Source organism: Micromonospora sp. BS32 (assembly GCF_059089345.1).
Window position 1 is genome coordinate 1 of sequence record NZ_JBSSHR010000025.1, and the last position, 56159, is coordinate 56159.

General features: G+C 73.4%; 55 protein-coding genes, 5 tRNA genes, 2 pseudogenes and 1 riboswitch (1 of these 63 running past the window's edge). Of the genes and pseudogenes, 39 read left to right on the forward strand and 23 right to left on the reverse strand.

The window, feature by feature from the left end; translation table 11 throughout:
- Positions 1–875: 875 nt before the first annotated feature.
- The 3 genes from AC5RWQ_RS26705 (at position 876) to AC5RWQ_RS26715 (ending at position 3667) form a co-directional block, all read left to right on the forward strand.
- The gene (locus AC5RWQ_RS26705) at positions 876–2282 is read left to right on the forward strand and encodes a hypothetical protein (protein WP_494285462.1); all 1407 of its coding nucleotides are present in this window, start codon (positions 876–878) and stop codon (positions 2280–2282) included.
- A 180-nt stretch (positions 2283–2462) separates the two neighbouring features.
- On the forward strand, positions 2463–3209 hold the full coding sequence (locus AC5RWQ_RS26710; protein WP_494285393.1) for an SAM-dependent methyltransferase: 747 nt from the start codon (positions 2463–2465) through the stop codon (positions 3207–3209).
- 65 nt (positions 3210–3274) lie between these two features.
- A complete protein-coding gene (locus AC5RWQ_RS26715; protein WP_494285394.1) occupies positions 3275–3667 on the forward strand; it encodes a VOC family protein in 393 nt (130 codons plus the stop codon).
- Between the two features lie 51 nt (positions 3668–3718).
- Here the strand turns inward: AC5RWQ_RS26715 and AC5RWQ_RS26720 are convergent, their stop codons facing one another.
- Positions 3719–4492 carry a nucleotidyltransferase domain-containing protein gene (locus AC5RWQ_RS26720; RefSeq protein ID WP_494285395.1) on the reverse strand — a complete coding sequence of 258 codons (774 nt, stop codon included), beginning with the start codon at positions 4490–4492 and terminating at the stop codon, positions 3719–3721.
- Positions 4493–4602: 110 nt separating this feature from the next.
- Here AC5RWQ_RS26720 and AC5RWQ_RS26725 point away from each other — a divergent pair, with 110 nt between their 5' ends.
- Both AC5RWQ_RS26725 and AC5RWQ_RS26730 read left to right on the forward strand, forming a co-directional pair.
- On the forward strand, positions 4603–5622 hold the full coding sequence (locus tag AC5RWQ_RS26725) for a phage baseplate protein (protein ID WP_494285396.1): 1020 nt from the start codon (positions 4603–4605) through the stop codon (positions 5620–5622).
- Positions 5623–5737: 115 nt separating this feature from the next.
- Positions 5738–6133, forward strand: coding sequence for an aminoglycoside adenylyltransferase domain-containing protein (locus AC5RWQ_RS26730; protein WP_494285397.1), 396 nt, complete (start codon positions 5738–5740; stop codon positions 6131–6133).
- An 18-nt stretch (positions 6134–6151) separates the two neighbouring features.
- Here AC5RWQ_RS26730 and AC5RWQ_RS26735 read toward each other — a convergent pair whose 3' ends face one another.
- The 3 genes from AC5RWQ_RS26735 to AC5RWQ_RS26745 form a co-directional block, all read right to left on the reverse strand.
- Positions 6152–6823 (reverse strand): hypothetical protein, encoded by a 672-nt coding sequence (locus AC5RWQ_RS26735; protein WP_494285398.1) that lies wholly within the window; start codon positions 6821–6823, stop codon positions 6152–6154.
- Positions 6824–6854: 31 nt separating this feature from the next.
- Complete coding sequence (locus tag AC5RWQ_RS26740; protein ID WP_494285399.1) at positions 6855–7799, reverse strand: diacylglycerol/lipid kinase family protein; 945 nt, start codon at positions 7797–7799, stop codon at positions 6855–6857.
- Between the two features lie 135 nt (positions 7800–7934).
- Entirely contained in the window at positions 7935–8432 is a 498-nt protein-coding gene (locus AC5RWQ_RS26745) for a hypothetical protein (protein ID WP_494285400.1), read from the reverse strand.
- A 290-nt stretch (positions 8433–8722) separates the two neighbouring features.
- Between AC5RWQ_RS26745 and AC5RWQ_RS26750 the strand changes: the two genes are divergently transcribed.
- The 11 genes from AC5RWQ_RS26750 (at position 8723) to AC5RWQ_RS26800 (ending at position 18193) form a co-directional block, all read left to right on the forward strand.
- On the forward strand, positions 8723–9718 hold the full coding sequence (locus AC5RWQ_RS26750; protein ID WP_494285401.1) for a helix-turn-helix domain-containing protein: 996 nt from the start codon (positions 8723–8725) through the stop codon (positions 9716–9718).
- A 130-nt stretch (positions 9719–9848) separates the two neighbouring features.
- The gene (locus tag AC5RWQ_RS26755; protein WP_494285402.1) at positions 9849–10778 is read left to right on the forward strand and encodes a diacylglycerol/lipid kinase family protein; all 930 of its coding nucleotides are present in this window, start codon (positions 9849–9851) and stop codon (positions 10776–10778) included.
- A 119-nt stretch (positions 10779–10897) separates the two neighbouring features.
- Positions 10898–11500, forward strand: coding sequence for an SDR family oxidoreductase (locus AC5RWQ_RS26760; protein WP_494285403.1), 603 nt, complete (start codon positions 10898–10900; stop codon positions 11498–11500).
- A 434-nt stretch (positions 11501–11934) separates the two neighbouring features.
- A complete protein-coding gene (locus AC5RWQ_RS26765) occupies positions 11935–13980 on the forward strand; it encodes a M4 family metallopeptidase (RefSeq protein WP_494285404.1) in 2046 nt (681 codons plus the stop codon).
- A gap of 156 nt (positions 13981–14136) precedes the next feature.
- Positions 14137–14562: a TOBE domain-containing protein gene (locus tag AC5RWQ_RS26770; protein WP_494285405.1), complete on the forward strand. Its 426-nt coding sequence runs from the start codon at positions 14137–14139 to the stop codon at positions 14560–14562.
- Positions 14563–14564: 2 nt separating this feature from the next.
- Positions 14565–15344, forward strand: a complete 780-nt coding sequence (modA, locus tag AC5RWQ_RS26775; protein ID WP_494285463.1) for a molybdate ABC transporter substrate-binding protein — start codon at positions 14565–14567, stop codon at positions 15342–15344.
- Positions 15345–15346: 2 nt separating this feature from the next.
- Positions 15347–16189 (forward strand): molybdate ABC transporter permease subunit, encoded by an 843-nt coding sequence (gene modB / locus AC5RWQ_RS26780; protein ID WP_494285406.1) that lies wholly within the window; start codon positions 15347–15349, stop codon positions 16187–16189.
- Positions 16186–17265 (forward strand): ABC transporter ATP-binding protein, encoded by a 1080-nt coding sequence (locus AC5RWQ_RS26785; protein WP_494285407.1) that lies wholly within the window; start codon positions 16186–16188, stop codon positions 17263–17265. The genes modB and AC5RWQ_RS26785 overlap by 4 nt, the downstream gene beginning before the upstream one ends.
- Positions 17266–17373: 108 nt before the next feature.
- Positions 17374–17808 (forward strand): DUF2975 domain-containing protein, encoded by a 435-nt coding sequence (locus AC5RWQ_RS26790; RefSeq protein ID WP_334490723.1) that lies wholly within the window; start codon positions 17374–17376, stop codon positions 17806–17808.
- Positions 17808–18014: a helix-turn-helix domain-containing protein gene (locus tag AC5RWQ_RS26795; protein ID WP_107256509.1), complete on the forward strand. Its 207-nt coding sequence runs from the start codon at positions 17808–17810 to the stop codon at positions 18012–18014. Before AC5RWQ_RS26790 ends, AC5RWQ_RS26795 begins: the two co-directional genes overlap by 1 nt.
- On the forward strand, positions 18011–18193 hold the full coding sequence (locus tag AC5RWQ_RS26800; protein WP_494285408.1) for a hypothetical protein: 183 nt from the start codon (positions 18011–18013) through the stop codon (positions 18191–18193). Before AC5RWQ_RS26795 ends, AC5RWQ_RS26800 begins: the two co-directional genes overlap by 4 nt.
- Before the next feature lie 75 nt (positions 18194–18268).
- On the opposite strand, the gene nhaA is transcribed toward AC5RWQ_RS26800, so the two are convergent.
- From nhaA to AC5RWQ_RS26830, 6 genes are all read right to left on the reverse strand, one after another.
- Positions 18269–19597: a Na+/H+ antiporter NhaA gene (gene nhaA, locus AC5RWQ_RS26805; protein ID WP_494285409.1), complete on the reverse strand. Its 1329-nt coding sequence runs from the start codon at positions 19595–19597 to the stop codon at positions 18269–18271.
- A 213-nt stretch (positions 19598–19810) separates the two neighbouring features.
- On the reverse strand, positions 19811–20494 hold the full coding sequence (locus AC5RWQ_RS26810; RefSeq protein ID WP_494285410.1) for a transglycosylase family protein: 684 nt from the start codon (positions 20492–20494) through the stop codon (positions 19811–19813).
- Positions 20493–20666, reverse strand: a riboswitch (cyclic di-AMP (ydaO/yuaA leader). (Overlaps the previous gene by 2 nt.)
- Positions 20667–20807: 141 nt before the next feature.
- Complete coding sequence (locus AC5RWQ_RS26815; protein ID WP_494285411.1) at positions 20808–21524, reverse strand: hypothetical protein; 717 nt, start codon at positions 21522–21524, stop codon at positions 20808–20810.
- Between the two features lie 213 nt (positions 21525–21737).
- Positions 21738–23636 carry a molecular chaperone HtpG gene (gene htpG / locus AC5RWQ_RS26820; protein WP_494285412.1) on the reverse strand — a complete coding sequence of 633 codons (1899 nt, stop codon included), beginning with the start codon at positions 23634–23636 and terminating at the stop codon, positions 21738–21740.
- Between the two features lie 64 nt (positions 23637–23700).
- Positions 23701–24318, reverse strand: a complete 618-nt coding sequence (locus AC5RWQ_RS26825; protein ID WP_494285464.1) for a class I SAM-dependent DNA methyltransferase — start codon at positions 24316–24318, stop codon at positions 23701–23703.
- A gap of 536 nt (positions 24319–24854) precedes the next feature.
- Complete coding sequence (locus AC5RWQ_RS26830) at positions 24855–25394, reverse strand: DinB family protein (protein WP_494285413.1); 540 nt, start codon at positions 25392–25394, stop codon at positions 24855–24857.
- Between the two features lie 160 nt (positions 25395–25554).
- On the opposite strand from AC5RWQ_RS26830, the gene smpB reads away from it, so the two are divergent.
- Positions 25555–26046: an SsrA-binding protein SmpB gene (smpB, locus tag AC5RWQ_RS26835; RefSeq protein WP_494285414.1), complete on the forward strand. Its 492-nt coding sequence runs from the start codon at positions 25555–25557 to the stop codon at positions 26044–26046.
- Positions 26047–26073: 27 nt separating this feature from the next.
- Here the strand turns inward: smpB and AC5RWQ_RS26840 are convergent, their stop codons facing one another.
- Positions 26074–26913 carry a hypothetical protein gene (locus tag AC5RWQ_RS26840; RefSeq protein ID WP_494285415.1) on the reverse strand — a complete coding sequence of 280 codons (840 nt, stop codon included), beginning with the start codon at positions 26911–26913 and terminating at the stop codon, positions 26074–26076.
- A gap of 182 nt (positions 26914–27095) precedes the next feature.
- Between AC5RWQ_RS26840 and AC5RWQ_RS26845 the strand changes: the two genes are divergently transcribed.
- Complete coding sequence (locus tag AC5RWQ_RS26845) at positions 27096–27671, forward strand: helix-turn-helix domain-containing protein (protein ID WP_494285416.1); 576 nt, start codon at positions 27096–27098, stop codon at positions 27669–27671.
- Complete coding sequence (locus AC5RWQ_RS26850) at positions 27668–28975, forward strand: MFS transporter (protein ID WP_494285417.1); 1308 nt, start codon at positions 27668–27670, stop codon at positions 28973–28975. Before AC5RWQ_RS26845 ends, AC5RWQ_RS26850 begins: the two co-directional genes overlap by 4 nt.
- On the opposite strand, the gene AC5RWQ_RS26855 is transcribed toward AC5RWQ_RS26850, so the two are convergent.
- The gene (locus AC5RWQ_RS26855; protein WP_494285418.1) at positions 28953–29852 is read right to left on the reverse strand and encodes an alpha/beta hydrolase; all 900 of its coding nucleotides are present in this window, start codon (positions 29850–29852) and stop codon (positions 28953–28955) included. The genes AC5RWQ_RS26850 and AC5RWQ_RS26855 overlap by 23 nt on opposite strands.
- Positions 29853–29947: 95 nt before the next feature.
- On the opposite strand from AC5RWQ_RS26855, the gene AC5RWQ_RS26860 reads away from it, so the two are divergent.
- The gene (locus tag AC5RWQ_RS26860; RefSeq protein ID WP_494285419.1) at positions 29948–30778 is read left to right on the forward strand and encodes an MEDS domain-containing protein; all 831 of its coding nucleotides are present in this window, start codon (positions 29948–29950) and stop codon (positions 30776–30778) included.
- Entirely contained in the window at positions 30775–31737 is a 963-nt protein-coding gene (locus tag AC5RWQ_RS26865) for an anti-sigma factor RsbA family regulatory protein (protein WP_494285420.1), read from the forward strand. Before AC5RWQ_RS26860 ends, AC5RWQ_RS26865 begins: the two co-directional genes overlap by 4 nt.
- A gap of 96 nt (positions 31738–31833) precedes the next feature.
- Here AC5RWQ_RS26865 and AC5RWQ_RS26870 read toward each other — a convergent pair whose 3' ends face one another.
- Positions 31834–32247, reverse strand: coding sequence for a type II toxin-antitoxin system Phd/YefM family antitoxin (locus AC5RWQ_RS26870; RefSeq protein WP_494285421.1), 414 nt, complete (start codon positions 32245–32247; stop codon positions 31834–31836).
- A gap of 115 nt (positions 32248–32362) precedes the next feature.
- A complete protein-coding gene (locus tag AC5RWQ_RS26875) occupies positions 32363–34108 on the reverse strand; it encodes a M28 family metallopeptidase (RefSeq protein WP_494285422.1) in 1746 nt (581 codons plus the stop codon).
- A gap of 256 nt (positions 34109–34364) precedes the next feature.
- Between AC5RWQ_RS26875 and AC5RWQ_RS26880 the strand changes: the two genes are divergently transcribed.
- The 14 genes and pseudogenes from AC5RWQ_RS26880 (at position 34365) to AC5RWQ_RS26945 (ending at position 49667) form a co-directional block, all read left to right on the forward strand.
- Positions 34365–34976 carry a biliverdin-producing heme oxygenase gene (locus tag AC5RWQ_RS26880; RefSeq protein WP_494285423.1) on the forward strand — a complete coding sequence of 204 codons (612 nt, stop codon included), beginning with the start codon at positions 34365–34367 and terminating at the stop codon, positions 34974–34976.
- An 87-nt stretch (positions 34977–35063) separates the two neighbouring features.
- A complete protein-coding gene (locus tag AC5RWQ_RS26885) occupies positions 35064–35588 on the forward strand; it encodes a PadR family transcriptional regulator (RefSeq protein ID WP_494285424.1) in 525 nt (174 codons plus the stop codon).
- A 14-nt stretch (positions 35589–35602) separates the two neighbouring features.
- Positions 35603–36303: pseudogene (locus AC5RWQ_RS26890) on the forward strand (ABC transporter ATP-binding protein).
- On the forward strand, positions 36300–38594 hold the full coding sequence (locus AC5RWQ_RS26895; protein WP_494285425.1) for an ABC transporter permease: 2295 nt from the start codon (positions 36300–36302) through the stop codon (positions 38592–38594). Before AC5RWQ_RS26890 ends, AC5RWQ_RS26895 begins: the two are co-directional and overlap by 4 nt.
- 53 nt (positions 38595–38647) lie before the next feature.
- Entirely contained in the window at positions 38648–39532 is an 885-nt protein-coding gene (locus AC5RWQ_RS26900) for an ABC transporter substrate-binding protein (protein ID WP_494285426.1), read from the forward strand.
- A gap of 120 nt (positions 39533–39652) precedes the next feature.
- Entirely contained in the window at positions 39653–40231 is a 579-nt protein-coding gene (locus tag AC5RWQ_RS26905) for an AMIN-like domain-containing (lipo)protein (protein ID WP_494285427.1), read from the forward strand.
- 98 nt (positions 40232–40329) lie between these two features.
- Positions 40330–41010, forward strand: a complete 681-nt coding sequence (locus AC5RWQ_RS26910; RefSeq protein WP_494285428.1) for a response regulator — start codon at positions 40330–40332, stop codon at positions 41008–41010.
- An 11-nt stretch (positions 41011–41021) separates the two neighbouring features.
- A complete protein-coding gene (locus AC5RWQ_RS26915) occupies positions 41022–42437 on the forward strand; it encodes an ATP-binding protein (RefSeq protein ID WP_494285429.1) in 1416 nt (471 codons plus the stop codon).
- Entirely contained in the window at positions 42434–43357 is a 924-nt protein-coding gene (locus AC5RWQ_RS26920) for a Gmad2 immunoglobulin-like domain-containing protein (protein ID WP_494285430.1), read from the forward strand. The genes AC5RWQ_RS26915 and AC5RWQ_RS26920 overlap by 4 nt, the downstream gene beginning before the upstream one ends.
- Before the next feature lie 127 nt (positions 43358–43484).
- Positions 43485–43661 (forward strand): TetR/AcrR family transcriptional regulator C-terminal ligand-binding domain-containing protein, encoded by a 177-nt coding sequence (locus AC5RWQ_RS26925; protein WP_494285431.1) that lies wholly within the window; start codon positions 43485–43487, stop codon positions 43659–43661.
- Positions 43662–43758: 97 nt separating this feature from the next.
- The gene (locus AC5RWQ_RS26930; protein WP_494285432.1) at positions 43759–44544 is read left to right on the forward strand and encodes a hypothetical protein; all 786 of its coding nucleotides are present in this window, start codon (positions 43759–43761) and stop codon (positions 44542–44544) included.
- Entirely contained in the window at positions 44541–44942 is a 402-nt protein-coding gene (locus AC5RWQ_RS26935) for a hypothetical protein (RefSeq protein WP_494285433.1), read from the forward strand. Before AC5RWQ_RS26930 ends, AC5RWQ_RS26935 begins: the two co-directional genes overlap by 4 nt.
- Positions 44914–45729: an Ig-like domain-containing protein gene (locus AC5RWQ_RS26940; protein WP_494285434.1), complete on the forward strand. Its 816-nt coding sequence runs from the start codon at positions 44914–44916 to the stop codon at positions 45727–45729. The genes AC5RWQ_RS26935 and AC5RWQ_RS26940 overlap by 29 nt, the downstream gene beginning before the upstream one ends.
- A 23-nt stretch (positions 45730–45752) precedes the next feature.
- Positions 45753–49667, forward strand: a complete 3915-nt coding sequence (locus tag AC5RWQ_RS26945; protein WP_494285435.1) for a S8 family serine peptidase — start codon at positions 45753–45755, stop codon at positions 49665–49667.
- Between the two features lie 17 nt (positions 49668–49684).
- Here AC5RWQ_RS26945 and AC5RWQ_RS26950 read toward each other — a convergent pair whose 3' ends face one another.
- Positions 49685–49891 carry a hypothetical protein gene (locus AC5RWQ_RS26950; RefSeq protein ID WP_494285436.1) on the reverse strand — a complete coding sequence of 69 codons (207 nt, stop codon included), beginning with the start codon at positions 49889–49891 and terminating at the stop codon, positions 49685–49687.
- A 213-nt stretch (positions 49892–50104) separates the two neighbouring features.
- Between AC5RWQ_RS26950 and AC5RWQ_RS26955 the strand changes: the two genes are divergently transcribed.
- Together AC5RWQ_RS26955 and AC5RWQ_RS26960 are read left to right on the forward strand one after the other, a co-directional pair.
- Complete coding sequence (locus tag AC5RWQ_RS26955) at positions 50105–50773, forward strand: AfsR/SARP family transcriptional regulator (protein ID WP_494285437.1); 669 nt, start codon at positions 50105–50107, stop codon at positions 50771–50773.
- Positions 50774–51254: 481 nt separating this feature from the next.
- Positions 51255–51428 (forward strand): annotated as a pseudogene (locus AC5RWQ_RS26960) (IS701 family transposase); the annotation flags it as partial.
- A gap of 62 nt (positions 51429–51490) precedes the next feature.
- On the opposite strand, the gene AC5RWQ_RS26965 reads toward AC5RWQ_RS26960, so the two are convergent.
- From AC5RWQ_RS26965 to AC5RWQ_RS26990, 6 genes are all read right to left on the reverse strand, one after another.
- Positions 51491–51562: transfer RNA gene (locus tag AC5RWQ_RS26965), tRNA-Gln, on the reverse strand.
- A gap of 22 nt (positions 51563–51584) precedes the next feature.
- Positions 51585–51657: transfer RNA gene (locus tag AC5RWQ_RS26970), tRNA-Arg, on the reverse strand.
- Between the two features lie 38 nt (positions 51658–51695).
- Complete coding sequence (locus tag AC5RWQ_RS26975; RefSeq protein WP_494285438.1) at positions 51696–52895, reverse strand: RtcB family protein; 1200 nt, start codon at positions 52893–52895, stop codon at positions 51696–51698.
- 165 nt (positions 52896–53060) lie between these two features.
- A tRNA-Gly gene (locus AC5RWQ_RS26980) sits at positions 53061–53132 on the reverse strand.
- A gap of 13 nt (positions 53133–53145) precedes the next feature.
- Positions 53146–53219: transfer RNA gene (locus AC5RWQ_RS26985), tRNA-Glu, on the reverse strand.
- Between the two features lie 132 nt (positions 53220–53351).
- Positions 53352–53424, reverse strand: a tRNA-Trp gene (locus tag AC5RWQ_RS26990).
- Between the two features lie 312 nt (positions 53425–53736).
- Here AC5RWQ_RS26990 and AC5RWQ_RS26995 point away from each other — a divergent pair.
- Positions 53737–54636, forward strand: coding sequence for a phosphotransferase enzyme family protein (locus tag AC5RWQ_RS26995; protein WP_494285439.1), 900 nt, complete (start codon positions 53737–53739; stop codon positions 54634–54636).
- Between the two features lie 4 nt (positions 54637–54640).
- Here the strand turns inward: AC5RWQ_RS26995 and AC5RWQ_RS27000 are convergent, their stop codons facing one another.
- Both AC5RWQ_RS27000 and AC5RWQ_RS27005 read right to left on the reverse strand, forming a co-directional pair.
- Positions 54641–55561, reverse strand: a complete 921-nt coding sequence (locus tag AC5RWQ_RS27000) for a M56 family metallopeptidase (protein WP_494285440.1) — start codon at positions 55559–55561, stop codon at positions 54641–54643.
- On the reverse strand, positions 55558–55932 hold the full coding sequence (locus AC5RWQ_RS27005; protein WP_494285441.1) for a BlaI/MecI/CopY family transcriptional regulator: 375 nt from the start codon (positions 55930–55932) through the stop codon (positions 55558–55560). The genes AC5RWQ_RS27000 and AC5RWQ_RS27005 overlap by 4 nt, the downstream gene beginning before the upstream one ends.
- Before the next feature lie 74 nt (positions 55933–56006).
- Between AC5RWQ_RS27005 and AC5RWQ_RS27010 the strand changes: the two genes are divergently transcribed.
- Positions 56007–56159: the start of a phosphatase PAP2 family protein gene (locus AC5RWQ_RS27010; RefSeq protein WP_494285442.1), read on the forward strand. 471 nt of this gene lie beyond the right edge of the window; 153 of the gene's 624 nt are visible here — the first part of the coding sequence; the start codon lies at positions 56007–56009; its stop codon lies beyond the right edge, outside the window.

Here is a 56159-nt window from a genome sequence, read left to right on the forward strand (position 1 = left end):
CTACGTTACCCGGCGATTTTCACCGTGTCAAACCGCTCTATCGCGATCCGACCCGCTTCAAACCAATTCCGAGCACCACAATTAGAACCGGCTTCCGCCGCTTCCCCTCATGGTTTCCGTCAGGCCGGCCGGTGCGGTAACCCGCACACTCGCCCGGTTCCCTGCCGGCGTTGAACACTACCCGGTCGGCTCCGCCCCACCAAATCGACCCCCTGGGTCGATCCGGAGCACCGCCCGGGCCCACAGTCCGAGAAGGAGAACTTCTCGGCATCGGAAGCCGTTGCCCCGCTCCGGCCTTCCGGGCTTTCGCCCGTTACGTCCGTTCCGCGGTGACAGAGAGAAAGTTACGCCCCGGCCGAATTGATCGTCAAATTGGGCGGGGGCGTCCCGCGTCACATTGTCCACCCACGACCGTTGACGTTCACGTGGAGTAACGGAGAACCGCAGGTCAAAGGCACGTCACGCATTCCCCGCGCAGGTGAGCGCTTCGGCACGCAGGGTCGACTGCGGAGCCCGCACCGGTGATACCGACCAACCCGGTGCACGCGCAGGGCTGGCCAGCCGCGAGCTTGCGTACACCGCGACGAACGCCCACCACGACGCCGCCGGCGGGTCATCAGGCGACCGCGACGGCGTAGCTGCCGATCTCGTGGAAGAGGAGGTTGCAGCCGAGTCGGCCATCCGATGGTTCTCTCCGCCTCCTTCCGCCCGACGGGTATGGCCGCCAGACTGCTCTTTCGAAGGTGAGACGTCGACTGGATGATTCCGCAGGGCCCGGTGACCGCAGGGCCCGGTCGGCGGTAACCTGACGCCCCATCACGCCCCGCGTCGCGGCCCCGCCGCGCAGCGTCGGCCGAGGAGTACGGAGGATGGCTATGTCCACCGGCGAGGAGCCGTTCGCCCCGCGCGACGACGCGACCTCGCGGCCGAGCTTCGAGCTCGCGCTGCGCGGCTACGACAAGCGGCAGGTGGACCGGTACGTCGAACAGCTCGACGCACAGCTGGCCACCGTCACCGCCGACCGCGACCAGGCCACCAGCCGGGTCCACGGCCTGACCAGCCACATCCAGCGGTTGCAGGGCGAGCTGACCGAGCTGCGGCAGCGTCCGGCGCAGGTGGACCGGGCCTCGTTCCGCGACCTCGGCCCGATGGTCGACCAGATCCTGGCGCTGGCCGAGAAGCAGGCTGGAGCCATCACCGACGCCGCGACCCAGCGGGCCAACGCATTGCAGGCCGAGGCGGAGAAGGCGCTGGTGGAGGCGCGGGACCGGACCGCGCAGTCCCTGCGCGACCTGGACGAGGAGCTGGCCGCGCGCAACGCCGAGCAGGAGCAGGCGTACGAGGAGCGGCGGGCCGCGGTGGAGGCGGAGCTGACCGAGATCCGCGAGCGGGCCGAGAAGCTGCGGGCCGACGGCGAGGCCGCGCACGAGCGCGCCCAGCAGGAGGCGAAGCGGATCAGCGAGCAGACCGCCAAGCAGATCACCCAGACCCGGGCCGCGTCCGAGGCGCTGACCAAGGCCGCCCGGACCCAGATCCAGCAGGAGATCCAGGCCGCTCGCACGCAGAGCCAGCAGGAGCTGGCGCAGTGGCAGGCGAACATGGAGAAGGAGCTGGCCGAGCGGCGGGCCGCCGCCGAGCAGGAGCTGGCCGAACACCGGGCCGCCGCCGAGCAGGAGCTGACCAACCAGCACAGCGCGGCGGAGCAGCAGATCGCGGCGCTGATCGCCGAGGCCCAGCAGTACGCCACCGAGGTCCGCCAGCGCGCCGACGAGCAGGTCGCCGGGCACCACGAGCAACTGGCCACGGCGCAGCGGGAGATCGCCGAGCGGCAGCAGGCGCTGGCCGAGGTCACCGGGGAGCTGGAGACCGCGCGCGAGCAGCTCGCCGACATCCAGCAGGAGGGGGACACCGCCGAGCGCGAGCTGATGCACGCGCAGCGGCGCCTTGAGGAGGTCCGCCGGAGCCTGACGGCCGAGACGAAGCGGCTGGACGAGGCGCGGCAGGCGGCGGAGTCGGTGGAGCGGCACGCCAAGGACGTCCGGGCCCGGGTACAGCGGGAGGCGAAGCGGGTGGCGGACCTGGCCGCCGCGGCCGTGATGGCGGCCGCCGCCGGCGGCGGGGAGACCGCCGAGTACCCGATGCTGACCGCCCGGCCGGGGGCGGAGCCGTCGGTCGAGGAGACGTCGAAGGAGCCCGTCGCGCAGATCCCGGCCCCGCGGCCAGCCCCCGAGCCGTACGTCCCGGCGGCCGCGCACCGGCCCGAGGTGGTGCCGAGCAACTGAGCGCCGCCCGAAGTCGGTGACGGCCTCACGGCGGTGGAATTCCGGTTGCCGCCGTCCGTGGGCCGCGCCTAGCGTGGCGGCTCCGATCCGACCTACCGAAGAAGGTGTTATTCGTGCCCGCTGTCCGTGTGCGAACCGCGACCGACCACACCCATCCTTCGGACGTCAGGACACACCGACATGGATCTGGCACGTAGTCACGTCATCCGCGAAGGCGACCTTCGCATCCTCAACCCGTTCGACGCCGGCAAGCTGGCCGCCCTCGGGCGGGCCGTCAAGCTGCGCCCCGGCACGTCGCTGCTCGACCTGTGCAGCGGCAAGGGCGAACTGCTCTGCACCTGGGCCCGGGACCACGGCATCCACGGCACCGGGGTCGACATCAGCACCGTCAACACCGCCGCCGCCCGGGACCGGGCCAGGGAACTGGGAATGGCCGACCGGGTCCGCTTCGTGCACGGCGACGCCGCCGGGTACGTATCCGACGAGCCGGTCGACGTGGCCGCCTGCGTCGGCGCCACCTGGATCGGCGGGGGTGTCCCCGGCACCATCGACATCCTGGAGCGCAGCCTGCGCCCCGGCGGGATGCTGCTGATCGGGGAACCGTACTGGCGGCAGGACCCGCCCGACCCGGAGACGGTCCGGGCGTGTCACGCCGAGGCGAAGGACGACTTCCACGACCTGCCCGGCCTGGTGCGGCTCTTCCAGGACTGCGGCTGGGACCTGGTCGAGATGGTCCTCGCCGACCAGGACAGCTGGGACCGGTACGCCGCCGCGCACTGGCTCAACCTGCGGCGGTGGTTGGACGCCAACCCCGACGACGAGCTCGCCGGGGAGTTTCGGGCGGAGCTGACCGACGACCCCGTCCGGTACGTCCGCTACCGGCGGGAGTACCTGGGCTGGGGGGTCTTCGCGCTGCTGAGGCGCTGACCGGCGGTGGTGGCGCGGCCGGACGGTCGCGCCACCACGTCGGACCGCGCGGCTAGGCTCGGCCCGTGCTGACGTTGGGAGTGGTCGCCGTGGGGGTCACCGACGCCGAACGGGCGGCCCGCTTCTACGCCGAAGCCCTCGGCTACCGGCGGCAGCCGCTGGGCCGGGAGGAGGACGGCTTCGTCGTCCTGGCACCGCCCGACGGTGGCCCGCTGCTCGCCCTCGACGTGGTGGAGAGCCCGCCCCGCCGTCACCCGCGTATCCACCTCGACCTGCACGCCTGCAACGGCGACGAGATGCGGGCCGAGGTGGAACGGCTGGTCGGGTTGGGCGCCCGCCGGGTCGACTGGGACGGCTACCCGCAGGACCCGGGGGCCCACAACTACCAGGGGTTCGTGGTGCTGGCCGACCCCGAGGGCAACCACTTCTGCGTGGTCGACGGCAGCCGCGCGCCCTGACGCCGACCGGTGGGCGCGGCCGTCCAACGGGGACAAGCGGGCCCGTGAGGACTACCCCAGGTCAATCACTCGGTCCAGCACCCACCGTTGGAAGGCGCGCGCCTGCGGGCCGGTCGGTGGAGGGCCACCGGCGCGGGCGGCCACGCACCGCGCGACCAACCCGGCGTACGGCCCGGCGGCGGCGACCCGGCGGCCGGCGTCGACCTTCGACAGCCAGACCCCGTCGCGGAGCCGGACCAGCGAGCGGCAGGCGCCCAGCACCGCGTCCTCGGCGCCGGGCGCGGGCCCGTCCCCGGGTGGCGCCGGCAGCTCGAGCCACCAGCGCAGCGCGTCGGCGAGCAGCCGGCGCAGGTCGTCCGGGATCAGGTCGGCGAAGACCTCGGGGGCGGGCGGACCGAGCAGGGCGTACCCGCGCTGGTGCAGGATGCTGCGGTCCAGTCCGTACCAGAAGCGGCCGTCGGCGGCGGGCCGCTCCGCCGGGTCCCAGGTCACCCGGAACGGCATCCGCGCCCCGGTGTTCAGCTCGACCTCGAAGCCGGGCTCGGCGGTGCCGGAGCCGGCCACCGCGCGGGTGTAGCCGACCAGCTCCAGGCCGCGCGCCGGGCAGGGCAGCGCCTCGTGCCGCAGCCCGGCCACCAGATCACGCTTACGTCGGTCGTCCAGCCGGTCGGCGACGACCAGCGCCACGTCGACGTCGCTGCGGCCCGGCTGGTAGGCGTCCAGGCCGACCGAGCCGGCCGCGTACGCGCCGACCAGGTCGTCGCCGAGGACGTCGCGGGCCGCGGCGACCAGGTCGTCGAGATACCGCCGTACGGTCGGGTCCATGCCCGCCATCCTGCCCGCGGCCCACCGGGTGGCCGGCCGGCGGCCCCCACCCGCGGCCGATCCATCGATAGGGTGTGTGGCGATCATCGATCTATGACGGGGAGACTTCCATGGGTGCAGTCGTCAGCCGCCGTACCCTGCTGCGCACCGCCGGTGGCGTCGCCGCGGGTGCCGCCCTCGGCGCGGCGGTCGCCCGCCCCGCCCTGGCCGCGGTGCCGACGTCGAAGCGGTTCGACCTCAGCGATCCGTCGGACATGCTGATCCGCGAGAAGAACCTGCACAACAACACCGTGCTGCAGTCCTTCGCCTTCGACAACGTCAACAAGCGGATCTACACCGTGCAGGTCGTGCAGGGCGGCCTCCAGCTTCCCGGGGAGAGCGCCCCGGTCAGCGGCACCACCCGGGCCGACAACGGTGGCCTCTGCGTCACCCAGCTCGACATCGCGGGCAGCAAGCTCGGCTTCATGTACCTCAAGGGCTTCGGCCACGGCGTGCAGATCGGCGTCGAGCCGTCCGGTACGGCGGCCTACCTCTGGACCGAGACCGACTCGGTCAACGCCAGGGGCACCTCCATCGCCCGCTTCAAGTTCACCAGCGGCGCCGTGCTGACCACCTCGTCGTCGGTACTGGAGAAGCACAAGCCGGTCAGCGGCTCCACCACCAACACCTGCACGATCGACCCCACCACGAACCGGTTGATCTTCCGGCACTCGGTCAGCGGCGCGACGCGCTACAACGTCTACAACCTCGCCGACGTGCGGGCTCGCAACTACACCCCGCTGGTCAGCGTCGTCCAGCCGTCCACCGTCGGCGTCAGCCGGCCGTTCCAGGGATACACGGCGCTCGGCAGTTACCTCTACATGCTGGAGGGGTCCGCCTACGGTACGTACGACTCGGTGGAGCCGACCGGCAACACGTACATCACGGTGCAGAACCTGAACACCGGCGCGCAGGTCGACCGCCAGCTCACCAAGGCCGGCTACACCATCCCCTTCCGCGAGCCGGAGGGCATGGGGCTGCACCTGCCGACGGCGGGCGACCCGAACTCGGCCCGGCTCTGCTTCGGCTTCGCCGGCGGCGACTCGGGCACCCGCAACGCCAGCATCTACTACAAGGACCTGCTGATCTGAGCACGCCGACGCCCGTACCCGCCGGGCCAGCCCTGACGGCGTCGCGCCGCCCGCCCCTGGAACTGCACGTCGGCCGACACGACCGATCGTCGGTCGGCGTCGAGGTGGCCCGTCGGTGGCCGGCGACCCCGACCTGCCCACCGAGCTGTCCGCGGCCCGGGCGCACGGGCGGGCCCTGCGCGGTGCCCGACCGGACGAGGTGCTCAGGCCGGTGCCGGCCGAGTGGATCGTGGCACGCGGCCGGCACTGGCTGACGACGTGGCGGTCCCGCACCGGCGACGCGGAGAACGCGGCGTTCATGGTGCTCACCGCCTGCCGGATCTGGCGCTTCGCTGTCGAGCGTGAGCACAGCGCCAAGGCGCGGGCCGCCCGCTGGGCGCTGCGGCGGGATCCCTCGCTGACCGCGGTCCGGCAGGCGCTGCACCAGTACGAGACGGACCCGGCGACGCCGATCGACTCGGACGGCATCGCCGAGGTGCTCGACACCGTGCGACGCGACACCACCCCGTGAACGGCACGCCGATCCCCGTCAGGTCGACGACGACTTCGTCAGGCTCCCGTCGGCGATGATGGCCTCGCCCTTGACCAGCCAGGCGACGCCGAAGGCGAGCACCGCCACCGTCTCGCCCCAGAAGACCGGCTTGACCGCCTCCTGGACGGACTCGGGGAGGAACGTGCTGGCCACGGTGGCCACGATCGCCGCGACGATCAGCCAGCCGCAGACCCGGTAGATCCGGTTGCGGACCAGCTTCTCCGGGGTGGGCACGTCGCCGGGCTCGGTACGGGTGAACAGCAGCAGACAGAACCCGGCCAGGATCACGAAGAGCACGGCGGCGCAGACCTGGTGCACGCGCCCGACCAGCACGTCGGTGTCGCTCACCGTCGTCCGCGCCGCGCCGGCGGCGGTGGGGAAGAGCGCCACCGCGATCGCCAGCACCCCAGCGACGGAACTCGCCACGTCGTCGAGGCGGCGGTACCGGTAGCAGATCAGGAAGACGCCAATGGCGCAGAGGCTGCCGACGAAGATGTCCCGCATCCCGGTGTGGTACGCCCCGCTGATCGACTCCAGCAGCGTGAACCGGCCGGCGAGCAGCGCGTTGCCGATGGTCACCACGAACGGCAGCGCGATGCCGACCACGCCGATGCCCCGGCGCAGCCGGCGTACCGTCACCATGTCCTGCGACGGCCGCCCCGGATCCATGACTCCAGTCGATGCCATCGCGGGACCCGCGTCAACCCCTGACGTCCGGCTCCGGGCAGCAGACCGTCAGTGCCCCCGGCACCACCTTCACCTTGAGCTTCGTCGCCGTGGTCCGCGCGCCGCCGTCCAGCTCGTAGGTCTTGGGCACGGCGAAGCGCACCGTCACCTTCCGGCCCCGGGTGATCCGGACGAAGGGCGAGTCCTCCGAGCGGCCGGTCGCCATCCGGCCGAGGGTGCGGGCCCAGTCGATCGCGCCGCTGGCGGTGGAGACGCCGATCTCCAGCGCGCCGTCGTCGGGGCGGGCGTCGTCGAAGGCCGGCACTCCCCCGGTGATGGTGCCGACGTTGCCGAAGAGCACGCAGCTCGCCTCGCCGTCGAACCAGTCCGCGCCGTCGACCCGGATCCGGGTCCGCACGCACTCCCCGCGCACGTGCCGCAGGCCGGTCCAGACGTACGCGACGCGGCCCAGCTTGCCCTTGAGCTTGCGGTCGGCCTCCCGGATCAGATCCCCGTCGAAGCCGGCGCCGGCCATCACCGCGAAGTGTTCGCCGTTGAGCTTGCCGAGGTCGAGCCGGCGCCGCCGGCCGTGCAGGCCGATCCGTACCGCTTCGGCGAGGTCGGCGGGGATGCCGAGGTTGGTGGCGAAGAGGTTGGCGGTGCCGGCCGGCAGGATCGCCATGGCGGCGTCGGAGCCGGCCATGGCGTCCGCGCACCGCTGCACCATGCCGTCCCCGCCCCAGACGAAGACCAGGTCGGCGCCCTTCTTCAGCGCCTTGCGGGCCTTCGCGGGGGCCTTGCGGCTCTTGGGCACCTCGTACCAGAGCAGGTGCTCGACCCCGGCGGCGACGAGGGTCGCCCGCAGCTCGTCGAGACCCCCGCCGAGGGTCTTCTTCCGGTGCGCGACGACCGCGACGGTGCCCACCGCCGGGGTGGTCGCGGCCCGGGTGTCCGGATCGGTGACCGCGCTCCTGCTCATGGCCCCCGGTGATACCCAGGCGGCGAAGTTCCCACGCCTGGACGTCGGTCGGCCACAGGCCCGGGACGGGCAGGGCCCGCTCGCGCTACATGCGGAGCGGGCCCTGCCCGGCGTCAGATTCGCAAACGTCGGTCGTCAGGACCGGGCGTAGTAGACGCCGCTGCAGTACTCCGTGGTTCCCTGCACCAGACAGATCTTCAGCGCCACCGGGGTGTTCTCCGCGATGTCGCCCGTCCTCCAGCTCGTGCAGTACGGAGAGTTGTAGCCGCGGGTCGACGCCACCCGATCGGTCGAGTAGAAGCCGCTGGAGGACCCGATGTCCATCCGAAGCTCGACGCCGAGACCGTCGGCGTACTGGTCGCACGCGTAGATGGCGTCACCCGGCGCACCGTAGGCATCCGGGTCAGCCTGGAAGTGGCCGATCCCGATCAGCTGGCCGGCACCGTTGTAGACGTCAAGGCTGCGGCTGTACGACGTCGAGTAGTCCGAACCGGTGAGCTGCACCGACGTCTTGATGGTGTAGTCCGAGGGAAGTGCCGCCATCGCCGGCGCCTGACCCCCCATCAGCATCATGGCCACCGCGGCCACCGCGGCGACTGCCACCCGGAGGGGCGAGAGCATCCTGTTTCTCATGTCTTCTCCCTTACTGGTGCCGGACACCCCGTGTGTCCGCGCCCCGTGCGCGTCCGGTAACGGAAGCTTGCGCCGATGGATGACGGGGGCAGCCCCAGGATCATGGCCATCAGCACGGCAGACCATAATGGAGCTTGCCCCGATGATCAATGCCTTGTTCATCCGCGGGCGACGATTCCGTCGTCCGTCGGGGAACCCGGTCGACCATCCGGGTGCCTATAGGTCGGCAGGTGTGGCGTACCCGCCTCCGGTGCGCGAGACTTGAGGCCCGACACTCCAGGGACGGGGGCATGGGCACCTCCACACAGGATGATGCGGCGGCGGCCTTCGTGCGGGAACTGACCCACTGGCGCCACCAGCGGGGACTGTCAAAGAAGGAGCTGGCCGAGCGGACCGGCTTCGACCCCTCGTACGTCAGTCACATCGAGAACGGCCGGCACCAGCCCACCGAGGAGTTCGCCCGCCGGGTCGAGGTGGTGCTCGACAGCGGCAACCGGATCTGGCAGCGGTACGTCGTCTTCGCCGAGAGCCGCGGCCAGGGCGGCCGGCTCTCCGCCCTGGGCCCGACCGCCGTCCCACCGCCGAGCGGCTCGCATCTGGTGATCGAGGACGAGCAGGCCACCCTCAGCCTGGTCGACGGCTGGTACGAGTGCCGGTTCCGCCGCACCCTGCACAGCGTCGGCACCGAGCCGATCACCCGGCACACCGTGCAGATCGACATCGACCGGTTCCCCGACGACCCGGCCCGCTCGACGGCGTTCCACGGTCGGCACCCGCTCACCCTGGACGAGGTGGACTTCCGGGCGACCATCGGCGGCGAGCAGCCGGAGCCGATGCGGTGGCGGGTGACCCGCAGCCGGGACGCCTTCCTGAAGATCGCGCTGATGTTCGACTCCGGCGGCACGCCGCTGCCGCTCTATCCCGGGCAGCGCACCGTGGTCGACTACGCCTACCGGGTGCCGGTGTGGAAGTTCGGCGACTGGTTGCAGCGTGACATCCGGCTGCCGACCCGGCACCTGACGATCCGGCTGGACTTCCCGGCCGCCACCCGACCCACGGTGTGGGGCAGCGAAACCTCGTTCACCTCGGAGAGCACCACCGAGGTGACCCCGCAGCGGCGGGAACGCGAGGGTGTCGTGGCGTACGAGTGGGCGGTGCCGCGCCCTCGGCTGCGGGGGCAGTACCGGCTGCACTGGCGCTACGCCGACCCGCGGGCCGCGCTGGCCGGCGCGGACGTGCTGGCGGCGCCGGAGGCCGCGCCGGCAACCCGGGCGACGGTCTGCTGACCGGTGGGCCCGCCGCCGGGCGCCCGGCGCGTCGGGTGGCCGGGGAACGCGCGGCGACGGGCGGCCCGGGAGCCCGCGACGACGGGTGAACCCCCAGGGGCGGGGGCGCGCCGGCGATAAGGTCGCGCTCATGCGCAGCAAGCAGGAGTTGACCGAGGCCGTCCGGCGGGACCGACGGGCGGCGCTGGTCGTCAACGCCCACTCCCGCCGGGGCCGGCAGCGCTACGAGCACGTCCGGGCCCGGCTGCTGGCGGCCGGGTTCGACCTGGTCGCCTGCTGTCCGGTGGAGCACCCGGGCGAGTTGGAGCGCTGCCTCGCCGAGGCCGCCGACCTGGGGCCGGACCTGCTCGTGGCCGGCGGCGGGGACGGCACGCTCAGCGCCGCCGCCCGCCTGCTCGCCCACCGGGACATCGCGCTCGGCCTGCTGCCGCTGGGCACCACCAACAACTTCGCCCGCACCGTCGGGGTGCCGCTGGACCCGGCGGGGGCGGTCGCCGTGCTGACCGACGGCAAGGTCGTCGACGTGGACCTCGGGGTGGCCGGTGGAATGCGGTTCGCCAACCATGTGGGCGTCGGGCTCTCCGCCGACATCATGCGCCGGACGCCGCCCCGGCTGAAGCGGCTCACCGGCCGGCTGGCGTACCCGGCGACCGCGCTGGCGCTGCTGGTCGGGCACCGGCCGCTGCGGGTCTCGCTGCGCGTCGACGGCGCCACGCACGAGCTGGTCACCCACCAGCTGTACGTCGCCAACGGCGGCTTCCACGCCGGCCGGCCGATCACCGCCGACGCCGACGCCGACGACCGGCTGCTGGTGGCGTACCCGGTCGGCGGGCCGGCCCGGCACGACCTGCTGCGGCACGCGGCCCGCAACGCGGCCACCGGCGGCAGCCGGACCCTGGACCAGCGGCCCTTCCTGGCCGGCGGTGAGGTCTGGGTGGAGACCGACCGACCGGCGCGGGTGGAGGTCGACGGCGAGCTGTGCGGCAGCACGCCGTTGCGGATCGGTCTGGACGCCAACGCGTTACGCGTGATGGCGCCCGCCGGCACCGAGGACCGCTGACCGGCGTCCCGCCCGTACCCGATCGAGGAGGGATCTGATGACCGAGCGGCCCGTCGCGGTGGTGACCGGCGCGAACCGGGGCATCGGCCTGGAGGTGGCCCGTCAGCTCGTCGCGCGGGGTGGAGACGGTGCTGACCGCCCGCGACCCCGCCCGCGCCCGATCGGCGGCGGAGCGGATCGGCGCGGCGCACGGGGTGGTCGACGTCGCCGACGACGGGTCGGTCGACCGGTTCCAGGGGTGGCTGCGCGACCGGTACGGCGCCCTGCACGTGCTGGTGAACAACGCCGGCGGGCACTACGACGCCGGGCAGGACGCGGTCTCCGCGGACCTCGACGTGGTCGGCGAGGCGCTGGCGGTGAACCTGCTGGGGGCCTGGCGTGTCTGCCGGGCGCTGCTGCCGCTGATGGCCGACGGCGGCCGGGTGGTGAACGTCTCCAGCGGTGCCGGCTCGTTCGCCGAGACGGCGGGGGCTGCCGGCACCCCGGCGTACGCGGTGTCGAAGGCCGCGCTGAACATGCTGACCGTCAAGCTCGCCGCCGAGCTGCGGCACCGCCGGATCGCCGTCAACGCGGTCTGCCCGGGCTGGGTCGCCACCGACATGGGCGGCGCGGGCGGCCGGCCGGTGGCCGACGGGGCCGCCGGCGTGGTGTGGGCGGCCACCCTCGGCCCGGACGCCCCGACCGGCGGCTTCTTCCGCGACGGTCACCCGATCCCCTGGTAGCCGGCGCGGCCCGCAGCGGGGGCGGGTCCCGGCCGCCACGACGGACATGACGATCATGTCCCGCTGCTGCCCTACCGGGACATTGCGCATGGGCCGCACGATCCGGCGAAAAGATCAAGTCGGACACCTACCGGCCGGTACGCCATTGTGGATCACCTGTTCAGGCACGGGCGGTCGACCGACGTTCACCTGACCGAAACAACCGGCGGACCCGGATCACCGGTCGTTGCCCGAGTCAACCCATTGATATCAATGGCACCTCGTGTGATTGTGCCTCCAGCACGTCGCCAACCCCCGGCGACGCGCGACGGCAGGTCGACCACCCCCGAGCGCGCCGGCAGCTCTGGAAGACCCGACGTCGCATGCCTCGACGCAGCATCGGCGCGCGACCCCACAGGGCATCGCGACGCCGCCCGAGAACAGGAGCGCCCCTCTTGAAGCTCTCACCCCGCCTCGTCGCGCTCTCCGGCGCGGCCGCGGCCGGCCTGATCGCCGCGGGTACCGCCGCGGCAGTCCAGGCCGCGCCCCCGAGCCCCGCCCCGAACCCGGCGCAGGCCCGCGCCCTCGCCGCCAACGCGGCGAGCTCGCTGGTCGCCAGCCGTCCGTCCTACCTGCACGCCAGCGCGAACGACGCGTTCGTCCAGCAGCCGGTGATCTCCTCCGAGGGCACCCAGTACGTGCCGTACGAGCGCACGTACAAGGGCCTGCCGGTCACCGGTGGCGACTTCGTCCTTGCCACCAAGGCGAGCGGTGAGGTCACCTACGCCTCGGTCGCCCAGCAGCAGACCATCGGCGACCTCTCCACCACCCCGAAGCTGACCTCGGCGGCCGCCGCGAACACGGCCCGCGCCCAGCTCAAGACGGTGACCACCGTCGAGGGCACCAACCTCGTCGTCTACACCCTGGGCGCCAAGCCCGCGCTGGCCTGGGAGACCACCGTCCGGGGCACCGACGCGGAGGGCCCGAGCCGGCTCACCGTCGACGTCGACGCCACCACCGGCGCGGTGCTCGGCAAGCAGGAGCACATCGTGCACGGCAGCGGCACCGGCGCCTGGAACGGCCCGGTCACCCTCAACACCACGCTGTCGGGCAGCACGTACTCCATGAAGGACCCGAGCGCCACCAACCTGAGCTGCCAGGACGCCGCCACCAACACGACGTTCACGGGCTCGGACGACGTCTGGGGCAACGGCACCGGGACCAACAAGGAGACCGGCTGCGTCGACGCGCTCTTCGCCGCGCAGACCGAGCACAAGATGCTGTCGCAGTGGCTGGGCCGCAACGGCGCGGACGGCAACGGCGGCTACTGGCCGATCCGGGTGGGCCTGAACGACCAGAACGCCTACTACGACGGCACCCAGGTGCAGATCGGCAAGAACACCGCCGGCCAGTGGATCGGCTCGATGGACGTGGTGGCGCACGAGATCGGCCACGGCATCGACGACAAGACCCCGGGCGGCATCTCCGGCAGCGGCACCCAGGAGTTCGTGGCGGACGTCTTCGGCGCGGCGACCGAGTGGTTCGCCAACGAGCCGTCCACCTACGACGCTCCCGACTTCCTGGTCGGCGAGAAGATCAACCTGGTCGGCTCCGGCCCGATCCGCAACATGTACAACCCGTCGGCGCTGGGCGACCCCAACTGCTACTCCAGCAGCATCCCCAGCACCGAGGTGCACGCCGCGGCCGGCCCGGGCAACCACTGGTTCTACCTGCTGGCCATGGGCAGCAACCCGACCAACGGCCAGCCGACCAGCTCGACCTGCAACAGCAGCACCGTTACCGGTCTGGGCATCCAGAAGGCCACCAAGATCATGTACAACGCGATGCTGATGAAGACCTCGTCGTCGTCGTACCTGAAGTACCGCACCTGGACGCTACAGGCCGCCAAGAACCTGTACCCGACCAGCTGCACCGAGTTCAACACCGTCAAGGCGGCCTGGAACGCGGTCAGCGTCCCGGCCCAGACCGGTGACCCGACCTGCACCAGCAGCACGCCGACCCCGACCACGACGACCACCGCGCCGCCGACGGGCTGCTCCGGCCAGAAGCTGGCCAACCCCGGCTTCGAGTCCGGCAACGTGAGCTGGTCCGCGACCTCGGGCGTCATCACCAACTCGACCAGCCAGGCCGCGCACGGCGGTTCGTACAAGGCGTGGATGGACGGGTACGGCTCGACCCACACCGACACCCTGTCGCAGTCGGTGAGCATCCCGGCCGGTTGCCGGGCCACGCTCTCCTTCTACCTGCACATCGACACGGCCGAGTCGGGCAGCACCGCGTACGACAAGCTGACCGTCAAGGCCGGCGGCACCACCCTGGCGACGTACTCGAACGTCAACGCCGCCAGCGGCTACGTGCTGAAGTCGTTCGACGTCTCCTCGCTGGCCGGCACCACCGCCTCCATCTCGTTCAGCGGGGTGGAGGACAGCTCGCTGCAGACCTCGTTCGTGGTGGACGACACCGCGCTCACCCTGAGCTGATCCCTTCCAGCACCGGCAATGGCCGGTCGTCGCGTCCGCGACGGCCGGCCGCTCGCTTCTCCACCGCAGTTGCGGCCCTCCATGGTCGCCTCTCCTCTGGTACGCGAGCCATCCGCCGCCTTTACCCTCGCGGATGCAAGGCACTACCCTGACCGGGTGACCGTGTTCCGGATCAGCGAGGCGGCCGAACTGCTGGGCGTCAGCACCGACACCGTGCGGCGCTGGGTCGACGCCGGGCGGCTGCCCGCCAGCCGCGACGAGCACGGTCACCGGCTGATCGACGGCGGCGACCTGGCCGGCTTCGTCCGGGCCCAGGCCGCCGCGCCGGACGGCGGGACGGAGTTCTCGTCGGCCCGCAACCGGCTGCGGGGCATCGTCACCGCGGTCACGCGGGACACGGTGATGGCACAGGTCGACATCCAGGCCGGGCCGTTCCGGATCGTCTCGCTGATGAGCCGGGAGGCCGTCGACGAGCTGGACCTGCGCGTCGGCTCCGTCGCCGTGGCCGTGATCAAGTCGACCACCGTCGTGGTGGAGCGGCCCGCTCCCCCCGGCGGCGCCAAGGGGAGGACCAGCCCGTGAGGATCCGCGCCGTCCTGGCCGCCGTCGTCGCCCTGGCCGTGGCGGGCGTCGCCGGCTGCGGCGACGACACCGCCGCCCCCGCGCCCGGCGGCGGCACCGACCGGGTGACCGGGACCGTGACGGTGTTCGCGGCGGCCTCGCTGACCGAGTCGTTCACCCGGCTCGGCGAGCGGTTCGAGGCAGCACACCCGGGGACGACGGTGACCGTCAACTTCGCCGGCAGCTCCGCCCTGGCCAACCAGATCAACCAGGGTGCCCCCGCCGACGTGTTCGCCGCCGCCGCACCGAAGAACATGGCCACCGTGACCGACGCCGGCAACGGCGACGGCAGTCCGACCACCTTCGCCCGCAACCGGTTGGTGATCGCGGTGCCGAAGGGCAACCCGCAGCGGATCGCCGCGCTGGCCGACCTGGCCCGGCCGGGGGTGAAGGTCGCGGTCTGCGCCGAGCAGGTGCCGTGCGGCGCGGCCGCCCGCAAGGCCCTCGACGCCGCACAGGTCGACCTCACGCCGGTGACGCTGGAGCAGGACGTCAGGGGGGCGCTGGCCAAGCTGCGGCTCGGCGAGGTCGACGCCGCGCTGGTCTACCGCACCGACGCCCGGGCCGCCGCCAGCGACGTGGACGGGGTGGAGTTCCCCGAGTCCGCGGGTGCGGTCAACGACTACCGGATCGTCGTACTGGCCGACGCCCCCAATCCGGCCGGCGCGCGCGCCTTCGTCGCCCTGGTGCTGTCCGCGCAGGGCCGCACGGTGCTCACCGACGCCGGCTTCCAGGCCCCGTAGCCGTGCTCCCCGTCGACGACACCGCCGCACCGCCGGCAGCCGCGACCCGACCCCGCCGGGTACCGGGGCGCCGGGTGCCGGTCGCGCTGCTCGTGCCGGCCGCCCTCGGGCTGCTCTTCCTGGTACTGCCGCTGGCCGGGCTGCTGCTGCGCGCCCCGTGGGCCGCACTCCCCCAGCGGCTCGCCGCGCCGGGCGTGCTGACCGCACTGCGGCTCTCGCTGCAGTGCGCCACCCTCGCCACGCTGCTCTGCCTGGCGCTCGGCGTACCCCTGGCCTGGCTGCTGGCCCGGGTGGAGTTCCCCGGCCGGCGGGTGGTCCGCGCCCTGGTCACCGTGCCGCTGGTGCTGCCGCCGGTGGTCGGTGGTGTGGCGCTGCTGCTGGTGTTCGGCCGCAACGGGGCGCTCGGCGGCTGGCTGGACGCCACCTTCGGCGTCACCCTGCCGTTCACCACCACCGGGGTGGTGCTCGCCGAGGCGTTCGTCGCGATGCCCTTCCTGATCATCGCGGTGGAGGGGGCGTTGCGCGGCGCCGACAGCCGGTACGAGGAGGCCGCGGCCACCCTCGGCGCCGGCCGCTGGACCACCTTCACCCATGTCACGCTGCCGCTGGTCGCACCCGGCGTGGCCGCCGGCGCGATGCTCTGCTGGGCCCGGGCGCTCGGCGAGTTCGGCGCCACCATCACCTTCGCCGGCAACTATCCCGGGCGCACCCAGACCATGCCGCTCGCCGTCTACCTGGCGCTGGAGACCGACGTGGACGCCGCCATCGTGCTCAGCCTGATCCTGCTCACCGTGTCGGTCGCGATCCTCGCCGGGCTGCGCGACCGCTGGATCACCAGCCCGTGACCGGCCCGTTGCTCGACGCGCACCTGGTGGTCGACCGGGGCGGCTTCCGGCTCGACGTGCGGCTGGAGGTCGGCGCCGGCGAGGTGGTCGCGCTGCTCGGCCCGAACGGCGCGGGCAAGACCACCGCCCTGCGGGCGCTCGCCGGGTTGCAGCCGCTCACCGCCGGGCACGTCCGCCTCGACGCGGTGGACCTGGACCGGCCGGACCGGCGGGCGTGGGTGCCGCCGGAGCGCCGCCCCGTCGGCGTGGTCTTCCAGGACTACCTGCTCTTCCCGCACCTCACCGCGCTGGACAACGTGGCGTTCGGGCCCCGCCGGCAGGGTCTGGACCGGCGGGCCGCGCGGGACCGGGCCGCCGGGTGGCTGGACCGGGTCGGCCTGGCGGCACACGCCCGGCACCGGCCCCGGCAGCTCTCCGGCGGGCAGGCCCAACGGGTCGCCCTCGCCCGGGCGCTCGCCGTACGCCCGGCTCTGCTCCTGCTCGACGAGCCGCTCGCGGCGCTGGACGCCCGGACCCGGCTGGACACCCGCGCCCAGCTGCACCGGCACCTGGCCGACCACACCGGCGCGGCCCTACTGGTCACCCACGACCCGCTGGACGCCCTGGCGCTGGCCGACCGGCTGGTCATCGTGGAGAACGGCCGGGTGGTGCAGGAGGGCGACGCGGCGGAGGTCACCGCCCGCCCGCGCACCGACTACGTGGCCCGGCTGGTCGGGTTGAACCTCTACCGGGGGCGCGCCGACGGGACCGTGGTGCACCTCGCCGACGGGTTCGCCGTCGCCACCGCCGACCGGCTCGACGGGGACGCCTTCGTGGTCTTCCCGCCCACCGCCGTGGCCCTGCACCCGCACCGCCCCGAGGGCAGCCCGCGCAACACCTGGCCGGCCACGGTCACCGGGGTCCAGCGGCACGGCGACAACCTGCGGGTCCAGCTCACCGGCCCGGTCACCGCCGCCGCCGACGTCACCCCCGCCGCGGCGGCACAACTCCGGCTGGCGCCCGGGCAGCCGGTGTGGGCGGCGGTGAAGGCGGCCGAGACCCGGGCGTACCCGGCGGGGTCGCGCTCGTCGTCGTAGCCGGCACGGCACATGGCGGCCGGACCGATTGACATTCGATAGGTTGCGAGCGAGACTCGATGCATGTTAACCGAGCATCGAGCGGTAGGCCCGCTCAGAGTTTTCCTCGTGCTGCTGTTCGGGATCCTGGTCATGTTCCAGACCTTCTCGCTACCCGGGCAGTTCAGGTACATGGCCGAGGAGTCCCCGGACCTCGCGTACCTGAGGTGGCCGTTGACCGCCGTGTCGGTGTTCTGGGTGCTCTGCGTGCAGGTGGTGATCGTCTCCACCTGGAAGCTGCTCACGCTGGTCAAGAAGGACCGCATCTTCACCCAGGCTTCGCTGGGCTGGGTGGACGCGATCGTGTGGGCCATCGCGGCCGCGTGGGTGGTGCTCCTGGGCGTGTTCCTCTACATCGGCTTCCGTGCCGACGACCCCGGGCTGCCGCTCCTGCTGTTCCTGATGCTGATCGGTGTCGCCGTGCTCGGGCTGTTGATGGTGGTGATGCGGGCGCTGCTGCGGCAGGCCACCACCCTGCGCACCGACATGGAAGCGGTGATCTGATGCCCATCGTCGTACGCATCGACGTCGAGCTGGCCAAACGCAAGATGAGTGTGGGCGAGTTCGCCGAGCGGGTCGGGCTCACGCCGGCGAACGTGGCGGTACTGAAGAACGGTCGCGCGAAAGCTGTTCGGTTCAGCACCCTGGAAGCCATGTGCCGGGTGCTCGGCTGCCAGCCCGGTGACCTGCTCGAGTGGGTCGAGGAATGAAGCGGGGATCACCGGCGACGTACCTCCTCGCCGTTCTCGCCATCCTCGCCGTCGCGGTCGGCGTCGCCGGCATCGTGTACGGGGAGGCCGACGACTCGCCGGGCCTCCAGCTGCTGGGCGGCCTGCTCGTCATCGGGGCGGTGGCGCTCGGCGTGCGGATCGCCCGACGCGGCAGCTAGCGGGACAGCCGTCGACGCCCGGCCGCCGACGCCCGCAGTACGCCGCGTGGGGCGGCTGGCCGGCCGTCGTTCCGGTCAGTGACCGTCGGGCCGGTCCGGGTGCGGCTGGTAGACGTCCGGTACGCCGTCCTGGTCGCGGTCGATCGTCTCGGCCTCGTGCACTCGGCGGTAGACCCGGGTGCGGGCGCGGAGGATCACGGTAGCGAGGAGCGCGGAGAGCAGCGAACCGGCGAGCACCGCCACCTTCACGTGGTCGTCGCGCTCGCTGCCCAGGCCGAAGGCCAGCTCACCGATGAGCAGGGAGACGGTGAAGCCGATCCCGCCGAGCAGCGCGAGCCCGAGCACGTCCAGCCAGTTCAGGCCCTCGTCGAGGTCGGCCCGGGTGAAGCGGGACACCAGCCAGGTGGCGACCATGATGCCGACCGGCTTACCGACGATCAGGCCGACCACGATGCCGACCGCCACCCGGTCGGTGAGCGCGGTCGCCAGGCCGGCCAGCCCCCCGATGGTCACCCCGGCGGAGAGGAACGCGAAGATCGGCACCGCGACGCCGGCGGAGAGCGGTCGGAACCGGTGCTCGAAGTGCTCGGCGAGCCCCGGCCCGGCGTCCGGGCCGCCGGCCGCCTCGCTGCGGATCACCGGGACGGTGAACGCGAGCAGGACGCCCGCGACGGTGGCGTGCACCCCCGACTCGTGCACCAGCACCCAGGTGACCGCCGCCAGCGGCAGCAGCAGCCACCAGGACCGCACCCGGCGCTGCACCAGCAGGGCGAACACGGCCAGCGGGACGAGCGCGGCCAGCAGCGGCGCGACCGACAGGCCCGAGGTGTAGAAGATGGCGATGATGACGATCGCCAGCAGGTCGTCCACGACGGCCAGGGTGAGCAGGAAGGTGCGCAGCGCCGAGGGCAGGAACCGGCCGACCACGGCCAGCACGGCGAGGGCGAAGGCGATGTCCGTCGCGGTCGGGATGGCCCACCCCTTCGCGGCGCCGCCCCCGGCGCCCGCCGCGATCAGGGTGAACAGCAGCGCGGGTACGGCCACCCCGCCGACCGCGGCCGCCACCGGCACCGCCGCCCGGCGGGGATCACGGAGATCACCGGCGACGAACTCGCGCTTGAGCTCCAACCCGGCGACGAAGAAGAAGGTCGCCAGCAGACCGTCCGCGGCCCAGGTGGCGAGGGTCAGGTCGAGGTGCAGGGCCGCCGGGCCGACCCGGAGGTCCCGCACCGACTGGTATCCGTCGGACCAGGGGGAGTTCGACCAGACCAGGGCGAGCAGCGCACCGGCGAGCAGCAGTGCCCCACCGACGGTCTCCTTGCGGAGAATGGCGGAGATGCGGCTGGTCTCGCCCCAGGAGCGGCGGGCGAACAGGTTGGCACGGCGCCGGTCGGCGTCGGTCACGGAAACTCCTCGTCGGCAGGGGTCGCGTCATCCATCGCCGACCAGACTTCCCGGCACACCAGGGTCAACCCTATCCGCCGCCGGGCGGGTGGTCGCCCAGTAGCCGGCATGCCGCCCGTCCAGGGGGTCGCCGCACGCGACGACGCCCGGCCGGGTGGATCCGGCCGGGCGTCGTCGTTCGCGCGGTGGTGCGCCCTCGGGGAGGGACGGGCGTCAGAGGCTGAGCTGCTGACCCGGGAAGATCAGGCCCGGGTCGGCGCCGACGACGCGCTTGTTGCGCTCGTACAGCGCCTGCCAGCCACCGGCGAGGTCCTTCGCGTCGGCGATCTCCGACAGGGTGTCACCCGCGCGCACCACGTACCTGTCCCCGCTGGACGCCGGGGCGCTACGCCGCTCGCTGCGGCTGCTGCGCCGCTGGTCGGACGACCGCTCCGACTTCGTGGTCGCCCGCTCGGTGCGCCGCTCGGACTTCTCCGACCGCTCGGACTTGCGCGACGACGACTTCTCCGAGGTGGAGTAGCTCTTCGTCGAGCCGCCCTTCTTGCCGCACACCGGCCAGGCGCCGATGCCCTGACCGTCGAGCACCTTCTCCGCGATCGCGATCTGCTCGCCCCGGCTGGCCAGGTCGGCGCGGGAGGCGTACTTCTTGCCGCCGTAGCCGGACCAGGTGCCCGCCGAGAACTGCAGGCCACCGTAGTAGCCGTTGCCGGTGTTGATGTGCCAGTTGCCGCCGGACTCGCACTGGGCGATCGCGTCCCAGTTGACGCTGGCGGCGCTCGCCGGGGCGGCCGGCGCCAGGACCGCGGCGACGCCGGTGACGGCGCCGACGGCGAGCGTGCCGACGGCGACGCGGCGCGAGCTGACCCGTCGGTGACGGGCGGTGTGTGCAGTTGACATCTGTGCTCCTCCACGCCGACGAGGTGAGCTGTCGGGTTCGGGCCGAGGAGCCCGGCCGCCGCAGGCGGCTTCACCCCGAGGTGACGTGCACCGAGGAACGTGTGGGTCCCCCGCTCCATGCCCAGCTGACAAGGTCCCACCGTCGGCGGCATGGATTAGGCGTTACCGACCGTGGTGTCCGCGAAGGCGGACCGGATCGACGTTAGGAGGCGTTTCGGCGATTTGCCCACTTCTTGTGAAGTTCTTCACCCGGTCAGGCGAGGGCCGGCTCTCTCCACTTGCGCCATCGCCACGAGGTCGGACAATGCCCTGCTCAGTGCGGCGAGCGCTGGCCCTGACCGGCGGCTGCCGTCCGCCCCGAGCAGGTGAGCTCCCCCGGCTGGAGCTGCACCCGGCTGGGACTCCAGACCTCCACCCGGTCACCCACCACTCTGGCCAACAGGCAGCTACCCCGCCGGTCCGCGCGCAGCGCCAGCCCCACGCTGCCGCCGTACGACGCGACGTCCCGGCGGACCCGGGGGTCGAGGCGGAGCCGGTCGAGGTACGCGCCGACGGACGCCTCGGTCGCCGCAGACCCGGTGGGCAGTTCCCGGCGCAGCCGCTCGGTGAGGTCGGGCGGAAGCGTGGCGGCCGGCCGAGGGGTCACCGGTGGGGTCCTCGGGCAGTCCACCTCGGTCACCGGCTCCATCCCCTCGGCCCGGTACGCCAGCCGGTAGCAGAGCGTCACCTCGGCGTGCCCGCTGTCCGACCCGGACCAGTCGGTCGTGGTGGCCTCGCCGTGCGTACGCACCACCATCGACACACCGCCGGCCCGGTCGGTGCCGTCCAGCGCCATCAGCTCCAGCTCCGGACGCCCCTGCACGGCTCGGCCGAACTCGTCGACCTCCCAGAGTCGCCCCCGCTCGATCGCGGCGGTCAGCTCGTCCAGTCGCCCGCGCGCCTCCCGCCGGGCCAGCGTCTCCGCGTCATCTACCTCGGCCCAGCCGCAGCCGGCGAGCAGCGCCGCCGCGAGCAGTGTTCCCGCGGCCACGGCCGCCCCTCGCCCCGTCACCCCCCGCATGACCGCATTCTGCCGCCCGGCCGCCACCGACACCGTCCGGCGTGGGCCTCGGACTGACCGTTTCCGGACAGCAGGACGGCGGCGCCGCCGACCGACACCAGCCCGCCCGGCGCCGCGATGGGCGCCCGGGTGAGCTTTTGAGCGCGGCCCCGACCGGGCGGACGCCCGGTCGGGGCCGTCGCGTCAGAGGGCGCGGGCCAGCCGGTCGGCGAGGACCCGGGCGAACCGGGCCGGGTCGGCCAGGTCGCCGCCCTCGGCCAGCAGCGCCATGCCGTACAGCAGCTCGGCGGTCTCGGTCAGCGCCGCGCTGTCGTCGCCCCGCTCGTGCGCGGCGCGCAGCCCGGTGACGAGCGGGTGGGTCGGGTTGAGCTCCAGGATCCGCTTGACCTGCGGCAGCTCCTGACCCATCGCGCGGTACATCTTCTCCAGCGTCGGGGTGATGTCGTGGGCGTCGCCGACGACGCAGGCCGGTGAGGTGGTCAGCCGGGAGGAGAGCCGGACCTCCTTGACGCTGTCGGCGAGCGCCTCGCCGAGGAAGGTGAGCAGGGCGGCGTACTCCTTGGCGCGCTGCTCCCGCTCGGCGGTGTCGGCACCCTCCGCCGCGGCGTCGAGGTCGACCTGGCCCTTGGCGATGGAGCGCAGCGGCCGGCCGTCGAACTGGCCGACCCGCTCCACCCAGACCTCGTCGACCGGGTCGGTGAGGAGCAGGACCTCGTACCCCCGGGCCCGGAACGCCTCCATGTGCGGCGAGTTCTCCAGCGTCGCCCGGGTCTCCCCGGTGGCGTAGTAGATCTCGCTCTGGCCCTCCTTCATCCGCGCGACGTAGTCGTGCAGGGTGGTCAGCTCGGCGGGGTCGTGGGTGGACGCGACGGAGACGACGTCGAGGATCGCCTCGGTGTTGTCCGGGTCCTCCAGCAGCCCCTCCTTGACCACCCGGCCGAACTCCGCCCAGAAGGTCCGGTAGCGCTCGGCGTGCGCGGTGCGCAGCTCCTTCACGGTGGCGAGGACCTTGCGGACCAGCCGCCGGCGGACGATCTGGATCTGCCGGTCCTGCTGCAGGATCTCCCGGGAGATGTTCAGCGACAGGTCGTGCGCGTCCACCACGCCCTTGACGAAGCGCAGGTAGTTCGGCATCAGCGCGGCGCAGTCGTCCATCACGAAGACGCGCTTGACGTAGAGCTGCACCCCGCGCCGGCCGTCGGCCATGAAGAGGTCGAAGGGGGCGTGCGCGGGGATGAAGAGCAACGCCTCGTACTCGAAGACGCCCTCGCCCCGCATGTGGATGGTCTCCAGCGGGTCGGTCCAGTCGTGGGCGACGTGCCGGTAGAAGTCGCGGTACTCCTCCGCGGCCACCTCGTCGCGGGGCCGCGCCCAGAGCGCCTTCATCGAGTTGAGCGTCTCGACCGTCGGCTCGGCGCCGTCGGCTCCGGGGACGGTGGTACGGATCGGCCAGGCGATGAAGTCGGAGTACCGCTTGACGATCTCGCGGATCTTCGCCCGGTCGGTGTAGTCGAAGAGGTTGTCCTCGTCGTCGGCCGGCTTGAGGTGCACGGTCACCGCGGTGCCCTGGGGGGCGTCGTCGACCGTCTCGACGACGTACGTGCCCTCGCCGGTGGACTCCCACCGGGTGCCCTCGGCCTGACCGGCGCGGCGGGTCAGCAGGGTGACCCGGTCGGCGACCATGAACGTCGAGTAGAAGCCGACCCCGAACTGGCCGATCAGGTCCTGGCTGGCCGCCTCCTTGGACTCCTTCAGCCGACGCAGCAGCTCGGCGGTGCCGGAGCGGGCGATGGTGCCGATCAGCGAGACGACGTCGTCGCGGGACATGCCGATGCCGTTGTCCCGGACGGTCAGCGTCCGCGCCTCGGCGTCGACGTCGAGCTCGATGTGCAGGTCCGAGGTGTCGACGTCGAGGTCCTTGTCGACCAGCGACTCCAGCCGCAGCTTGTCCAGCGCGTCGGAGGCGTTGGAGATCAGCTCGCGCAGGAAGACGTCCTTGTGCGAGTAGATGGAGTGCACCATCAGCTGCAGCAGCTGGCGCGTCTCCGCCTGGAACTCCAGCGTCTCGGTCCGACCGCTCACACCAACCTCCTCATGCGTACGTCACGTTCCGCGGGACAGGATACGAGCATCCGTGGCCGGCCCGTCACACCCGGTCGTCGGCCGGCCGCCGGACCATCAGGTACGCCTGCGGGGTGGGTTCGGGGCGGCCGAGCAGCTCGTCCGGCGCCCGCCACATCGTCGCGCGTACCTCCAGCCCGGCCTCGGTCAGCAGCTCGGCGACCCGCTCGGGGCGGCGCCGGTGAAAGACGAGCGAGACCGGCTCGCCCCAGGCGTCGGTGCGGTGTACGGCCTCGTCGCCGACCTGGAAGGCCAGCAGCGCGTTTCCGCCGAGGGCGAGCACCCGGCGGAAGCCGGCGAGGACCCGGGGCAGCAGCTCGTCCGGGACGTGGATGACCGAGTACCAGGCGACCAGGCCGGCCAGCGCGCCGTCGGGCAGGTCGAGGTCCAGCATGGATCCCTCGCTGAACCGCAGGTCGGGGTGGGCGGCCCGGGCCTGCGCGACCATGCCCGGCGACAGGTCGAGGCCGGCGACGTCGAGGCCGAGGTCGCGCAGGTGGCCGGTGATCCGGCCGGGGCCGCAGCCGACGTCGAGCACCGGCCCGCCGCCGGCGGCGAGGACCGTCTCGGCGAAGCCGGCCAGGATCGCCCGTTCCCACGGCCGGCCGGCGAGGTCGTCGCGGAACCGCGCGGTGTACTCGATACAAGTACACCCTCGGCGACTGGGCCCACGTCGAGCAGGACTACACCGACAGCGACGCCGGCTGCTTCGACATCGACAACCGGCGGCTCACCGTTGCCGCCGCCGGCACCGTGCAGACCGTCCGCGACCTCACCGGAAGCTTCCGCGGCGTGTGGCCGTGCGACCGCTGACCCGCGCCGCCCCGCCGCACGCCACCGCCGACGGGCGCTGGACCGACCTGGCGTTCGACGCGGCCTGCCGCGGCCACCGGGCACTCCGACGCCGCGCTGGTCGGTCCGACCGGCTACGACTGGCGGTGCGTCTCCTACCGCCGCAGCGGGCCGACCTACTCCGACGTCGACGTGCTCGCGGCCTGCGGGGAGACCACCTTCGGGTACGCGACGGTGGAACGATTCGTCAGCTTCCGGGAGGCGTACTCCTGGCAGTGCCGGGTCTGAGCCTCGACGGAGTCCGTCGGCGTCGCCGGCGGACCCACCCGTCCGGCCGCCCGCCGGACCCCGGCGGCGCCGGCCGGCGTGCCACGCGGCCGGCCGGCGTCAGCGCTCCGGCCGGGGACGGCGGATGTCGTGCACGTGGTGGGCGACGTCGTGCAGGAAGTAGACCGCGAAGGTCCGTACCGTGAAGACCGAGCCGTTGCTGCGCCGGCCGGGCCGGTCCCACTGCTCCGTGCGGACCGCGTCGAAGGCCGCCGCGGTCGCCGCCGCCTCGACGGCCAACTGGTCGGCCACCTCCGCCGGCGCCTGGTGGAAGTAGTCGTCCTCGACGGCGGTGGCGTCCTGGTCCCAGTTCGGGAAGACCGGGTCGTCCTGGCCGAGCATCAGCTCCAACCGGCCCCGGAAGATCCGGCAGGTGTCCCGGACGTGGCAGGCGTACTCGACCGGGGACCAGACGGTGGGCTCGGGACGCCGGGCCGCGTCGGCGCGGGCGAGCGCCTCCCGCCAGACCGGGACGGTGCCCCGGAGGCGGTCGCCGGTGGTCGCCACGTCCTGCGGGGAGAACCCGCACTCCGCGCACCCGTCCTCGATGACGAAGGTCCAGTCGGCCGTCTCGGGCGGAATGATGTGCGGCTGCGGCATGGGAGGAGTCTGCCACCCCGGCGACGTCACGGGCACCCCTGGTTGATCGAGAACCGCATCAGGGCGGGGAGGGCCGTCGTACGCGGGCGTCGCCGCCGGCGAAACCGCCGCCCGGATAGGGTGCACCGGGGTAACAAGTCGTCCGGAAGGGGTGCTGGTCGTGTCGCGGGACACCGAGCGGAAGCTGGTCGCCGCCAACAAGAAGGCCCGCCACGACTACACCGTCCTCAAGACGTACGAGGCGGGGATCGTGCTGGCCGGCACCGAGGTCAAGTCGCTGCGCGAGGGACGGGTGTCGCTGGTCGACGCGTTCGCCCAGGAGCGCGACGGCGAGATCATGCTGTACGGCCTGCACATCGCCGAGTACGGCTACGGCACCTGGACCAACCACCAGCCCCGGCGGACCCGCAAGCTGCTGCTGCGCCGGGTGGAGATCGACCGGATCCTGGAGAAGCTGCGCGACGGCGGGGTGACCCTGGTGCCGCTGTCGATGTACTTCAGCAACGGCTGGGCGAAGGTCGAGATCGCCCTGGCCCGGGGCCGCAGGTCGTACGACAAGCGCCAGGTGCTCGCCGAGCGGGACGCCAACCGGGAGATCGCCCGCGAGCTGGGCCGCCGCCTGAAGGGCCGCCGTCCCGGTCGTCCGGCCTGACCGGCGCGCCGCTGGCGGCGGTTGACGTCACGTCCCCGCCGCCGTGCTGACCGTCGCGGGCGCGGTGGCGAGGACGACCGCGGCGACCACCGTCACCAGGAGCGCCGCCACCACCCACGGCAGCCAACCGGCGCGGACGCCGTCGCCGAGCAGGAGGACGCCGGCGACCGAGGGGGCGACCACCTCGACCGCCCAGAGCACGGCGGTGACCGGCCCGACCTGCCCGTACCGCAGGGAGTGGGCGTAGAGCAGCGTCCCCGCCACCCCCGACACCAGCAGGCCCCAGAGGATCGGGTCCAGGGCCAGTTCCCAGACCGCCGCCAGCGGCCGGCCCAGCGGGTCCGCCGGCAGCACGAGGGCCCGGGCGCAGAGTGCGGTGACGGCCCAGGCGGCGCCGGCGAGTGCCGCGCTGAGCACGGGCGACGCCCGGCGCGCCGCCACCACGCCGGCCACGGTGGTCACCACCGCCGCGGCAGCCAGCCCCGTGGCCAACGCCACGGACGGGACGACCGCCCGCTCGGCGCCCGCCGAGAGGGAGATGACCACCAGGGCGGCGACGGTCGCCGCGATGGCGGCGGTGTCGCGGCGACGCAGCCGGGCCGCCAGGACGATCCGCGCCAGCACGGCGGTGACCGCCAGGGAGCCGGCCGTGACCGACTGGACCTCGTAGACCGGCAACCGTCGCAGGGCGACCAGCGAGGCGAGGAACGCCAGCGTGTCGCAGGCCAGCCCGGCGAGGTACAGGGGGTGGCCGAGGGCGCGCAGGGTGCTGCGGCCGCGCCGGGCGCCGACGGCCTGGAGGACCGAGCCGACCCCGTAGCCGACGGCGGCGGCGACGGCGAACCCCAGCGCGACGGTAGCGGTCACCGGAGCCCGTCCGCGACGCGCCCGCGGTGCCGGACGACCGGTGCCGGGGTGGCGATGTGGCGGACCGCCCCACCTGGGTTTCGCGTCACCGCTGGATTGTCACCCCACCGGTACGCCGCCCGCATTCCCGGCGACCACAAGAAGTCTTGTACGACGTTTCTTGTACGTGTAGCGTGACGCGCATGACGGAGGAACCGACGACGCTGCACCTCACCGATCCCCGGGCGATGCGCGCGCTGGCCCACCCCACCCGGCTGCGCCTGCTCGGTGAGTTGCGGCGGCGCGGCCCGCAGACCGTCGGGATGCTCAGCGACGTCGTCGACGAGGCCGTCGGCTCGGTCAGCTACCACCTGGGCCGGCTCGCCGAGCACGGCTTCGTCCGGGAGGCCCCCGAGTTGGCCCGCAGCCGCCGCGAACGATGGTGGCGCGCCGCCCACGAGCGCACCGAGTGGGAGCTGATGGATGTCTTCGCCGACCCCGAACGCCGGGCCGCCTCCGACCTGCTGAGGCGGGCCGTCCTCGAGCGGTACGTGGACCGGCTGCGCGGCTACCTCGATGCCGAGTCCACCCTCGAACCCGAATGGGTACGCGGCACCACCAGCAGCGACTCCTGGCTGCACCTGACCAGCGACGAGCTGGTCGAACTGCGGGCCGACCTGGAAGCGCTGACGGCGCGCTGGCAGGCCCGCAGCGACCCCGCCCGGCCCGACGCCCGTACCGTCACGCTGATGTACCACGCCTTCCGGGACCCGCGATGACCCCCGGACCCCGCCGCCGGGGGCCGTTGACCGGTCTGCTCGTCGGGCACGCCGTCTCGCTGACCGGCAACATGCTCACCCTCATCGCGCTGCCGCTCTATGTCCTCGCCGAGACCGGCTCCCCGGCGGCGACCGGCCTGACCGGCGCCTTCGCCACCGCGCCGGTCGTCCTCGGCGGCGCGCTCGGTGGGGTACTCGTCGACCGGATCGGCTACCGCCGGTCCAGCGTCCTGGCGGACCTGATCTCCTGTGGCACGGTCGCCGCCGTACCGCTGCTCGACGCCACCGTCGGCCTGCCGTTCTGGGCGCTGCTGGGCCTGGTCTTCGCCAGCGGCCTGCTCGACACCCCCGGGCAGACCGCGCGCACCGCCCTGCTCCCCGAGGCCGCGAGCGCGGCGGGGATCCCCATCGAGCGGGCGATCGGCTGGTTCGAGGCCACCGAGCGCGGCGCCCGGCTGCTCGGCGCGCCCGTGGCCGGGCTGCTGGTCGCCGCGATCGGTGCGCTGCCCGTGCTCGCCGTGGACGCCGCCACCTTCGCGGTCTCCGCGCTGGCCGTCGCGCTGCTGGTGCCCCGGAGCCTGCGCCCCGCCGACGCCGCCGTCGAGGAGTCCGCCGGCTACTGGCGGGACCTCGCCGCTGGGCTGCGCTTCCTGACCCGGGAGCCGCTGCTGCGCGCCATGGTGCTGCTGATCCTGGTCACCAACTGCTTCGACGCGGCCAAGAGCAACGTGCTGCTGCCGGTGGTCGCCGACCGGGAACTCGGCGGACCGGCGGCGTTCGGCCTGCTGGTCGGGGCGATGGGCGGCGGGGCGCTGGTCGGGTCGCTGCTGTTCAGCGCGGTCGGCCACCGGCTGCCCCGCCGGGCCACCCTCGTCACCGCGTTCGCCGTCGCCGGCGGGCCCCCGTTCTGGGCGCTGGCCGCCGCTCCCCCGCTCCCCGTGGTCGTCGCGGTCTTCGCGGTGGCCGGCTTCGCCGCCGGCGCGATCAACCCGCTGATCGGGGCCGTCGAGCTGGAACGGGTGCCTGCCCACATGCGGGCCCGCGTCTACGGGGTGATCGGTGCGGGCTGCTGGGCGGCCATGCCGCTCGGCGCGCTCGGCGCCGGCCTGGCCGCCGACCGGTACGGCACCACCGGTACCCTGGTCACGGTCGGCGCCTGCTACCTGCTGGTGGTGCTCACCCCGCTGCTGGGCGGGCCGTGGCGCACCATGCGCCGACCCACCGCCGCGCCGCCGCGTCAGCCCGAGCCGGCGCCGGCGACGACGGGCCCACCGGCATCGGTCAGTCGGCCAGCGCAAAGCTGATCGCGCGCACCTGCTGAGGCGCGACCGACACCCAGAACCGGCCGTCGTGGCAGCCGGTGGAGATCTGCACCAGCCCCGGGTCGGGCAGCCGGTCCCGGACCGCGCGGACGGCCGGGGTGAACGGGTCGGCGGCGCCGATAGCCACCCGCAGTGGCAACCGGGCCAGCTCGGCGGTGCGGCCGGAGATGTCGTAGCGGTCCCACTCCGCCGCCGAGTCGTACGCGCCGGCGTTCACCGCGCGGGCGTCCTCATAGGAGTGGAAGATCGCCGGGGAGGTGGCCACCACCAGTCGGAACCGGTCCGGATGGGTCAGCCCGGCCAGGAGCGCACCGTAGCCGCCCATCGACCAGCCGGCCACCGCGAGCCGGTCGGTCCACAGCCCCCTCGCCGCCAGCAGCGGCACGAACTCGTCGGTGAGCATGCCCAGCGGATCGTCGTCGGCGTGCGGATGCCAGTACCCGTCCCCACCGTCCACCGCGGCCAGCACGAAGGGCGGCGCACCGGTGGCGACCGCCCCGGCCAGGAACGCCGGATAGTCCCCGTTGCCGACCGCGGCGGCGGCGTCGCTGGCGTACCCGTGCAGGGCCAGGCAGACCGGCAACCGGGCGCCCGGGGCGTACCCGGGCGGGTAGGAGAGCGCGAAGCCGACCTCCCGGCGGCGCGCCACGGAGCGGAAGCGGCCGGTGACCGCCGCCTGCGGCGTGCCGCGCAGCCCGTCCGACGGGCGGGACGCGTCGCACCGGCCGAGGGCGTGGTCGAGCACCGACCGGCCGGGCAGCACGCCCGCCCCGACCAGCCCGATCCCGCCGGCGGACGCGGCCGTCACCCCGGCCGCCGCGCCCAACCAGGTCAGCGCGCGACGGCGGGTGATCGGCATGGCGTCACGGTAGACCGCGCAGGTCCCGGCCGTGGTCCCGCGCCGCCGGGCGGCGCCGGCCCGCCCGGGTAGACTGCCGGCATGAGGACAGCAACGTGACCAGCCGGTCTCGGCCCAAAGGGCCGTCCGGTCACGTCTGCTGGAGCTACGACGATCCGGCCACCCTCGACGCCCGCGCCCGGGAGTACCTCCTCGCCGGGCTCGCCGCCGGCGAGCGGGCGCAATACGCCAGCGCGGAGCCGGCCGGGGACGTGGTGCGGCGGTGGAGCGCCGATCCGCGGCTCCGTGCGGCGCTGCGTACCGGCGCGGCCGAGGTGGTGTCGATCACCGACACCTACGGCGACGGCACGGTCGACCCGACGGCCCAGGTCGCGGCGTACGCCGCGATGACGGACGCGGCGCTGGCCGACGGACACACCGGGCTGCGGGTGGTCGCCGAGGCCTCCCCGCTGGTCCGCACCGCCGCGCAACGCGAGACGTTCACGCGGTACGAGCACCTGGTCGACCGGTTCATGCGCGGCCGGCCGATGTCGGCGGCCTGCGCGTACGACCGGCGGCTGCTCGACGACCGGGCGGTCGAGGAGCTGGCCAGCGTGCACCCGGCGGCCGACGCGGGCAGCACGCTGTTCCATCTGCACGCCGCCGAACAGGTCGACGGGCGCCTCGTCCTCACCGGCGAACTCGACACCTCGAACCAGGAGCTCTTCGCCACCACGCTGCGCCGGGTCGACCCCGAACCGGGCGGCACCGAACTGGTGCTCGACGGCGACGGGCTGCGCTTCGTGGACTACCGCAGCCTGGTGCACCTGCACCGGCACGCCGAGCGGCGCGGCACGACCGTGCTGCTGCGCACCACGCTGGGCCCCGTCGCCCGGCTGGTCGAGCTGCTGGGGCTGCACCGGATCAGGGTGGAGACGATCCGATGAGGACCGGTGCCGCCGCCGACCACCACGGCTACTACCACGAGGCGGTCCTCTACGGCTCGGACGAGGAGCTGCTCGCCGTCGTGTTGCCCTTCCTCACCGGCGGGGTCGCCGCCGGCGAGCCGACGATGGTGGCTTTCGGCGACCGGAACGCCGACCTGGTGCGCGCCGCGATGCCCCGGAACTCCGGCGTCACCTTCCTGCCCGGCGGCGACGTGTACGCGCGGCCGGCGACGGCGATCCGGTCGTACCGGCAGCTGCTGGCCGACCACGTGGCGGCGGGGGCGACCCAGATCCGGATCATCGGTGAGCTGCAACCCGTGCTGTTCGGGCCGACCTGGGACTGGTGGGCCCGCTACGAGTCGGCGATCAACCACGCGTACGACGACTTCCCGCTGTGGAGCATGTGCGGCTACGACACCCGGGTCACGCCGTCCGCCGCGCTGGCCGACGTCGTCCGCACCCATCCACGGACCGCCAGGCCGGACGGCCGGCACGTGCCGAACGCGGACTACCTCCCGCCCGTCGACTACCTGCGGGAGGACCGGCCGATGGTCCTCGACCCGTTGCAGCACACCAGCCCGGCGGTGGAGCTGGTGGACCCGACGCCGGCGCAGGCCCGACAGGCCGTCCACCTCGCCGGCGCCGACCGGCTGCCCGTGGACGACCTCGACGACCTGGCTGTCGCGGTGAGCGAGACGGTGACCAACGCCGAGCGCCACGGGCTGCCGCCGGTGTGGTTCCGGCTCTGGACCGGGGCGGACCGGATCGTGGTGACGGTGAGCGACCGGGGCAGCGGGCCGAGCGATCCGTTCGCCGGGATGCTGCCGGTGCGCGGCGCGACGGCCGGCGGGCTGGGACTCTGGATCACCCACCAGTCCTGCAGCCACGTGTCGATGCAGCGGGGCACGGACGGTTGCACGCTGCGACTGACCGCCGGGAACCCGCACTTCACGGCCTGACCGAGCCGATCCCCACTGCCTGACCGAGCTGGTCCCATGGGCCTGACCGAGCCGATCCTCGCGGCTTGACCGGACCGATCCCGGACGGCCGACGGGTCAGTCGCGCAGCAGGTCGGCGTGGACGGCGCGCAGCCGGTCGAGCTCCCGGTCGCTGCCCGGCGGGACTCGGCGGTCCAGCTCGGCCCAGACCTCGGCGAGCGCGTCGGTGACGGCCCGCAGCTCGGCCGCGTGCCGGCGGGCGCCCTGCCGGTGCGACTCCTCCAGCCGGCGGGCCCAGCCCGCCGTGACGGCGGCCAGCCGCTCGGCGTCGGCGCGGGCCTGGGCCGCGGTGCGGGCCGCGGTCGCCGGCACGATCGCCGCGACCGGACGGGTGTCGCCGTCGCGGGTGACCAGGGTGACCGTGTCGGTCAGCTCGGCCATCGCGATCAGCGGGGTCAGCCGGGTGCGCAGCTCGCGCAGCGGCACGGAACGGGGTCGCCCACTGTGGTGGGTCAGCGCGGGGGCAGCCATGCCGACATGCTGCGACCCGGGTACGACATTTACCGTCGTGACGGTCCGGCCCGCCGGTACGTCAGGTTGACGCGCCCGGGGCGGGGTGGGCGGTCGCTCACCCCGCCCCGGCGGATCAGCTCGCCTGCAGGGTCACGTCGTCGATGACGAAGCTGGTCTGCAGGGACGCGTCCTCGGTGCCGGTGAACTTCAGGGTGACGGTCTGCCCGGCGTACGCGCCGGCGTTGAACGAGCGCAGCACGTACCCGCTGGCGGCGTTGACGTTCGAGTACGTCGCCAGGGTGGTGGTGCCGAGCTGGACGGTCAGCCTGTCGTAGACGGTGCTGCCCGACTCGGCGGTGTCGATGTGCAGGTAGAAGGCGAGGGTGTAGGTCGAGCAGCCGGCCGGCACGGTCACCGACTGGGAGAGCGTGTCGGTGTGGGTGCTGCCGTAGCCGTCCAGCCACGCCTTGTACGCACCGGTCCGGGCGGCCTGGCTGGTCGAGTTGGTGATCACGCCGGAGGTGGCGGTCCACGGGGCGGTGCCGGACTCGAAGCTGCTGTTGCCGATCACCTGGCCACCGGCGCAGCCGCCGGTACCGGTCACCGTCAGGCTGTACGTGGCGGTCCGGGTGGCCGAGCCGGTGCCGGTCACCGTGATGGTGAAGGTGCCGGTGGTGGCCGTCGACGAGGCGCTGACGGTCATCGTGGCCGAGTTCCCGGAGGTCACCGACGACGGGCTGAACGACACGGTGACGCCGCTGGGCGCCCCGCTGGCCGACAGCGCCACGGTCTGCGCGCTGCCGCTGGTGGTGGCGGTGCTGACCGTCGCGGTGGTGGAGGCGCCGCGGGCGAGGCTGCCGGAGGTCGGGCTCACCGCGACGGAGAAGTCGTTGGTGGGGGTGCCACCGACCGCGAGCTGCCAGATCGCGTACGCGACGCCGTCCGCGCTGCGGTTGAGGATGGTCGCGTTGATGTTGCTGGTGGTGTCGCAGGAGCGGTGGTAGCAGGAGTCGTACGGCGCCCCGGCGGTGCCGCCCCACTTGCTGGCCTGGGCCGAGGTCTTGGTGGCGCTGGCGCCGGCCGCGTAGCCGGAGGTGGGGATGCCGGCGTTCTGGAACGAGTAGTCGTCCGAGCGGCCCTGCCCCTCGACGTTCTCCTCCGGCTGGAGGCCGAACGAGTCCCAGTACGCCTTCAGCGGCGCGGCCGTGGTGGAGGTGACCCGGTTGATGAAGTAGCCGCCGTTGGGCGAGGCGACCATGTCGAAGTTGTAGTAGCCCTTGAGGTAGCCCTTCTGGGTGGTGCTGAGCTGGCTGACGTAGTACTTCGAGCCCTGCAGGCCCTGCTCCTCGCCGTTCCACCAGGCGAACCGGACCCGCTTGCTCATGGTCGGGTTCTGCGCGGCGAGCACCAGGGCGTTCTCCAGCAGGGTGGCGGAGCCGGAGCCGTTGTCGTTGATGCCCGGTCCGGCGGAGACGCTGTCCAGGTGCGCGCCGAACATGACGACCTGGTCGGTGGGGCCCTGCGGCCACTCGGCGATCAGGTTGTTCCCGGGGTAGGTGCAGGTGGAGCAGTATTGCTCGCTGACCGTGTAGCCGGCGGCCTGGAGCTTGGACTTCACGTAGCTGACCGAGGCGGTGTAGCCGGCCGAGCCGGCCCGCCGGGTGCCGCCGTTGTTGGTGGCGATGGTGTTGAGCTGGGTCAGGTGTGCCTGGACGTTGGTGATCGAGATGTCCGGGGCGGCGAGCGCGGCGACGGGGGCGACGGCCGCGGTGCCCGGTCGGGCCGTGGTGGTGGCCGAGGCCGGTTGCGCGGCCAGGGTCAGCGTCACCGCGGCGAAGGCGGCGAGCGCGATGCCCGTGGTCGGGGGTCTGGGCTTCATGGGGGCTCCTCGTGGGGGTCGACGGGGCGTACGCCCGGCGTCACCACGTCCCGCCGGTGGGGGTGGACGGGGTGGACGGGGCGCCCGCGGCCCGGGGGTGGGGTCGCGGCGGTCACGCCGGGAATGAAACACTGACATGTATCAATGTCGCGGTCAATCGGTCGGACGGCGTCACATTTCCGGTCCCCGCGCGACCGATGTCACGGCGGGCCCCGGGCCAGGTGATGGATCAGTCCGAGCCGGGCATACTGCCCCGATGCCACCGCCGCCGGAGCCCGACCTGCTCGCCGCCCTGCGCCCCGGGACCCGCCGCCAGCATCATGAGGTGGAGCGCGTCCTCGGCCTGCCCGGGCGGGTCCGGTCGCGCGCCGACCTCGCGGCCACGCTGGCCGGGATGCTGGCCGGCTGGCAGCCGGTGGAGGACGCCCTCGCCGCCGTCGACTGGCGTCCGCTGGGCCTGGCCGACCGGCTCGGCGCCGCCGCCGACCTGATCCGCGCCGACCTGCGGGAACTCGCCGCCTCCGGCGACACCCCGCCCGCCGGCGGCGACCCGGCGACCGACGGCGCGGCGCCCCGCTTCGACACCCTCGCCCGCGCGGTCGGCGGCCGGTACGTGCTGCTCGGCAGCGCGCTGGGGGGCCGGATCATCGCGCCCGTGGTGGACCGCCGCCTCGGCCCGGGCGCGACCCGCTTCTTCCGCCGTGCAGGGCGGGACCCGGAGGGCGACTGGGCGGCCTTCCGCGCCGCGGTCGCCGACCACCGGTGGCACCCCGAGCAGCGCGCCGAGGCGGTGGCGGCCGCCGTGGAGACCTTCGACGCGATCGGCCGGGCCGCCGCCCGCACCCTCGCCGCACGCCGCCCCGACTGACCGACGTTGCGGCCCGGGTCCTCGTCGTGAACCGATAGACACCCCGTGTACACACCGCGCGTATACACGGTGTGTATAGTCGTCCGCGTGTCCATCGGTCAGACTTTCCTCGGCCTCCTCGAAGCCAGCCCCCGGCACGGCTACGACATCAAACGCCTCTACGACGAACGTTTCGGCCACGCCCGTCCGCTGGCCTACGGCCAGGTCTACGCCACCCTGTCCCGGCTGCTGCGCGGCGGCCTGGTCGAGGTCGAGGCGGTCGAGCCCGGCGAGGGCCCCGACCGCAAGCGGTACGCGATCACCCACGCGGGCGTCACCGACGTCCGGCGGTGGCTCTCCACTCCGGAGAAGCCCGAGCCCTACCTCCAGAGCACCCTCTACACGAAGGTGGTGCTCGCCCTGCTCACCGGGCGCGACGCCGCCGACCTGCTGGACGTCCAACGCGCCGAACACCTGCGGCTGATGCGGGAGCTGACCCGCCGCAAGCGCGACGGCGACCTCGCCGAGCAGCTGATCTGCGACCACGCGCTGTTCCACCTGGAGGCCGACCTGCGCTGGCTGGAGCTGACCGCCGCCCGCCTCGACGAGCTGACCGCGACGGTGCGGCGATGAGCGGCGGTGCGGCGATGAACGGCGGCACGGCGTCCGTCGCCACCCCGCTGCTGGTGGCCGAGGACCTGCACCGCAGCTTCGGCGCCACCGTCGCGCTGGCCGGCGCGTCGCTGCGGGTCGACCCGGGCGAGGTGGTGGCGGTGATGGGCTCGTCCGGCTCCGGCAAGTCACCCTGCTGCACTGCCTCGCCGGCATCGTCCGCCCCGACGGCGGGCGGGTCCGGTTCGACGGCCGGGACCTGGCCACGCTCTCCGACACCGCGCGCAGCGCGCTGCGCCGGGAGGCGTTCGGGTTCGTGTTCCAGTTCGGCCAACTGGTGCCGGAACTGACCTGCCTGGAGAACGTCGCGCTGCCGCTGCGGCTGGCCCGCCTGGGCCGCCCGGAGGCGGAGCGACGGGCCACCGAGTGGCTGACCCGGCTGGAGGTGGCCGACGTCGCGGGCAAGCGCCCCGGCGAGGTCTCCGGCGGTCAGGGCCAGCGGGTCGCGGTGGCCCGGGCCCTGGTCACCACCCCCCGGGTGATCTTCGCCGACGAGCCGACCGGGGCGCTGGACTCGCTCAACGGCGAGCGGGTGATGCGGCTGCTCACCGGCGCCGCCCGGGAGACCGGCGCGGCGGTGGTGCTGGTGACGCACGAGGCGCGGGTGGCCGCGTACTCGGACCGCGAGGTGGTGGTGCGCGACGGTCGTACCCGCGACCTGGAGTCGGTCGCGTGAGCCCGCTGCGACGCGTCCGGGGCGCGACGGCCGACCTCGCGATGGGGGCCCGGATGGCGGTCACCGGTGGGCGGGACGGCTGGACCCGGGCACTGCTCACCGCCGTCGGCGTGGGCATCGGCGTGGCGCTGCTGCTGCTCGCCGCCGCCGTACCCGGTGCACTGGACGACCGCCGGGCGCGCGGCGACGCCCGCGACGACCTGCGGATCGGCCAGCAGCTCGCCGCAGGCCCGAACACGCTGCTGGTGGCCACAGTGGACACCGAGTTCCGGGGGCGCCCGGTGCGCGGCCGGCTGGTCCGACCAGAGGGGCCCGAGGCGCCCGTCCCGCCGGGGCTGGCCAAGCTGCCCGCGCCGGGCGAGGTGGTGGTCTCCCCCGCGCTGCGCGACCTGCTCGACTCTCCCGACGGCGCGCTGTTCGCCCCCCGCCTGGCCGGGGCCCGGGTCACCGGCACGATCACCGAGCAGGGGCTCGCCGGCCCGACCGAGTACGCCTTCTACGCCGGCAGCGACCGGCTCCGCGCCGACCTCGGCGCCACCCGGCTCGACGCCTACGGTGGCGGGCTGCCCGGCGAGGGCTTCGGCCCGGTGCTGATGCTGCTGGTGTCCGTCATCTTCGTCGTCCTGCTGCTGCCCATCGCCGTCTTCCTCGGCGCGGCCGTGCGCTTCGGCGGCGAACGCCGCGACCGGCGGCTGGCCGCGCTGCGCCTGGTCGGCGCGGACGCCGCGATGGTCCGGCGGATCGCCGCCGGCGAGGCGGCCGCCGGCGCGCTGCTCGGGGTCGCCGTCGGCGGCCTGCTCTTCGCCGCCGGCCGCCAGCTCGTCCCGCTGGTCGCCCTCATGGACCTCAGCGTGTACGCCGGCGACGTCCACCCGCCCCTGCCGCTGGTGGCGGCCGTGGTCGTCGCCGTACCGGCGCTCGCCGTGCTGGTGGCGATGGTGGCGCTGCGGGCGGTGGTGGTCGAGCCGCTCGGGGTGACCCGCCGGGGCGAGGCGACACGCCGCCGGCTCTGGTGGCGGCTGCTGTTGCCCGCCGCCGGGCTGGCCCTGCTGCTGCCGCTCACCGGGATCCGCTCCGGCGGTGGAGAGGTGACCCGGTGGCAGGTGCCGGCCGGCGCGGTGCTGCTGCTCGTCGGCACGGTCACGCTGCTGCCCTGGGTGACCGAGCTGCTGGTCCGCCGGCTGCGTGGCGGCCCGGTGGCCTGGCAGCTCGCGGTACGGCGGATGCAGCTGGATGCGGCCACCTCGGCCCGGCTGGTCAACGGCATCGCGGTGGCGGTGGCGGGCACCATCGGCCTGCAGATGCTCTTCGCCGGGGTGTCCGGCGAGTTCACCACCGACACCCGCCAGGACACCTCCCGGGCGCAGGTGCAGGTGCAGTTCGCCGCAGGCCCGGACGCCGCCGGGGCGCTGCGCCGACTCGGCGACACCACCGGCGTCAGCGGCGTGATCGGCACCCTGGTCACCGTTGCCGTCGCGGGCGAGCCGGAGCGCGTCCCCACCGAACTGCGGATCGGTGACTGCACCGCGCTGGCCGAGTTCGCCCGGCTCGACCGGTGCGCCGACGGCGATGTGTTCCTGGTCCCGGCCCCCGAGCGCGGCACCGGCACGGTCGCGGCCGGCACCGCGTTGAGCCTGGACGGCACGGCAGGGTGGCGGATACCGGCCGCCGCCCGGCCGGCTCCGGCCCGGCCCGACCCCGCCGGCTGGCCGCACGGTGGGGTACTGCTCACGCCCGGCGCGGCCCGCGCGGCGTCACTCGGCCCGCTGCGCGGCGACGCCTTCGTGCGACTCGACCCCGCCGAACCGGACGCCCTCGAGCACGTCCGGAACACCGTCGCCACGGTCGACCCGACGGCGTACGTCGGCGTCCTCGCCCGGACCACCGAGGACCCGCGCTTCACCGACGTGCGGCGTGGGCTCTACCTCGGCGCGGTGGTCACCCTGCTGCTGATCGCGGTGAGCATGCTCGTCGGGACCCTGGAACAGCTGCGGGAGCGCCGCCGGCTGCTGGCCATGCTGGTGGCCGTCGGCACCCGCCGCGCCACGCTCGGCTGGTCGGTGCTCTGGCAGACCGCCGTGCCGGTGCTCGTCGGGCTGGGCCTGGCGGTCGCCTTCGGCCTGGGGCTCGGCGCGGCCCTGCTGCGGATGGTCCAGGCCCCGGTGACCGTCGCCTGGCCGGTGGTCGGGCTGTCGGTGGCCCTCGGCGCGGCGACCGTGCTGCTGGTCACCGGGCTGAGCCTGCCGGTGCTCTGGCGGCTCACCCGGCCGGACGGGCTGCGTACCGAGTGAGGTGGCCCGGGGCCGCTCCCGAGGGTGGGGGCGGCCCCGGGCAGGATGGGGCAATGCGTCTGGTCTCCCTGCTTCCCTCCGCCACCGAGATCGTCTACGCCCTGGGCCTCGGCGACGACCTGGTCGGGGTGACCTTCGAGTGCGAGGTGCCGGCCGCGGACCGGGCCGGCAAGACCGTCGTGGTGGGCGGCACCGACACCCACGGAATGAGCCCCGGCGAGATCGACGCGCACGTCCGGGCGCAGCTCGCGGCCGGCGCCGACCTGTACACCCTGCACGCCGACGCGCTCTCCGGCCTCGACCCGGAGCTGATCCTGACCCAGGACCTCTGCCGGGTCTGCGCGCTGCCCTCCGGGCACGTCGCCGACGCCCTGGACCACCTGGGCTGCCGCGCCGACGTGCTCTCGCTCGACCCGTACACCCTGGACGAGGTCCTCGACAGCGTCCTCGCCGTGGGCGCGGCGGCGGGCGTACCGGAGCGGGCGGCTGACCTGGTCGGCGCGCTGCGCGACCGGCTCGCGGCGGTCGCGGCGGCGGTCGCCGGCCGACCCCGGCCCCGGGTGGCGGTGGTCGAGTGGACCGATCCGCCGTTCACCGCCGGGCACTGGATCCCCGACCTGGTCCGCGCGGCCGGCGGCGAGCCGGTGGCCACCCGGCCGGGCGCCCGCTCGGTGCAGGTGCCGTGGTCGGAGCTGCGCGACGCCGCACCGGAGATCGTGCTGGTCACCCCCTGCGGCTTCCACCTCGACGGCGCGGTGGCGCAGGCCGCGACGGTCACGCCGCACTTCCCGGGCGTCGGAGTCTGGGCGGTCGACGCCGACGCGCTGGTGGTCCGGCCCGGTCCGCGGCTGGTCGACGGGGTCGAGGCGATCGCCGCCGTGCTGCACCCCGACGCGGTGCCCGCGCCGCCGGCCGGCGCGGTGGCCCGGGTGGCCTGACCTGAGCCTCACGGCTGTTGCCCCGCTGTTACGCGCCAGTGGGGTGGCTGTGGAGTTGGCGGCCCACCGTCGACCTGGAGCGGCCCGCCCAATCCGGGCCGGACGAACCAGGGAGGAACCATGCGATCCACGAGGACACTGGGTGCGGTGGCGACGGTCGTGCTCGCCGTGCTGCTCACCGCGACCGGCGCGGCCACGGCGACCGGCCGGCCAACCGCCACGGCGCTGGGTGCCACGACCACCGCGCCGTACTGCGGCATCACCTGGGGCAGCACCGCCAAGTCCGGCGGCACGCTGCGCACCGCGTCGCTGCTGACCACCCGCGCCGGGCGGCACGACTGCTACGACCGGCTCGTCTTCGAGTTCGAGGGCGCGGCCGACGGCTACTCGGTGGCCTACGGCGCGGCGTGGACCGAGGGGCAGGGGCTGGCGCTGTCGCCGTACACCGCCGGCGGGGCGCTGCTTCGGGTGTCGCTGCGCGAGCCGGCGGTCGGCTACCCGCACCGGTCCGGGGACCACGTGGCCAACGTAGTCGGTTACCGGACGCTGCGGGACGTGGTCTACGGCGGGACGTTCGAGGGCTACAGCACCTTCGCCGTCGGCGTACGCGCGCAGCTGCCGTTCCGGGTGCTGGTGCTCGCCGGGCCCGGCACGCACAGCCGGATCGTGCTCGACGTCGCCCACCAGTGGCAGCAGTGACCACCCGCCGGGACGGGGGGCCGGCGACGACCGGGCCCCCGTCACCGGCCGTTGCGCCGGGTCGTCCCGGCCCCGCCCGGGGCTACCCTCAGGAAATCATGGACGGCCGGGTGCTGCTGGTCGAGGACGATGCCTCCATCCGGGAGGTCACCGCCCTCGGTCTGCGGCGGGCCGGTTTCCGGGTGGCCACCGCGGTCGACGGCCGCGCCGCCCTCGCCGCCTGGCGGGCTCAACCGGTCGACCTGATCGTGCTGGACGTGATGCTGCCCGGCATGGACGGTCTGCAGGTGTGCCGCGAGATCCGCCGGACCAGCCAGGTGCCGATCCTGATGCTGACCGCGCGCACCGACACCATCGACGTGGTGGTGGGGCTGGAGTGCGGCGCCGACGACTACCTGCGCAAGCCGTTCGACCTGCCGGAGCTGGTGGCCCGGGTACGGGCCGCGCTGCGCCGGGCCACCGCCGTCGTCGAGGAGGCCGTGCTGGCCGTCGGCGGGTTGGAGATCGACCCGGGCCGGTTCGTGGCCCGCCGCGACGGGCGGGAGCTGACCCTGACGGCCACCGAGTTCCGGCTGCTGCTGGAGCTGGCCCGCCGTCCCGGCCAGGTCTTCACCCGCGAGCTGCTGCTCGACCGGGTGTGGAACCACTCCCACCTCGGCGACTCCCGGCTGGTCGACGTGGCCGTGCAGCGGCTGCGGGCCAAGGTGGACGACGACCCCGCCGAGCCCCGGCTGATCCACACCGTACGCGGGGTGGGCTACAAGCTCGCCACGACCTGACAGGGGGCGCGATGGCCGCGGGCACCGTACCGCCGGGGCGGCTGCGACGCCGGTTGACGGTGGCGTTCGTGCTGGTCGCCGGGGTCTCCGCGGGGGTGCTCGCCGGCGGGTCGTACCTGATGCTGCGGCAGGCCCGCCTCGACGGCTCGGTGCAGCGGGCCGCGGCCGACGCCCGCTACCAGCTGGTGCTGGCCGGGCAGTTCGTGCCGCTGACCGACGGGCGGCGCGCCGAGCTGCTGGCCAGCTTCGAGGGCAGCGGACGACACGTGGTGCTGATCGCCGGGGACAGCGCGGCGTCGAACCCGGCGTACGACCCGACCCCCGGCCCCGGCCTGCGGGCCACCGTGGCCGACGGACAGCTCGGGTACGAACGCACCGGCGGGGACCTGCTGGTGGTGGGCGGCCGGATCCCCGGCTCCACCGCCGAGCTGTACGCGGTCACCGACGAGGACGACCTGATGGGCGGCCTGGAGCAGCTGCGCACCGCGCTGGCGATCGGCTGGGTCGCGGTGGTGGCGTTCGCCGCCGTGATCGGCCACTCCCTGGCCCGGCGCACCCTGGAACCGGTCGGTCGGGCCAGCCGGGCCGCCCGCGCGGTGGCCGAGGGGATGCTCGCCACCCGGCTGCCGGTCCGGGGCCGGGACGAGTTCAGCGACTGGGCCGCCGCCTTCAACGAGATGGCGCAGGCGTTGCAGACGAAGATCGACGACCTGTCCCGGGCCGAGGCGCGGGAACGGCGGTTCACCGCGGACGTCGCGCACGAGCTGCGTACCCCGGTCACCGCGCTGGTGGCGGCGGCCTCGCTGCTGGCCGACCAGCTCGACGCGCTACCCGACGACGCCCGGCGCGCCGCCGAGCTGCTGGTCGCCGACGTGGTGCGGTTGCGCGCCCTGGTCGAGGAGCTGATGGAGATCTCCCGGCTGGACGCGGGCCAGGAGCCGCTGACCGTCGGGCCGGTCGACGCGCTGGGCCTGCTGCGCGACCTGGTCACCGGGCACGGCTGGGCGGCGCGGGTCCTCGTGGACGGCGATCGCGCCATCCTGCGCACCGATCCGCGCCGGCTGGAACGGGTGCTGGCCAACCTGGTCGGCAACGCCGTCACCCACGGCGAGGGCGAGCTGCGCGCGCGGGTCACCCGGGCGGGAGCCCTGCTGGTGTACGAGGTGAGCGACGAGGGACCGGGCATCGCCCCCGCCCAGCTGCCGCACGTGTTCGACCGCTTCTACAAGGCCGACCCGGCCCGGTCCGGGCAGGGCAGCGGTCTCGGCCTGGCGATCGCCCGGGAGAACGCCCGGCTGCTCGGTGGCCGGCTCACCGTCGAGAGCCGGCTCGGCGTGGGCACAACCTTCCGGCTGGCCCTGCCCCTGGTGCCCGTCCAGCCGCTTCCCGCCGACGAATCCGACCGCTCGACCAGGGGTGACCCGTGAGACGTCTCGCCGCCCTGCTCGCCGTACTCGCCCTGCTGGCCGCCGGCTGCGCCGGCCCGCGCTCGGGCGCCCTCGGGCCGGCCCCCACCGCCGCCCCGCCACCGGTGCCACCGCCGTCCGCCCCGACCTTCCCATCGTCCGCTCCGACCTCCCCGTCGCCGTCGACCGACCGACCGCCCGTCCCCACTCCACCGGCACCGTCACCCACCCGCCCCGAGTCGCCCGGACCGCAGAACCCGACCGGCACCGTCGACCTGGAGCTCTGGTTCGTCCGGGACGGCACCCTGGTACCCACCCGGCGCAGCCGGCCCGCCACCGTGGCCACCTCCCGCCTGGCGCTGGCCGAGCTGGCCGCCGGGCCCACCCCGCCGGAGGCCGCCGCCGGCCTGGCCACCCTGGTCCCGGCCGGCGTCGAGGTGGCCCGGATCACCGGCGGCACCGCCACCGTGGTGCCACCCGCCGCCTTCGCCGAGCCGGACCCCCGCGCCCTGCGGTTGACCCGCGCCCAGGTGGTCTGGACCCTCACCCAGTTCCCCACCGTCCGCCGGGTCGCCTTCACCGGCGACGGGGCGGACGTCGTGCTGGGCCGCCCCGACCTGACCGACCTGCTCGCGCCGATCGTGGTGACCTCGCCGGTGATCGGCCAGCGGGTCACCGCACCGGTCACCGTCGCCGGCACCGCCGACGTCTACGAGGCGACCGTCTCGGTCCGCGTCCTGGACCGCGCCGGCCGGGTGGTCGGGACCGGGTTCACCACCGCCAGCTGCGGCACCGGCTGCCGGGGCGTCTACCGGTTCGCCGTGGCCTGGCGGGCGGCCACCGGCGGCCCGGGCACGGTCGAGGTGTACGAGGTCTCCCCGCGCGACGGCTCCCGCCAGCACGTGGTGAGCGTCCCGGTCCTCCTCGCCGCCACCGGCTGACCACCGATCCGGACGAAACGTTCTCGTTTCCCCGCCGGGGTAGGACGCAGGTCATAAAGCGCAGACGATTCACCGGCCCGGCAAGGTTGAGCTGGTCGCCGCCGCGCTGCGCCACCGGCACGTCCGCGTGCAGGTCCCCGCCGACACCGGCTCGCTCCGCGGCGACCTGCTGGAGCTGTTGCGCACCACCGCCGCGATCTGCATCGCCGACGCCGACCTCATGCAGGCTCCCACGTTGGCGATGCGGACGAGCCCCGAACTGGAACACGTGATCCGGCAGCAGGTCCTCAGACGCGCCATATGAACGGCGACGGGGCGTTGACGCGAGAGCGGACACGACGTTCACGGTCGGCGAACGAGTTCGCCGTACCGTGAATCCGCATGGACCTGGGAGGTGCCGCGTGCGGTACGACGACCCTTTCGACGAGGCCGTTGACGACGATTTCGGCGGGGATCGACGGTTGAGCGAAACCCTGCGCGACGTCCTGCGCGACGACCTGCGGCGAGCCAGCCCCGAAGCCCTCGACGATGCTCTGGCCGAGGTCATGGACAACATGAGCGCCGCAGAAGCCTTCAACTTCGCCAAGGCACTGCAGCAAATTGGTCAGACGGCGGGCCAGGTGCTGTCAGACCCGACGGTCAACAGCGTGGTGCGCACCGCCGCACCGTTGGCGGCAGGTGCCGCCGGTGCCTACTTTGGCGGACCGGCCGGTGCGAGAGTGGGAAGCGAGCTCGGGTCAGCCCTGGTCAATGCGCTGCCCGGTGCGCCCCGCCCCGCGGCGTCGCCGCGGGCCGCTCCATCTCCAGCCGCCACCCCGACAGTGACTGCAGGACTTTCCGCTGCGCCACCGGCCAGTCCCGTGGCCGGCGGTTCGGCGGCGGCGGCCCAGGGATTGGTCCTGACGCAGCACCCGGACATCCTCAAGGCCCTGATGTCCTTGGCGCTTGGGCGGGCCGGGACTCGGTCGGTGAACGGCGTGCCGGTTCCCCAGATCATGACCTTGCTGAGTGACGTGTTCGGTCGTGCTGCCGCCCAAGCCGACGAACTCGCGTACGTGCACCCGGAGTCGTTCGACAGCGGCGAGGCGGACGACGTGGTCAGAGCTCCGAACTCGCACGCGCTGTACGTCACGCTCATGGACGCCGACAGCTACGAGCTGGCGGAGACTGTCGGGGAGGCGCCATGAGCGACTCGGAGCTCCGGGACCTGGAGAACCTGCTCGCCCGCGCGCTGCCCGACCCGCCGGCCTTCGGGCGGAGGGTCATGGAGCAGCTGATGGGCCGGCTGGCTGCCGACCAGCCGACGATCACGGTGACCGCGCCCGCCGACCAGACCTTGCAGGATCGGAACGTCCTGCTCGCGGCGGCGTTGGGTGCTTGCGAGTGCTGGGGTTCCGACGCCGGATGCCGGTTATGCGCCGGCGAGGGCGGTCCCGGCTGGACCGTCCCGGACCCGCAGCTCTACCAGGAGTACGTCGCGCCAGCCGTCGCCGCGATGGCCACTGCGCCGGACATCCCGACGCGCCGATCGGAAGAACGAACAGAAGGGAAGACCCGTGACTTCGACGTGGCTGGACAGCAGTGAAGCCGAGTACGAGGACTACGGTGATGCCGCTGAGGACATCGGCGACGCTGACGAGGAGTACGGCGAGGCGTCCCGCGCCGAGCGCAGTCGCCGCGCCCGCATCGCCCTCGCGCAGCGGCGCGAGGCGGAGGCTCGTGCCCGGGCCCGGACCCCGACAGCTCCACGAGTCCAGACCGTTCCCCCGCGGCCGACGCAGCAGACGGCGCAAGCCATCCGCAAGCTGGACCTGGAGAACAAGGTTGTCGAGGACCGGCTCCGGGGTTCCGTCTCGAGCCAGCACCGTCGCATGAGCCGGGCAGAGTACGCGGCGATGGCCTCAGTCATCGTTAACCAGGTCATCGAGTCGTTCGACGGCCCCGACAACACGTACCTGCGAGCCGGCCTGCGCGCCTCGCCGCTGCTCCTGCTGGGCCCGCAGCGTCGCCGCCCGGGCGTGGAGGGATGGGTGACCGACCCCCGGGTGCTCGGGTTCGCGGCGGTGGGCGCTCTCGCCTTCTTCGGAGACCAACAGCGCAAGTCCTCGAACGTGGCGCGCATCGACGTGCAGGCCCCCAGCTCGATCCACGCCGGGGACACGAAGCTCGTCATCGCACAACCCCGTGACCGCAACGGCGCGCAGGTGAGTGTTGCGGTCGTCTGGCAGTCGTTGGACCCGAGCCGCGCAACCGTGACGAGCCACAACGACACCACCGGTCAGATCGCGACGGTGGACGGCAAAACCGGCCAGGTCATCATCACCGCGACGGCGGGCGGGATCTCGACGCCCGTTCTGATCACGTTAAAATAAGCGTTCGAGATAGACAAGTGACGATGGATCCGGCGCTGCGCGAGCTGCTACGCCGGGGGGCGCCCGACGGCGGTGAGGTGGTCGAGGCTGTCATCCGACTCCGCCGGCCGGACATGGACATCCCCGGGGTGACCATCGTCTCCCGGTTCGGCACCGTCGCCACGTGCCGGCTGCCGCTCGATGCCGTGCGCGCCGTACACGCCCATCCGGACGTGGTCAGTCTCAAGGCAGCACGGCCCTTCGGCCCCCCGTCGGCGTCGGCGGCCGCCACCGACGCCTGGGACCTTGGACGCGGGGAGGCGACTCTCCGACGGGACTCAATTGACCCGGGGGCCGGATGGTTGACCGGCGCCGGGGTCGTGCTCGGCGTAGTCGGCTGGGGGCTGGACATCGATCACCCGAACTTCGCCACCGCCGACGGCAGCACCCGGCTGCTGGCCGTCTGGGACCAGCGCGGCGGGGGCGGAGCCTGCGCTCCACAGCCCTACGGCTACGGCATCGTCCACCGGCGCGCCGACATCGACCGAGCGCTGGCCAGCGACGACCCGTACGTTGCCCTCGGCTACTGGGCCGCTGACGCCGACCGCGGCTCCGGCGCGCACGACACCCACACGGCTGACATCGCCGCCGGAAACGGCAGGGCCGGCGGGCCGGTTGGGGTGGCTCCCGAGGCGGAGCTGGTGTTCGTCCATCTGGCCGACCGGGCCACCGGCGGGCTCGCCACGCTGGGCGACTCGGTGCGGCTTCTCGAGGCGGTCGACTTCGTCGCGCGGACGGCAGGCCATCGGCCCTGGGTGGTCAACCTCAGCGTCGGAATGATGGCCGGTCCGCACGACGGAACCCTGCTCGTCGAGCGCGCCTTCGACGAGTTGCTGGCCGGTACTCCAGGGACGTTCGTCGTCCAGAGCGCCGGCAACTACGGGTTGGCCAGAACCCATGCGAGCGGGTGGCTGGAGGTCGGCGGCAGCCGCACGCTGACGTACGTCACCCAGCCAACCGATCTGACGCCGAACGAGCTGGAGGTCTGGTATGGCGGCGACGGCGAACTCGCCGTAGAGCTGCAGCCGCCGGACTGCGGCCCTGCCACTGTGGTGCCGCTGGGCTCCGACGCACCAATCGAGGCCGGCGGCCGTCAGGTCGGCTGGTTGTATCACCGTGCTCGTGATCCCGGCAATGGTGACCACCATGTCGATGCCTTCCTCGCGGTCGGGGCGCCGGCGGGACGATGGCAGATCACACTGCGGCGGGTCAGCGGCAACCCGGGTCCCTTCCACGCGTGGATCGAGCGGGACGACTCGTGCGCCGGATGCCAGTCGCGATTCCTTCCCGCCGACAGCGATCGAAGGTTCACCCTCGGCACGATCGCCAATAGCCACCTACCGCTGATCGTCGGCGCCTACGATTCCAACCGGCCAGACCGTCCGCCGGCGGCCTTCAGCAGCTCCGGTCCCACCCGCGACGGGAGGAACGGCCCCCACCTCGCGGCCCCCGGTGTGGGCATCCTCGCGGCCCGATCAGCGCCGTCCGGCTACCTGCGCAGCCCCGGCCTGCTCATTCCCAAGTCGGGCACCAGCATGGCAGCACCCCACGTCACCGGCGCGGTGGCGTTGTGCCTGCAGGCCCACGGCCAGCTGGCCGCTGGCGAGATCCGCGCCCTGATCCTCGGCTCCGTCGACGTCGCCGCGAGCGACGGCCGGCTCGGCCGCGGCTACCTCAACCTTTCCCGGCTGACCGCCACGCTGGTCGCCGGATCGCCCGGCTTCGATCGCAAGGACGAGACCATGAACGACGCACCGGGCTACCCTGCCCGCAACCGAACCGCTGACCTTGACGGCATCCTCCCCCTCGCGCTTGCGCCCGCAACGGCGTACCGCGAACTGCTGTACCGCCCCGGAGGCCGGCTGGCCGGGTGGATCCGTGACCGGTTCGATGTCGTAGCCCGGCCCGGGCAGCTGTTGACCGAGGGCCCGCGCGAGGGCGACGTCGCGATCCTGGTGGCCCTCGGGCGGCCCGGCGGGGGCGTGTGCGCACCGCTCATCGGTACCGACCTGATCCGGCGCACAACCAACCGTGCCCACGCCCCGGCCGGATGGTATGCCCGCACTGCGGCGCCCGTGGCGGCCGGCGATGCGCGCCGCCGAATCCTCGACGTCTTCGGCCGGCTCCCGTACGGGGTGCTGCTCCTGCGTCCCCGCCGCATGGACACCAGCGCGCAGGAGGACGTCGACTTGCCCGGCCGCTGGAGGGGAACGCCCGAGCAGCTCGATTTCCGGGAACGGGTCCTGCAGGTCCACCTAGCCAGGGCCCGCGGCCGCAGCGGCGCACCACAGCGCGACCTACACGACGACGAGCTGCGGGTAATCAGTGGGACCACCATACGGACGGCCCTGGCCACCGCCGACGCCGTCGAGCAGCTCCTCGCCGCGGCCACCGCTGACCTGGCCGCTGCGCAGGCCGCGGGTGACCCGGACGCGCTGCGCACCGTCCGCATCACCGTCAACAGCGGCTACCGCAGTAGCGAGACCCAGCTGCGGCTCTGGCGGTCGTACTTCGCCGAGAAGTACTACAACCGCACGGTTGGGGCACGTTCGCGGATCCCCGAAGGGCCCCACTCGGACCAGGCCGTGACGTACATGTTGGCCACCCGTCCGGAGGGGTTCGGCATCGGTAACCGCATCGCGGCGCCGGGTTACAGCAATCACCAGGGCGGTACGGCCGTTGACCTGCACCAGCAGCGCACCCCGGGAAACGTGATCCGCAACGATTCCGACGACGCCTCCCGGGCGCGCTGGCGGGCCACCTGGTTCCATCGTTGGCTCCGCGAGAACGCGGGGCGGTTCGGCTTTCGCCCACTGGCTAGCGAGGAGTGGCACTGGATCTACCGCGGCACGGGGGCGCCGGCCGACCTGCCGCCCCGCTCCTCGGCACCGTCGGCGCCACCCTCCCGGAGCCCGGCGGGCGATCGGCCGGCTGAGGAGGATGCCGTCGCCGACTACCTCGGCGGGCGACTCTGGACATTCCGTGGGGCGGATCCCGGCCTGGGGGTCGCCGTGTTCGTCCCGCGCGCCGCCATGGGACGTCCCGAGGTCGACGTCCTGGTCTTCGCGCACGGCCTGCTCGGCGGTTGCCATCGGCCGCGCCAGATTCCCGCCGGCTTCGTCACCGATCGGCCATTCGATCTCGGCCGTGTGATCGACGCGTCGAACCGGCCGGTCGTGCTGCTGGTGCCGGCTCTGGACTGGGCCGACCCGGGCGGGATTCGGGCCTTCGGGCCGCGGCACCCGCGCTGGCACGCGCTCGGACAGCCGCGCGCCTTCAACGCTCTCGTCGCGCAGGCCCTGGACAATGTCGGCCACGTCCTTCGCGCGCGGCCCCCGGCTGTGCGTGAGCTGATGATCGCCGGCCACTCCCGGGCGTACGACCTGCTGGAGCCCCTCGTGCACCACCGCAGTGACCGCGCAATGACCGAGGGCGCACTGGCGCGACTGAGCCGGATCGGCGCGTTCGACACGACGTATGCCGGGAACGTCGACGCCTGGAGCGACTGGGTTTTCCGCAACCCGCGCTTGTCCGTGCAGATCTACTACCGTCCCGGCACACGAACCGCCACCGTGGGCGACGAGTTCTTCGGCCAGCGCCGACCACGCCTCGAGGTAACCCGGGTCGACGACGAGCACTGCCAGGTCCCGGCGAGACGGCTCCCCGTCCTGCTGTCCGCGCGGGCCCGTCCAGACGAGGAACTCGACGACGAGGTGCCCGAGGGCGTCCTTGACGAGTCCGCCGATCTTGCGGAGCCGAACGGATCCGAGGAATCGGGCGAGTCGGCCGAACCGGGAGAGGCTGCGGAGTCGGGAGGGCATGCGGAGTCGGCCGCCCTCGTGGCGTCAGCGGCCCCGGGCGGGTTAGCGGACGCCGCGCCGTCGGACGACAGGGGGTGACGAGGTCGCCCTCACTGTCATAACTCGATGTCATGACGCCCGTCGTCCTGCTCGCCGTCGGGCTCCAGCCCCGTCAAGAGCGCCTGCACCAACGCCGCGGCTTGGACGGGGTTGGACAGAACCCACCAACGCCGCGGCTCGCCTTCGACCAGTACCCGGATGCGCAGGCCGTGACGTTCCCGCCAGGCGCGGATGACCAGCACTCGCCATTCGTCAGGATCCACACCGGTCACGGTCCGCCTACCTCAACTGTCGGATCATCAACAAATCGTCTACGCATTGACGCCTGCTAGACGCAGCGAGAGACATGGCCGGAACAATCTGAGTGACACTGCGCCGCAGCATCCACTGGGGGTGGTCCCATGCCCGGCCTACAGCCAGCGTCCCCCTCAGGTTCCGCGCTTGAACTGGTGGTCCTCGGCAGATTCGGTCTCCGGGTGAATGCCCGCGAGGTGCCGCTACCGGTACATGCCCAGCGGCTGCTTGCGTACCTCAGCATCGGTCGTCGGCACGGGGCCCGCTGCGCCCGTGCGGGCCTTGCCGAGGAGCTCTGGCCCCAGGTCACCGTCACTCGAGCACAGGCCAGCCTGCGGACCGCGCTGTGGCGCATCCGCCGGGCCGACCCCCGACTCGTCCACGCGCTACCGGACACCGTCCAGCTAGGCAGCGAGGTCGACGTGGACCTGCACCGGGTGATCAAGCAGGCCGAGCGGTTGATCTCCGACGAGTCCACCCTGAGTTCAGCCGATGCCCGGGTGGAGCCACTTCTCGGCGATCTGCTACCCGGGTGGGAGGAGGACTGGCTGCTGCTGGAACGCGAGCGCGTGCGGCAGCTCAGGATCCACGCGCTGGAAGCCCTGTCCCGGCAGCTGTGCCTCCTGGGCAGATACGCCCACGCGGTCGACGCCGCCCTGACCGCCATCGCGGCAGAACCCCTGCGCGAATCGGCACACTCGGCGCTCATCGCCGCTTACTGTGCGGAGGGCAACCTGGCAGCGGCCCACAGGCAGTACCAGAGGTTCAGCGCGCTGCTGTGGGAGGAACTGCGCGTTCGGCCTTCACGCTCTTTGAGGCTTCAACTCGAGACTCGCCAGGCGGGCCAGTGAGCTTGAACTGGCGCCGTTGTTCGGGGACGGGGATCGGGGGAACAGATAGGGAGCAGCGGGGTCCGCTGAACGGCCTTCAACCGCGCTGAACGGCGCTGAGCTGCACTCAACCACCTCTCGTACCACGAAAGAAAGTCCGGATCCGCAGTAACGCGCGGCCCCTGCATGCCTGGGGATGTGTCGACCACCCGTCCGCGGGCTGGACCATTAAGGACGAGAAGTGACAGGTCGCCGCAGCCCTGATGGCTGAGCGCCAACGTGCCGCGGTACGGCTGGTCGTCTTCGTCCGGCGCCACCTCAGCAAACCAACCTTCGTACACCCGTCCGGGCTCGGCTGGAAACGGCCTGGCCAACATCGTGACGTCGCACTGCCCAACAGCGCCCATTTCCAGTCCTCGATCGAGAGCAGGCCGTAGAAGGGGCGGCTCCACCGAACCGGCCAGGTCCTCCGTGCCCGATCGTGGTGATGAAGCCGCGATAGATCCCGTTGACCCTGCCCGAAATCCGCCGCCTCTTCGCGAAGCTGATCACCAACACCGTCCACCCGATCAGCCACTGGCTGACCTGGTCACACCGGCGACGCCAACACCAAGCACGCGCCCGGACCAGCCACTACCGCCGCCGCACCCAACCCATCCATCAACCAGCATCTACATCACGAACCCGGGCTGCCGTACTAGTCGGAACCTGGTTGCTGCCCGAGGACGAAGACGGGTGCTGCGAGCGGAGGACTCGAACCTCCATCGACCGTTCCAGAGACGGTTGTGCTGCCTATTGCACCAGCTCGCAAGGGTTCCGTCGCGACGGAACGTGCCCCGACCAGGATTCGAACCTGGGCTCTTCGGCTTCGTAGGCCGACGCTCTCTCCGCTGAGCCACCGGGGCGTACGACCGGCGCCCACCCCCCTGGGGCGCCGGTCGGCCTAACCCTTCACGCAGACCACCTGCTTGAGGTGCGCCACCACCTCGACCAGGTCGTCCTGCTGCGCCATCACCTGGGTGATGTCCTTGTACGCGCCGGGGATCTCGTCGACCACCCCGGCGTCCTTGCGGCACTCCACCCCGGCGGTCTGCCGGGCCAGGTCGGCGGTGCTGTACGTCCGCTTCGCCTGCCCCCGCGACATCCGCCGCCCCGCGCCGTGCGACGCCGAGCAGTACGCGTCCGGGTTCCCCTTACCCCGCACGATGTACGACCCGGTGCCCATCGACCCCGGGATGATGCCCAGGTCCCCCCGCCCGGCCCGGATCGCGCCCTTGCGGGTCACCAGCACGTCGACGCCGTCGTAGCTCTCCTCCGCCACGTAGTTGTGGTGGCAGCTGATCGACTCGCCGAAGGTCACCTGCGGGAACTCGTCCCGGACCACCCCGCAGAGCAGGGCGAGCATGACCGCCCGGTTGCGCCGGGCGTACTCCTGCGCCCACCAGAGGTCCCGGCGGTAGGCGTCCATCTCCGGCGTGCCGGCGAGGAACACCGCCAGGTCCCGGTCGGGCAGATTCGTGTTGTGCGGCAGCGCCCGGGCGACCGCCATGTGCCGCTCGGCGAGTTCCTTGCCGATGTTGCGGGAGCCGGAGTGCAGCATCAGCCAGACCTGCCCGGCGTCGGGGCCGTCCTGCTCGACGCAGACCTCGATGAAGTGGTTGCCGCCACCGAGGGTGCCCAGCTGGCGCTGGGCGCGGCTCTCCAGCTGCGCGACCTTGCGGTCCAGCTCGCCGAAGCGCTTCCAGAAGGCGTCCCAGCCGCCCTGCTCCAGGCCGCGCACCCGGCGCGGGTCGACGGGGTCGTCGCGCTTGGCGAAGCCGACCGGGATGGCCGCCTCGATGGCCGAGCGCAGCGGCGCCAGGTCGTCGGGGAGGTCCGCGGCGGTGAGCGAGGTACGCACCGCGGACATCCCGCAGCCGATGTCCACCCCGACCGCGGCGGGCGAGACCGCCTGCCGCATCGCGATGACCGAGCCGACCGTGGCGCCCTTGCCGAAGTGCACGTCCGGCATGACGGCGACGCCCTGCACCCAGGGCAGCGCACCGATGTTGCGCAGCTGCTGCGCGGCCTGCGGCTCGATGCCGTACGGGTCGGTCCAGACCCGTACCGGGGCCTTCGTGCCCGGCAGCGGGGTGAATCCCATCTTCGTCTCCTTGGTCGTCGGGGTGTCGCCCTTCATGGGGGCGGTGGAGTGTTCGTGGACCGCCCGGGAATCGAACCCGGCGGGAGTGGCGTGCAAGGCCTCTCTGCGCCCAGCGCGCAGCCCGTGGCGCCCTGATGGGGCCTGGTGCCCCGGTGCCGGGGCGAGAGCGGTTGGCCGGATTCGAACCGGCGATCTTCACCCTGGCAAGGTGACGCGCTACCGCTGCGCCACAACCGCGTGATGTCGTGCGTAGGCCGTACGGGGCTCGAACCCGTAAACCTCCCGGTTGAGAACCGGGTGAGCTGCCAATTGCTCCAACGGCCCGTGCGGGGTGGCGGTGCGCCATCCCGTGTCGCTTCCCGGCCGGCGCGTCTCGGCGCCGGCCGGGGTCGTGCTCATGCCATCCACTATGGAGTTGAGAAGAAGCGACGTCGCCGGCGTGGCCGGGACACGATGCAGGGGTGACAGGATTCGAACCTGCGACCGTCGGAGTTGGAGTCCGGTGCTCTGCCAGTTGAGCTACACCCCTCGGTGGGGCGGGTGACGAAAAAGCCGCCCGGTCCCCGAAGGGATGGGCGGCTGCGCTGTCGCGCTGGCGCTATCCGCGCCGCCACCCTTGTCGCCAGCCGCATCGGGCCTGGAGCAGGCCCCGGGCCCGTTCGCCCAGCAGCATGGCACCGCCGCGCGGCATGGACCGCGCGGTCTCGGTGCTGGTGTGCTGCGGCACGGCGGGCTCCCCGGGTGTTCGGCTTGACGTTGCCCATTGAAGGTAGGCGAGGTGTCCCGGCGGCCGCAATGGATATTCGCGGGAAGTCGGTGGTCCGGTCGACGGAGCCGTTGGTTGACTGCCGGGGTGATGACGGAGGCGACGGTCCGGTCGGTGCTGGCCCGACAGTGGGGGTTGACGGACCCGGTGGTGACGCCGCACCACGGCGGGATGAACTCGGCCACCTGGTTCGTCGGGCAGGGCGTACGACGGTGGGTGGCGAAGCTGGTGCCGGCGAGCGCGGCGGCGAGGTTCGCCGCCGGCCTCGCGGTGGCCCGGGTCGTCGAGGGTACGGGGGTGGCGACGGGGGCGGCCGTACCGACGGTGGACGGGGATGCGGTGGTGGCCGTGGACGACGGGGCGCTGGCGCTGCTGCGCTGGGTGCCCGGCGAGCCGCTGACCGGCGCCGCACCGGTGGAGCAGCGGATCATCGGCGCCACCCTGGGCCACGTGCACCGAGCCCTGCGGGAGGTGTCCCTGCCGGGAGTCGACCGGTTCCACTGGCTCGACCCGGCCGCGGCGCACCTCGGGGTACGGGAGTGGGTGCGGCCGGCCGTGGCGGCGGCGGTGCGCGCGTACGAGGGGTTGCGTCCGGCGGGCCTGACCTGGGGCCTGCTGCACTCCGATCCGGCGCCGGAGGCGTTCCGGCTGGACCGGGCGACCGGGCGGTGCGGGCTGATCGACTGGGGTGTCGGGCTGGCCGGGCCGCTGCTGTACGACCTGGCTTCGGCCCTGATGTACGTGGGTGGACCGGACCGCGGCGGGCCGCTGCGCGACGCGTATCTGGCTCAGGGCGTGCTGGACCGGGCCGAGCTGGACCGGGGGCTGCCGGTGCTGCTACGGCTGCGGTGGGCGGTGCAGGCGGACTACTTCGCCCAGCGACTCGTGGCCGACGACCGCACCGGGGTGGCCGGCCCGGCCGACAACGAGCGGGGGCTGGCCGATGCCCGGCGGCGGCTGGTCGGGGCGGATTGATCGATCAGCGCCCGGTCGGCTGCTGCCCGACGGCGGCGTGCTCGAAGAGCCGCTCGCCCTGGTGGTCCAGGGTGGCAGCGCCGAGCGTCGACGCGGCCAGGATGACCGCGAGGACCGCGACCGCCGGGGCCCACCGACTGACGGGCGGGTCGAGCAGGGCCCGCACCCGCCCGGGGACGTCTCCGCCGGCCACTGAGGTGGTGGCGACGCGGGTGTGGCGCTGGCGGACCAGCGCGGCGCGGGCCACCGCCCGGGCGATCAGCGCCCGGTCGCCGAGCCGGCGGGCGGCGTCCTCGTCGGCCCAGCGTTCGACGCTGTTGTGCAGGGCGCGCCGGGTGGGGCGCAGGGTCGGGTTGGCCGCCGCCGCGAGGTCGACGGCGAGGTTCCACCAGGCGTGCCGGTGCCGCAGGTGGGAGTGCTCGTGCGCGAGCAGGGCGGCCCGTTCGTCGCCCGGCAGGGCGCGCAGCATCCCTCGGGTGACCACCACCCGTCCCGAGGCCTCGGGGGTGGTGAAGGCGTCCGGGACATCGGTGTCGAGCACCACCAGCGCCCCGGGGGCGCCGAGCCGCCCGCAGTCGCGGTGCGCGACGCGCATCGCCCGCAGTCGCCGGACCAGGAAGACAGCGGCGCCGGCGGCGGAGAGCGCGAGCATCGTCGCGGCGGCGGCGGAGACCGCCCAGGGCACCGGGGCCTGGGAGCGCAGCGCCTGCGCCGACCACGGCCCGAGGGCGGCGATCTCGGCGTCCTGGCCGATCCAGGTGAAGGCGGCCACCGCGAGGCCGAACCAGCCGGTCGCGGTCAGCAGCAGGCCCGTAGGGGCGAGCAGGCGTACGGCCGGGGCGGGTGGGAGGGCGCGGCTGAGCCAGGGACCCCAGCGGGCGTACGCCCCGGCGGCGGCGAGCACGACCGCCAGCGCGACGATCACGGCTGGTCCCGCTCGGCCCGGCCGAGCAGGCCCACCAGGAGGGCTTCGTCCTCGGGGGTGAGGGTGCCGACGAACCGGGCGAGGACGGCCGAGCGGTCGGTGTCGTCGTCGAGCAGCCGGCGCATCTGGAACGCGGTCACCTGGGCCCGGTCCCGGACGGGCCGGTAGGCGTAGCCGCGGCCGGCCGGCTCCCGGGTGACCCGCCCCTTGTCGACGAGCCGGGCCAGCACGGTGGTGACCGTGTTGTAGGCCAGCCCCGCGTCGAGGCGGTCGCGCACCTGGGCAGGGGTGAGCGCGGTGTCCACCGCGGCGAGCGCGGCGAGGATCTCGTGTTCCAGGTCGCCGTGCCCGCGACGTCCGTTCCGGTTCACCCGACTCCCTTCCACTACAGAATGTGTAGTAGTAGCCTCTACTACAGCAATTGTAGGAGGAGGACGGGCTACCCATGGACATCGGGCTCTTCGACGAGACCAACCGCCTCGCGGTCGCCACCCCCTGGCTGCACGCCGCGATCCGGGACTACGCCGCGTACGGGGTGGCGATTTTCGCTCTCCTCATGCTGGCGGGCTGGTGGGGCGCGCGCCGTCGGGGCGAACCC

Bases quoted from the DNA above. Each gene is read 5' to 3' on its own strand.
- AC5RWQ_RS26705 (WP_494285462.1), top strand. From the start codon at position 876: ATGTCCACCGGCGAGGAGCCGTTCGCCCCGCGCGACGACGCGACCTCG.
- AC5RWQ_RS26710 (WP_494285393.1), top strand. From the start codon at position 2,463: ATGGATCTGGCACGTAGTCACGTCATCCGCGAAGGCGACCTTCGCATC.
- AC5RWQ_RS26720 (WP_494285395.1), bottom strand. From the start codon at position 4,492: ATGGACCCGACCGTACGGCGGTATCTCGACGACCTGGTCGCCGCGGCC.
- AC5RWQ_RS26725 (WP_494285396.1), top strand. From the start codon at position 4,603: ATGGGTGCAGTCGTCAGCCGCCGTACCCTGCTGCGCACCGCCGGTGGC.
- AC5RWQ_RS26735 (WP_494285398.1), bottom strand. From the start codon at position 6,823: ATGGATCCGGGGCGGCCGTCGCAGGACATGGTGACGGTACGCCGGCTG.
- AC5RWQ_RS26740 (WP_494285399.1), bottom strand. From the start codon at position 7,799: ATGAGCAGGAGCGCGGTCACCGATCCGGACACCCGGGCCGCGACCACC.
- AC5RWQ_RS26745 (WP_494285400.1), bottom strand. From the start codon at position 8,432: ATGAGAAACAGGATGCTCTCGCCCCTCCGGGTGGCAGTCGCCGCGGTG.
- AC5RWQ_RS26750 (WP_494285401.1), top strand. From the start codon at position 8,723: ATGGGCACCTCCACACAGGATGATGCGGCGGCGGCCTTCGTGCGGGAA.
- AC5RWQ_RS26755 (WP_494285402.1), top strand. From the start codon at position 9,849: ATGCGCAGCAAGCAGGAGTTGACCGAGGCCGTCCGGCGGGACCGACGG.
- AC5RWQ_RS26795 (WP_107256509.1), top strand. From the start codon at position 17,808: ATGCCCATCGTCGTACGCATCGACGTCGAGCTGGCCAAACGCAAGATG.
- AC5RWQ_RS26800 (WP_494285408.1), top strand. From the start codon at position 18,011: ATGAAGCGGGGATCACCGGCGACGTACCTCCTCGCCGTTCTCGCCATC.
- AC5RWQ_RS26810 (WP_494285410.1), bottom strand. From the start codon at position 20,494: ATGTCAACTGCACACACCGCCCGTCACCGACGGGTCAGCTCGCGCCGC.
- AC5RWQ_RS26830 (WP_494285413.1), bottom strand. From the start codon at position 25,394: ATGCCGCAGCCGCACATCATTCCGCCCGAGACGGCCGACTGGACCTTC.
- AC5RWQ_RS26845 (WP_494285416.1), top strand. From the start codon at position 27,096: ATGACGGAGGAACCGACGACGCTGCACCTCACCGATCCCCGGGCGATG.
- AC5RWQ_RS26850 (WP_494285417.1), top strand. From the start codon at position 27,668: ATGACCCCCGGACCCCGCCGCCGGGGGCCGTTGACCGGTCTGCTCGTC.
- AC5RWQ_RS26855 (WP_494285418.1), bottom strand. From the start codon at position 29,852: ATGCCGATCACCCGCCGTCGCGCGCTGACCTGGTTGGGCGCGGCGGCC.
- AC5RWQ_RS26865 (WP_494285420.1), top strand. From the start codon at position 30,775: ATGAGGACCGGTGCCGCCGCCGACCACCACGGCTACTACCACGAGGCG.
- AC5RWQ_RS26870 (WP_494285421.1), bottom strand. From the start codon at position 32,247: ATGGCTGCCCCCGCGCTGACCCACCACAGTGGGCGACCCCGTTCCGTG.
- AC5RWQ_RS26875 (WP_494285422.1), bottom strand. From the start codon at position 34,108: ATGAAGCCCAGACCCCCGACCACGGGCATCGCGCTCGCCGCCTTCGCC.
- AC5RWQ_RS26880 (WP_494285423.1), top strand. From the start codon at position 34,365: ATGCCACCGCCGCCGGAGCCCGACCTGCTCGCCGCCCTGCGCCCCGGG.
- AC5RWQ_RS26900 (WP_494285426.1), top strand. From the start codon at position 38,648: ATGCGTCTGGTCTCCCTGCTTCCCTCCGCCACCGAGATCGTCTACGCC.
- AC5RWQ_RS26905 (WP_494285427.1), top strand. From the start codon at position 39,653: ATGCGATCCACGAGGACACTGGGTGCGGTGGCGACGGTCGTGCTCGCC.
- AC5RWQ_RS26910 (WP_494285428.1), top strand. From the start codon at position 40,330: ATGGACGGCCGGGTGCTGCTGGTCGAGGACGATGCCTCCATCCGGGAG.
- AC5RWQ_RS26915 (WP_494285429.1), top strand. From the start codon at position 41,022: ATGGCCGCGGGCACCGTACCGCCGGGGCGGCTGCGACGCCGGTTGACG.
- AC5RWQ_RS26935 (WP_494285433.1), top strand. From the start codon at position 44,541: ATGAGCGACTCGGAGCTCCGGGACCTGGAGAACCTGCTCGCCCGCGCG.
- AC5RWQ_RS26945 (WP_494285435.1), top strand. From the start codon at position 45,753: ATGGATCCGGCGCTGCGCGAGCTGCTACGCCGGGGGGCGCCCGACGGC.
- AC5RWQ_RS26975 (WP_494285438.1), bottom strand. From the start codon at position 52,895: ATGGGATTCACCCCGCTGCCGGGCACGAAGGCCCCGGTACGGGTCTGG.